Below are 55,404 nucleotides of genomic sequence, written 5' to 3'. Positions count from 1 at the left end.
CCGGATCGCTCAGCAGCCGCACGATCGCCTTGGCGAAACCGTCCACGTCGCCGAAGCCGACGAGCACGCCATGATCGTCCGCCAGTATCTCGGCGGCATGGACATAGGGGGTGGAGACCACGGGCTTGCCCACGCCCACGGCATAGGAAAGCGTGCCCGAGGTGATCTGCGCCGGATTGGTATAGGGCGTGGCATAGATGTCGGCGGCCTGGAGATAGTCGAGCAGTTCCTCCTGCTCGACAAAGGCGTCGACGAAGCGGACGTGATCGCCCACCCCCTTCTCCGCCGCCAGCGCCTTCAGCCGGTCGCGATAGGCCTCGCCCTCATGCGCCACCAGATTGGGATGCGTGGCGCCCAGCACCACGTACAGCGCCTGGGGCCGCGCCGCGACGATCTCCGGCATCGCCGCGATCATCGTCTCGATGCCCTTGTTGGGGGCCAGCAGGCCAAAGGTCAGCACCACCTCGCGCCCCTGCCAGCCGAAGCGCGGCTTGCGCGTCTCGGGATCGGCCAGCGCGCGATCGGGTACGCCGTGCGGGATCATGCGGACCAGGCGATCGCCCACACCATGGACGCGCCGCAGTATCTCGCGCCCGCGCTCGGCCATCACGATCACGCGCGCGGAACGGCGCAGGAGCTGCTCCATCACCCGCCGCTCATCGGCGCTGGGCCGTTCGAGCACGGTGTGCAGCGTCGCGATCACCGGGATCGTCAGCCGGTCGAGCAGCGCGATCAGCATCTCGCCGGCTGCCCCGCCGAAGATGCCATATTCATGCTGGACCCACAGCGCCTGGGCGCCGCTCTCCTCGATCGCGCGCGCAGCCTCCACATAGGCGGAACGTTCGTTCTGCGGGATCGCGCGGGTCACCTCAGGCGGATAATCGTAACGGCCCGGATGATCGTCCATCGCATAGACATCGACGCGAAGATCCGGGAAACGCGCCTTCAGCGCGGCATGCGTGTCCGTGGTATAGGTCGCGATGCCGCATTTGCGCGGCAGGAAGTTGCCGATAAGGGCGATATGCCGCAATGCGGTCGAATCGTTCGGCGCCATCCCTCGTCCTTTACAAAGACCAGTTGGTGCAGGCACTTAAGCCCGTCAGCCTTCCCAACTCCCCGTCCCTGATTTGGTTCAACTATGCTGCAATGCAACAACGTACATTGACGGCGGCCTGATGTAAATCGCGCGATCAGCCGCGGCCGCGATATCCGGGAACATCCTGCGCGGGCACCCACACGCCCTCGGGCGGTTCGCCCGATTGCCAGAACACGTCGATCGGGATGCCGCCGCGCGGATACCAATATCCGCCGATACGCAGCCACTCCGGCGCCATTTCGTCGAACAGCCGCTGGCCGATGCCCACCGTCACATCCTCGTGAAAGGCGCCGTGATTGCGGAAGCTGGCCAGGAACAACTTGAGCGACTTGGATTCGACGATCGTCGCGCGCGGCACATAATCGATCACCAGATGCGCGAAATCGGGCGCCCCGGTGACCGGGCAGAGCGAGGTGAACTCCGGCGCGGCGAAGCGCACCAGATATCGCGTGCCCGCGCGCGGATTGGGGACGTAATCGAGCACCGCCGCCTCGGGCGATGCGGGGAGCGGCGATTGCTGGCCAAGGTGCCTGGGTTCCATGGCCTCCATCTAGTGGCTGTATCGCGTTGCTGCAAAGCGCCGCGAGTCCTAAGAACACGGGCCATGGACGCACTGGTTTCCACCGAATGGCTGGCGGATGCGCTGGGCGCGCGCGATCTGGCGCTGATCGACGCCACCGCCTTCCTGCCCGAGCATGGGCGCGACGCGGCGGCGGAATTCGCGCAGGGGCATATCCCCGGCGCGCAGTTCCTGTCGCTCTCGACCTTCGTCGACGCGGCCGACCCCCGCCCGGCGATGCTGCCCCCGCCCGAGCTGGTCGCCAGCCGCATGGCGAAGCTGGGCGCCGGCGACGGGATGCGCATCCTGCTCTACGACAACAGCCCGATGCACACCGCGGCGCGGGCATGGTGGGTCCTCACCCGCTATGGCACGCCCGATGTCGCGATCCTTGACGGCGGCATGCAGAAATGGCGCGCGGAGGGCCGGCCGGTGACCGCCGACCTGGACATCCCGCGCCCGCGCCACTTCACGCCGCGCCGGGCGCCTGCGGGCGTGCGGACGCTGGCGGACATGCTCGCCAATGTCGCGAGCGGCGCCGAGCAGGTGGCCGACGCGCGCGGCCCCGCCCGCTTCACCGGCACGGAGGCTGAGGCCCGCCCGGGGCTGGCATCGGGCCATATCCCGGGATCGTGCAACCTCCACTATGCCCGCTTCTTCGAGGCGGACGGCACCTGGAAGCGCGACGACGCGCTGGCGGCAGTATTCGCCGATGCGGGAATCGATCCCGCGCGCCCGCTTGCCGCCACCTGCGGCTCGGGGGTCACCGCCGCGGTGATCGTGTTCGCCGCGCACCTGCTGGGGCATGAGGCCGCGCTCTACGACGGAAGCTGGAGCGAATGGGGCGCCCATCCCGATACGCCCAAGGCGGCCGGCGCATGAGCGGCGGAGACGAGGGCACGAACCCGTCCAAGGGACCGGGCGATGCCACCCGCATCGTGGAGGCCGGGCGGCGCCCTGAATGGACGCAGGGCATCGTCAGTCCGCCGGTGTGGCGCGCATCGACCATCCTGTACGAAGACGTCGCCGAACTGCGCGCCGCCGCCGGGCGGGACACGCACCACCGGCTGTTCTACGGCCGCCGCGGCACCCCCACGCAATGGGCGCTGGCCGACGCGCTGACCGAGCTGGAGCCGGGGGCGGAGGCGACGCTGCTCTATCCCTCGGGCGTGGCGGCGATCGCGTCGGCGCTGCTCGCGGTGCTGTCGCCCGGCGACGAGCTGCTGGTGCCCGACAGCGTCTATGATCCCACGCGCGGGCTGGCCAACGGGCTGCTCAAGCGCTTCGGCATCGCCACGCGCTTCTACGATCCGCTGATTGGCGCGGACATCGCCGGGATGTTGGGCGAGCGCACCCGGGCGATCTTCCTGGAAAGCCCCGGCAGCCTGACCTTCGAGGTGCAGGACGTGCCCGCGATCGTGGATGTCGCGCGGGCGCGCGGCATCGTCACGCTGCTCGACAACACCTGGGCCACGCCGCTGCTGTTCCCCGCGATCGGGCTGGGAGTGGATTACACCATCCTTGCCTGCACCAAATATATCGTCGGCCATTCGGACGTGATGCTGGGATCGGTGACCGCCGCGCCCGGCCGCCACGCCGCGTTGCGCGACGCCAGCTACCAGCTCGGCCAGACCGCCAGCCCCGACGACGCCTGGCTGGGATCGCGCGGGCTGCGCACGCTGGGGGTGCGGATGCGCCAGCACGGCGAATCGGCGCTGCGCGTCGCCGAATGGCTGCGCACCCGGCCGGAGGTGGCGCGCGTGCTCCACCCCGCGCTGCCCGATTGCCCGGGGCACGATATCTTCGCGCGCGATTTCCGCGGCGCATCGGGGCTGTTCTCCTTCGTGCTGCGCGGCGGGGACGAGGGCGCGCGGGCCGCGCTGATCGACGGGCTGGCGCATTTCGGCATCGGCTATAGCTGGGGCGGGTTCGAAAGCCTGGCGATCCCGGTCGATCCCGAACGCTATCGCACCGCGACGCGCTGGCAGGCGGAAGGCCCGGCGGTGCGCCTCCAGATCGGGCTGGAGGATACGGACGACCTGATCGCCGATCTGGAATCCGGGCTGGCAAGGTTCCGCGCGGCGGCGGGCTGAGGCTTCTTCCGCAACGCGGACCGCGCGCCTATCTTCGGCGCGTGCCCGCGTCATCCGTAACCGCCCGAATCGCCGACGGCGTCTGCTCGATTCCGGCAGCGCGATGGGATGCCTGCGCCGGCACCGCCGATCCCTTCGTCAGCCATGCATTCCTCTCCGCGCTCGAACGCTCGGGCTCGGCGACGGCGGAGACGGGGTGGCAGCCGCTGCCGATCGTTGTGGACGGCGCCGATGGCGCGCCCGCCGCGATCGCGCCCGCCTATGCCAAGAGCCACAGCCAGGGCGAATATGTGTTCGACCATGCCTGGGCCGACGCATGGCAGCGCGCGGGCGGGCGCTATTATCCCAAGATCCAGGTGGCGGTGCCCTTCACCCCCGTGCCCGGCCCGCGGCTGCTGCTGCGCGATCCGGCGATGGCGCCTGCGCTGATCGCCGCGATCGAGACGCTGACCGAACAGAACGGCCTGTCCTCCGCGCACGTCACCTTCGTCGAGGAAGCGCAGCTACCGCTGTTCGAGGCAGCCGGTTGGCTGGTGCGCGCGGGCACCCAGTTCCACTGGCAGAACCAGGGCTATGGCTGCTTCGACGATTTCCTGGGCGCACTCTCCAGCCGCAAGCGCAAGGCGATCCGCCGCGAGCGCGCCGAGGCGGCGGCGGGGCTGGCCATCCGCCACCTGAGCGGCGCGGAGATAACCGAGGCGCATTGGGACGCCTTCTGGAACTTCTATCAGGATACCGGCGGCCGCAAATGGGGGCGGCCCTATCTGACGCGATCCTTCTTCTCGATGCTGGGCGAGGCGATGGGGGATCGCGTGCTGCTGATCCTGGCAGAGCGCGACGGGCAGCCGATCGCGGGGGCGCTGAACCTGATCGGCGCCGATGCGCTGTACGGCCGATACTGGGGCTGCACCGAGGAGGTGCCGTTCCTCCACTTCGAGCTCTGCTATTATCAGGCGATCGACGCCGCGATCGCACGCGGGCTGGGCCGCGTGGAGGCGGGGGCGCAGGGCGAACACAAGCTGGCGCGCGGATACCGGCCGGTCACCACCTGGTCCGCGCACTGGCTGCCCGATCCCGGCTTCCGCCGCGCGGTGGCCGACTTTCTGGAGCGCGAAAAGGCCGCCGTCGCGCACGAGCAGGAATTCCTGGGGCAGATGATGCCCTTCCGCCGCGGGGGATGACGAGTCCCGGCGCGGCGGCCCTCAAAAGTCCGGCGACATCGAGTTGACGATCTGGCTGCCGTCCTCGGCAAAGTCCTTCAGCGGGCGCGGGCGCGGCAGATCGCGCGTCGTGGGCACCGGGGCGGGCACGTCGCGATCGACCTTGAACAGCGCGCTGCCGTCCTCGCCGCGCCACAGCGGGATCAGCCCCTGCTCCAGCCGCCGGTCATAGGCGGGCGGGCGAATCACCCAGACATAGTCGAAGGCGTCGCGCGGCATGTTGACCAGCATCCACGCCACCGGCCGCCAATATTCGCGCGGGCACTGCACGTCGGTCACCATCTGCGACGGATCGTGGATGAAGCGCCGGGCGATGTCGCGGCGCGGACGATCGGAGAGATAGCGCACCGTCATCAACTGGCCGCCCTGCATCGACCATTGATCGTTGGTGTAGGACAGCCGCCGTTCGAGCGCGAGGCCCGGCAGGTGCTGAAGCCGCGTCATCCGCCATTCGTTGTAGCAGGTCTCACCCACGAAGCTCACCAGCCGCGATCCGACGGGCAGATGCTCCAGCGCCTTCAGCTCGCGATCATAGGCCTGGTCGTAGAGCAGGAACGACCAGGTGGTGCCCGCGATGCGCGCGCCATAGAAGGCGAGGCCCAGCATCGCCACCGTCGCCGCGCCGCGGATCGAAAGCCCTGGCTTCGGCCGGATCGCCACGATCGCGATCGCGATCAGGAAGGGCACCAGCCGCATGTCGGCATAGGCCGATCCGAAAACGATGCGCGGCAGGAAGATATAGACCAGCAGCAGGAAGATCGCCGACAGGCCCAGGTTGCGCGAATATTGGATATTCGGATCGCGCACCGCCTTGAACAGCAGCAGGAACAGCACGCCAACGCTGGCGATGTCGAACAACTGCCAGCGATCGCGGAACACCTGGGTGATCCACAGCATCTTGGCGCGCCAGTTGAACATATCGGTCGTCTGGCCCGAGACCGCGCCGCTGCGCCACGCGAGCATCAGCAGCGCCGGCGGCGCCAGCACCAGGCAGTGGATCCCCGCCCAGAACCAGGGCACCACCCAGGAATCGACCAGCCCCACGTTCCACGGCCGCCCCGGCTTGCGCCGCAGGTCGTGCTGGCGGATCAGCTCGGCGGAGAAGGCAAGCACGCCCAGCGTCCCCCAGCCGAAGGTGTGGGTGATCCACACCAGGAACGATATCGGCACGAACAGGATCGCACGCAGCCGCAGCCGCCCCAGCCGCGCCAGCCGCAGCCACAGCGCGAAGGCGTTGAGCGCCAGCGCCATCGAGAGCGCGAAGTTGACGAAGCCGAAGTGGAACGGGAAGGCATAGGCCAGCGGCAGCGCGAACAGCGTCGTCGCCGGGATGCGGCCATGCACCTCCCGCGCGATCCACAACAGGCCGATCACCGTCAGCGGCGGGATCGTCATCACGATCAGCTTCACCGCCAGTTCCAGCCCGAAGATCTTCTCGAGCGGGATGATGAGCAGGTCGACGCCCAGGTTGCCGATCAGGCTCCACTCGAAATTATACCATTCGAGCAGCCACGGGTGCTGCGCATGCTCAAGCTGGACGCGATAGCGCCCCATGTGCCCGGGCAGGTCGACCAGCGGCGGAATATCCGGCCACAACAGCGGCACCACGGCCAACAATGCGGCCGCGGCCACGAACCATCGTGTCTGCCACCAATGCAGCGCTTCGCCCCTGTCCATCGAGCGGCTTTAGGGCAGCGGACGGGGCCGCCGCAAGCCGCGTTCAGCGCACGCGATAGAGCTGGATCGGGCTGTCCGTCGCAACCGGCTCAAGCCAGTCCGGCGCAGGGGCGCCCGACTGAAGCCGTTCGGCCAGGCTGCCGGGGCGATAGCGCTCCAGCCCGGGCTCATGGAGCAGGCCGCCGCAGATCGCGACATAATTTATCCCCTCCGCCCGCGCCTGATGCCGCGCGGCATCGGGCGGGGACAGGAAAAACCGGTACATCGCCAGGTTCCCGGCATTGTTGCGGTGATACAGGCTGCCCACCACATGATGCGGCGTCGCCGCGAGTAGGTAGGAATCGAGGTCCAGCGGCGCCATGATCGTGCCGCGCGGCAATCCGGCGATCACCGCAACGCCGTCTGGAGACACGCAATTCTTCTGCACCGCGCGCGCGATCACGATCGGCTTGGCGAGCACGCCGTCCAACTGCGCGGCGATCAGGTTCCAGCAGATGCCCGCGCCCAGCGTCCACAAGGCCAGCCGGCGCACCAGCGTCGTCTCGCGCGCCAGCAGCGCGGCGAATGGCACCACGGCTATCCCCGCCATGATATAGGTCACCCGCACCTGCGCCACGCTGGCAAGCGCGCCCAGCACCAGGAAGATCGCGAACACCCGCCACCGCGGCTCGCGCCATGCCATCCAGGCGGCCAGCGCCGCACCGGGCAGGATCAGTCCGCCATAGGCGACCGCGGTGCCGAACGTGTCCTGGCGCAACAGGCTGCTCGCCTCGTTCACGTTGCGCATCCACACCTGCTGGAGGAAGGGATCGAGCGCGCCATAGGGGCCAGCCACGCACACCGCCGAAGTCTTCCACGCCGCCGCCGCGGCAATGGTGCCCAGCACGGCCGCCACGCCGGTACGTGCCTTCCACCCGCCGAGCCGCGCGCCCGCCAGCCCGAGCGCCGCCAGCGCGCCGGCCAGCACCAGCGTGCCGCGCGAGGAAGCCGGCGTGAATCCGTCGCACCATTGCTCGGGCCAGACATGCGGCCGCGCGAAGGCGAGCAGCGCGAGCGTGACCCCGCCCAGCGCCAGCGCGAAGCCCAGCATGCGCCGGTCCTGTTCGCGGCCGCCCGCGATCCAGGCGAGCCCCATCGCCGCCACCGCGGCGACGATCTCGGGCGCGGCCTCCAGCCCCACCGCCAGGCTGAGCGCGGCGGCGGCGCCGGCGGCCAGCCCGCGGCGCAGCGTGGGCTCCACCACCAGCATGTCCGCCAGCAGCACCAGCAGCACGATCTGCAGCGCATGGTGATCGATCCGGCCCGGAAGGAACAGGCTGATCGTGGGAAAGGCGAGCGCGGCGAGGATCAGCGCGGGGATGCGCGCGCCATCGCCACCGATCCGCCCCGCCATCCGCGCGACGATCAGCAGATAAGCGAAGAACAGCATCGCCGGCCAGGCGATCACCGCCGCCACCTCCGCCGCGTGCGTGCCGATCAGCGGGGTCAGCACCAGCAGCAGCAGCGCGAGCGCCGCATCGGCGATCCGCGACCAGTGCATCGACGCGCCCTCCGGCGGGCCGAAGCGATATTGCATCAGATCGTTGAAGCCCTGTCCGCCCAGCCAGTCGCGCACCTGCTGGAGCCGCACCATATCGTCGTTGTCCGGCAGCCAAAGGCGGCTGAGCACCGCCCAGTCCTTGATCGTCCAGGCGGCGGTGAGGATCAGCGCGATCGCCAGCGCGAGCGGCCAGATGCGGTGCCTTCCCGCGGCGGGCGGCGACAGATCGGCCGAAGGCGCGTCGGCGCGGGGCGCGGCGGCGGGAGCGGTTGCGGCGGTCATCGGAAACGGGTGATGCCGCCAACGTGCTTAAGATTGTCTTGTCGCGTTAACCAAAACTTGGGGGGCGCCGGGGCACATCCGGCGGCGAAGGAGACGCCATGCCCGCCGCACGCCCCGCCGCCGAAGTCCGTTCCACGCCCACGGCGCAGGAGGATTCGGTTGAGCTTTCGATCGTGATGCCCTGCCTGAACGAGGCGGAGACGATCGCGGCCTGCGTGATCAAGGCGCGCGCCTTCCTGGAGGCGCATGCGCTGAAGGGCGAGGTGATCGTCGCCGACAACGGATCGACCGACGGATCGCAGCGCATCGCCGAGGGGCTGGGCGCGCGCGTGGTGGCCGTGCCGGCCAAGGGCTATGGCGCGGCGCTGATCGGCGGGATCGCCGCGGCGCGCGGCACCTATGTCGCGATGGGCGATGCCGACGACAGCTATGACTTCGGATCGCTGATGCCGTTCGTCGAGGAGCTGCGCGGCGGCGCGGAGCTGGTGATGGGCAACCGCTTCCAGGGCGGTATCGCCCCCGGCGCGATGCCGCCGCTCCACAAATATCTGGGCAATCCGGTGCTCAGCTTCCTGGGCCGGATCTTCTTCGAGGTGCCGGTGGGCGACTTCCACTGCGGGCTGCGCGCGTTCCGCCGCGACAGCATCCGGCGGCTGGGGCTGACCGCGCCGGGGATGGAATTCGCCAGCGAGATGGTGGTGAAGGCCGCGATCGAGGGGCTCGACATCCGCGAGGTGCCGACGACGCTGAAGCCCGACGGGCGCAGCCGCCCGCCGCATCTGCGCACCTGGCGCGATGGCTGGCGCCACCTGCGCTTCCTGCTGATCTATGCGCCCAAATGGCTGTTCCTCTATCCCGGCGTGGCGCTCGCGGCCGCGGGGCTGCTGGGCGTGCTGGGGCTGATCCCGGGCGACGCGCATGTCGGCGGGGTGGAGCTGGGCGTCCACACGATGATCTTCGCCGCGATGGCGGTGCTGATGGGATCGCAGCTCATCGGGCTGAGCGTGATGGCGCGGCGATACGGCACCATCGCCGGCATGTGGCCCGAAAGCGGCTTCATGCGATCGGTGCGCAACTGGTTCAGCGTCGAGCGCGCGTGCATCCTGGGCGGGCTGATGCTCGCCGGCGGGATCGGCGGCGCGCTGACGGCGACGTCGATCTGGGCCTCCAACGGCTTCGGCGATCTCGATCCCGCGGCGCTGATGCGGCTGACGATCCCGTCGATGCTGATGAGCTGCATCGGATTGCAGATGGTGGTGACCGCCTTCTTCATCGGCCTGATGGACCAGCCGCGCGGGCGCTGATCAGCCCCGCGCCAGCCGCACCAGCGCCGTATCCAGCGCCTGGAGGAAGCGCGATCGGTCCTCCCGCGCGAAGGGCGGCGGGCCGCCGATCTGTTCGCCGCCGGCGCGCAGGTCCGCCATGATCGCGCGCGTCGCGATCGCAGCGCCGATCGAGCTGGTGGTGAAGGGCTTGCCGTTGGGCGCCAGCACCGCCGCCCCGGCCTTCAGGCAGCGATCGGCCAGCAGGATATCGGCGGTGATCACCACCGTGCGCGCGTCCGCCGCTTCGGCGATCCAGTCGTCGGCGGCGTCGAACCCGTCGCTCACCACGACGCGCGATATCAGCGGATGGGCCGGCACGCGCAGCCAGCTATTGGCGACGATGGTGACGGGCACCTCGCGCCGCCAGGCAACCTTGTAGACCTCCTCCTTCACCGGGCAGGCATCGGCGTCGACCAGTATCCGCGGCCCATCGCTCATCGCGGGCGGGGACCCCGGCGGTGCGGCGTGGCCTTGTGGCGCGGGGGAATGGGGCGGTTGGGGCCGTTGCGCTGCGGCCGCGCGTCCTGGATCGGGCCGGGCGAGGGCTCGATCCGCACGTCATCCTCCCCTTCCGCGGTGCGGGCCACGGCGGCCTGGAAACGCGCGGCGATCGCGCGGGGGATCTGGAACGCGGTCTCGTTCGGGCCGATGCGGATCGCCCCGATCTCGTTCTTGGTGATATGGCCGCGGCGGCACAGCAGCGGCAGGATCCAGCGCGGATCGGCGTTCTGGCGGCGGCCGATGTCCATGCGGAACCACAGGATATCCTCGAAGCCGGGGCGGTGGCGCTCCTGCTGCGCGGCGCGGCGGGCCTCGGGGGTCGCCTCGATCAGCTCCTCCGGCTGGGGCATCGCGGCGCGATGGGCGCGGACCAGCGCGGCGGCGATATCCTCGGCGCTCTTCTCGGCGAGCAGACGCTCGGCCAGCGCGCGATCCTCCTCGTCGGTCTCCACCGGGGCCAGCAGCGCGGCGAGCAGCCGTTCGCGGTCGCTCGCGCGGATGTCGTCGGGGGTGGGCACATCGACCCATTCGGCGTTGATCCGCGCGCCCTTCAGCATCGCCTCCACCCGGCGGCGGCGCGGATAGGGGACGATCAGCACCGCCGTCCCCTTCTTGCCCGCGCGCCCGGTGCGGCCGGACCGGTGCTGCAGCGTCTCCGCGTCGCGCGGCAGCTCGACGTGGATGACCAGGCTGAGCGTCGGCAGATCGATCCCGCGCGCGGCGACATCGGTGGCGACGCACACGCGCGCGCGCCGGTCGCGCAGCGCCTGGAGCGCGGCGTTGCGCTCGTTCTGGCTGTGCTCGCCCGAAAGCGCCACCGCCGCGAACCCGCGCTCGACCAGCCCGGCGTGGAGATGGCGGACATTGTCGCGCGTGGCGCAGAACAGGATCGCCGTCTCCGCCTCGTGCAGCCGCAGCAGGTTGATCACCGCATGCTCGATGTCGGACGGGCTGACGGTGACCGCCTGATAGGCGATGTCGCCATGGCCGCGATCCTCGCCCACGGTGGAGATGCGCAGCGCGTCCTGCTGGTATCGCCGCGCCAGCGCGACGATCGGCTTGGGCATGGTGGCGGAGAACAGCAGCGTGCGGCGGCCGGCGGGCGTCGCGTCCAGTATCTCCTCCAGATCCTCGCGAAAGCCCATGTCGAGCATCTCGTCCGCCTCATCGAGCACGGCGACGCGCAGCTCCGACAGGTCGAGCGCGCCGCGCTCCAGGTGATCGCGCAGCCGGCCCGGCGTGCCGACCACGATGTGGGCGCCATGGCTCAGCGCGCGCCGCTCCTTGGAGGCATCCATGCCGCCGACACAGGTGGCGATCCGGGCATGCGCCTTGCCATAGAGCCACACCAGCTCGCGGCTGACCTGCAGCGCCAGCTCGCGCGTGGGGGCGATCACCAGCGCCAGCGGCGCGCGCGGCGGGGGCAGCGTGTCGCCCTCGATCAGCTCGGCGGCCATGGCCAGGCCAAAGGCCACGGTCTTGCCCGAACCGGTCTGGGCAGAGACGATCAGATCGCGCCCAACGGCTTCGGATTCGAGGACGGCGGCCTGTACGGGGGTAGGCGCGGCATAGCCACGCGCGGCGAGCGCTTCGGAAAGAAGCGGCGGAAGACTCTCAAAGGGCATGGAGCCCCTTAGAGGGAGACGCGCCCGCGCGCTACCGCGAAGCGCCGTCCCCGGGCGCGCGGGCGATCACCCAGCGCCCGTCGCGGAATCGATAGATGTGCGGCGAGATGCAGCGCTCCTGCTCGGCACAGTCCTCGGCCACCGTCTCGGCGAACTCGGCCACCGCATCGTCGGGCATGGTGCCGGCGAACACGAACCCGTCCGAAACCGCGGTGACGAACAGGTCCGGCCCCACCGCCTCGGCGATCCTGGCCCATGCGGGCAGATCGAGGAGCAGGCTGGGCAGATACTCATATTCCTGGAACGCGACAGCCGAAGCCTTGAGCTGGTCCGGCTTCGGCAGCGGCGGCAGCGCGTCTCGGGTCTGTTTCGCCGCCTTGGCCCAAGCGGTCTTGCGGGTGAGCCCCAGGTCCTTCAGCGAATCGTCGGGCAGGATGGCCACCTTGTCCGGCGCGTCGGATACCAGGATGGCGAAGAGATCCTCGCCGATCTGTTCGTAGACATAATGGAAGTTCTTGCCCTCGGCGGCGGAGCGGCGCTCCATCTCCAGCAGGTTTTCCAGATAGACGCGGTCGCGCACCATCAGGCGGAGCGAGGCCACGGTCGGATCCGGGTTCGGGCTGGTCATCTTGCCCGTGAAATCCTGCTTCAGCGTCTCGCAGTCCTCGGCGCTGTGCCCGGCGCAATATTCGTAGATGCGATGGAGGTTGATGGTCGCACCGTCGAGCACGCCGCCCTTGACGTGCAGCGCCAGGAAATCGTCGGGATCGGGCGTCACCTCCGCATCGGGCAGCTTCGCCTGGACGCGCTTGATCATGTCCGACCGGAAGGCGCGCTCGCCCACCGTCTGCGCGCCGGCGGGTGCCGCCAGCGGCAGCAGCAGCGCGAGCGCGCCCAGGATCGTTCCCAACCGCATCCGAATCCCCCCCAGGGCCGTTCGCCCGCAGCCTAGCAGCAGATGCGCCGCCCGCACGGCCGAAACATCCGGGACGGAGCGTTTCAGCGATCGCGGCGGCCCAGCAGTCGCAGGCGCAGCGCGTTGAGCTTGATGAAGCCTGCGGCGTCGCGCTGGTCATAGGCGCCCTGATCGTCCTCGAAGGTGACCACCTTCTCGCTGTACAGCGAATCGGGCGACTGGCGGCCGATCACATGCACCCCGCCCTTGTAGAGCTTCAGCCGCACGGTGCCGTTCACCCTGGCCTGGCTGTGGTCGATCGCGGCCTGCAGCATCTCGCGCTCCGGGCTGAACCAGAAGCCATTGTAGATCAGCTCCGCATAGCGCGGCATCAGCTCGTCCTTCAGGTGCGCGGCGCCGCGATCGAGCGTCAGCGATTCGATCGCGCGATGCGCGACGTGCAGGATCGTGCCGCCCGGCGTCTCATACATGCCGCGGCTCTTCATGCCGACGAAGCGGTTCTCGACCAGATCGAGCCGGCCGATGCCATGCTCGCGGCCCAGTTCGTTCAGATGCGCGAGCAGCGTGGCGGGCGACATCGGATCGCCGTCCACCGCCACCGCATCGCCCTTCTCGAAATGCACGGTGATGACGTGCGGCGTATCGGGCGCGTCCTCCGGGTTCACGGTGCGCGAGAAGACGTAATCGGGCACCTGCTCCCACGGGTCCTCCAGCACCTTGCCCTCGGACGAGGTGTGCAGCAGGTTCGCGTCGGTGGAGAAGGGAGCCTCGCCGCGTTTGTCCTTCGCGACGGGGATCTGGTGCTTCTCGGCGAACTCGATCAGCTTGGTGCGGCTGGTCAGGTCCCATTCGCGCCAGGGGGCGATCACCTTGATGTCCGGGGCGAGCGCGTAATATCCCAACTCGAAACGCACCTGATCGTTGCCCTTGCCGGTGGCGCCGTGGCTCACCGCGTCCGCGCCGACCAGCTTGGCGATCTCGATCTGGCGCTTGGCGATCAGCGGCCGGGCGATCGAGGTGCCGAGCAGGTACACGCCCTCATAGGCGGCGTTGGCGCGCATCATCGGGAACACGAAATCGCGGACGAATTCCTCGCGCAGATCGTCGATGAAGATATGCTCGGGCTTCACGCCGGCCAGCTCCGCCTTCCTGCGCGCGGGCTCCAGCTCCTCGCCCTGGCCCAGGTCGGCGGTGAAGGTCACCACCTCGCACTGATAGGTCTGCTGGAGCCACTTCAGGATCACGCTGGTGTCCAGGCCGCCCGAATAGGCCAGGACGACTCGGTTGATCTTATCGGACATCGCGGGACTCCAGTGGATTGAACGGGCGCGCTCTAGGTCCGGGGCGCCGGTTCCGCAAGCGAGCGCAGCAGCCCGGGGACGCACAGCCCCAGCGCGCCCGCGCGATAGACGTAGCTGGCGAGGAAGGCGATCCACAGCCCCGTCTCGCCCAGCGGCCGCAGCAGCAGATCGCTCGCCACATACAGGCCGGTGGAGGCCAGCGCGGCGTTGCGCAGCGCCCGGCCCGCGGTCGCGCCGATGAACACGCCGTCGAGCAGCCAGGCCGGTGCCCCCAGCAGCGGCAGCAGCGCGACGAAGGGCAGCATCGCCCCGGCGGTCGCGCGCACCTGGGCATCGGTGGTCATCAGCGCGATGCCCGCGCCGCCCGCGGCCAGGATCGCCACGCTGAAAAGGATCGCCGCAGCCAGCGAGAATTCGCCCGTCAGCCGGATCGCGCGCAGCATCGCGGGCCGGTCGCGCGCGCCGATCGCCTGGCCCACGCGCGATTCGGCGGTGAAGGCGAAACCGTCGAGCACGAAGGCGACGATGCTGACGAACTGGAGCAGCACCTGGTTTGCCGCCAGCGTCTCCGCGCCCAGCCGCGCCCCCGCGCTCGCCAGCCAGGCGAACAGCGCGAGCAGCGCCACGGTGCGCAGCATGATATCGGCGTTCACCGCGAACAGCCGCCGGATCGCCGCGCCGTCGAGCAGCCGCCTGCGCCCCGCAGTGCGCAGATGTCCCCCGACGATCGCCAGGCCCACGGCCAGCGCCACCCATTCTGCGATGGCCGTACCCAGCCCCACGCCCCGCGCGCCCATGTCGAAATGCCACACGAACAGCATGTCGAGCAGCGCGTTGGCCAGGTTCCACACGATCTGGAGCGCCAGCGCCGCGCGGCTGCGCCCCAGCCCCAGCAGCCAGCCGTTGATGGCATAGAGCGCCAGGCAGGCAGGCGCACCCAGGAACCGCGCGCCGACGAAGGCGCGGGCATTGGCATCCACCTCCGGCCCGCCCGCCAGCAGCGCGAAGGCGGCGGGGATCAGCAGAAGCTGCGCCGCTAACAGCAGCATGCCCACGCCCGCGCCCACCGCCAGCCCGCGCACCAGCAGCGCGTCCACCTCTGCCCGGTCGCCCGCGCCCTGCGCCTGGGCGGTCATCCCGGTCATCCCCATCCTGAGGAAGCCGAAGCTCCAGAAGATGAAGTTGATGATCGTAGCACCCAGCGCCACCCCGGCCAGCGCCGCGGCATCGCCGGTACGCCCGATCACCGCGGTATCGACCAGCCCGACCAGCGGCACCGTGACCTGCCCCAGCATGATCGGCCAGGCCTGGGCGAAGATCGAACGGCGGGTGAGCGGCAACGCGGTGGACATGGCGGCGGCTCTTAGGCGCGCGCGCCGCGTTGCGATAGCATCAGCGCGCGAATCGGGAGGACGCGATGGCCGGGAACAAGACCAAGCCCAGCGGAACCGGCGTCGATGCCTTTCTCGACGCCGTGACGCATCCGGGGCGCCGTGCCGACGGCCATGCGGTGCGTGCGCTGATGGAGCGGATCACGGGCGAGCCGGCGGTGATGTGGGGGCCGTCGATCGTCGGCTTCGGCAGCTATCACTATCGCTATGCCAGCGGTCGCCAAGGCGACATGTGCCGCATCGGCTTCTCGCCGCGATCGGCGAACCTGGTGCTCTATCTGCGCAGCTTTCCCGGATATGAGGCGCTGCTCGACCGGCTGGGCAAGCACAAGCGATCGACAGGGTGCCTGTACCTCACCCGGCTGGACGGCGTGGACATGGCGGTGCTGGAAGAGCTCGTGCGGCGGAGCTGGGAAGCGAGCGGCGACATCGACGAGGGGCCGGCGCGCTGAGCCTTTCAGATCCCGGCGTACCATTCGTAACCGTTGACGTCCTCCCAATAGCCGCCCTTGCCGCCGCCGATGCCGGACAGGCTGGCCACCGCCTCGATCCGGCTGACATATTTGGCGTGCTTGTAGCCGAGCTGGCGCTCGACGCGCAGGCGCACGGGGGCGCCATGGCCCACCGTCAGCGGCTTGCCGTTCATCGCCCAGGCCAGGATCGTCTGGGGGTGGAGCGCATCCACCAGATCGATCGATTCATAATAGAAGCTGCCGTTGCCCATCCGGTCGGCGCAGTGGAAGACGATGTAGCGCGCCGCATCGCGCAGCCCGGCGAGATCGAGCAGGCGGCTTAGCTGCGGCCCCTGCCACTTGCCGATCGCGCTCCAACCCTCGACGCAATCGTGCCGGGTGATCTGCGCGCGCTGGGGCATCGCGCGAAGCTGCGGCAGCGACAGGCTGAGCGGCCGGGCGACCAGCCCGCCGACCGTGAGCCGCCAGTCGGCGAAATTGCCGGCGAGCAGCGCGCCATATTCCGGCGTCCCCGGGTTGCGGCTGCCGTTGGTGCGGAAGAAAGGGCTCATCTGATCGGGCCGGAACTCGCGGGCCAGCGCGTCGCGGCCGCCCAGCGTGCGCTGGAGGACGCGATGCACCGGCTCCGCGCTGCCCAGCACCGACTGCGCCGAAGGGCTGCGGCTCAGCGTGTCGCATCCGGCCACCAGGCCGCCCGCCCCGATCACGATTAGGTTGCGCCTCGTGATCAGCGTCATGCCCCCTCCTCCGGCGGCACGCGCCACCATCCCGTGACCATCGAACGCACCGTATCCAGCGGCCCCGCCAGCAGCACCAGCGCCAGATGGACGACGACGAACAGCGCGATCAGCGCCATTGCGATGAAATGCACCGATCGCGCCGACTGGCGGCCGAAGAAGATGTCGGTCAGCCAGGGCCAGGCCGCGTCCATCCCCGGCGACAATGCCAGGCCCGACAGGATCAGCAGCGGCAGCAGCACGAATACCACGCCGGCATAGGCGATCTTCTGGAACAGGTTGTACGCCGCCGGATCGGCGGGATCGTGGAAGCGCAGCGCCAGATGCGCCTTCAGATCGGCCCACAGGTGGCGCGGCGCCAGATCGCGCGCGCGGATGCGCAGGTCGCGCTGGAAATGGCGGTTGGCCAGGCTGGCGATCATATAGGCCAGCAGCCCGAAGGCGAGCAGCAGCGCGAAGAACAGGTGCCATGCCCGCGCTGCGGACAAGCTGTAATAACTGGGGATCGTCGCCCAGCCGGGAAACCGCGGCAGCTCAAGCCAGGCATGGTCGAAGTTCGCGCCATATTGCCCCCAATAGAGGCGCGGATGGGCGTTGAAGATCATCAGCCCGCTGCCCAGCATCACGAACACGCTGAGCGCGTTCAGCCAGTGCCACAGCCGCGTCGCCAGCCGGTGGCGATAGACGCTGTACGGCGGGGGCAGTGCCTGGGCGGGGGCAGGATCGGCGCTGTGGTCCATCAGTTCTCCTGCGGCCGCTTTCGCAGCGGGCGGGGCGCAGGTTACAGCATCGCCGCAAGCGTGCGAACCCGCGCCTCAGGCGGCAAGGCCGTAAGCGCGGGCGAAGAACACCAATGTCGTCGCCCCGGTGACCAGCAGCGTCCACCAGCGCACCAGCGCGTGCGGCATCGCACGGCCCGCCAGCGCGCCGATCCAGCCGCCCAGCATCGCGCCCGCCAGCATCGGCACCGCCGCGGCCCAATGCACCATGCCCGCGCCGACGAACAGGATCGCGGCGGCCGCGTTGGATACCGCCAGCATCAGCGTGCGGGGCGCGAACATCGATCGCGGCGTCACCCCCGCCAGCAGCCCCAGCGTGGCCGTGGTCATCAGCCCCACGCCGCCGCCGAAATAGCCGCCATAGACGCCCAGCGCGCCCAGCACCGGCACCAGCGCGCGCGGCCCGATCGTCACCCGCGCGCGCAGCCATTCCGACGCGCGCTGCCCGAAAGCGAGCACCGCGAACGCATAGAGCAGCAGCCAGGGGATGATCATGTCGAACGCATCGCTGGGCGTGGCGAGCAGCAGCGCGCTGCCGATCAGCCCGCCCGCGAAGGTGATCGCCGCCAGCGTGCGCACCGGCACGCCCGCCACCGGTGCCAGCTCGTCCCGGAAGGTCCAGGCGCTGGCCGCCGCGCCGGGCAGCAGCGCGACGTTCGAGCTGGCGTTGGCGATGTTGGCGGGCAGGCCCATCGCGATCAGCGCGGGCAGCGTGGCAAAGGTCCCGCCGCCCGCCAGCGCGTTCATCGCCCCGCCCAGCATGCCCGCGCCGCCCGCGAGCAGCATCGTCCCCGGATCCGCCATCGCCCGCCCCCGGCCGTCAGCCCGGGATGGCGCGCAGCTTCGCCTCGTCCTCGAACAGATAGTCGCGCGTCATCGGCAGCGCATCGCGGCGGCGGGTGTACTGAAGCTGATAGTTCACCATCCCCGATTCGCTGAACATCGTCATCGCGCCCGCCAGGTAGAACAGCCACAGCCGCAGGAAACGCTCGTCATAGCGCCGCACGACCTCTTCGGAATTGGCCTTCACCCGATCATACCAGTGGCGGATCGTGTGGTAATAATGGAAGCGCAGCGTCTCGCAGTCGGCCATGATCAGCCGTTCCTGCTCGCTGGCGCCGACGATCTCGGACAGCGCGGGGATATAGCCGCCGGGGAAGATGTATTTCTGGGTGAAGGCATCGGTGGTGCCCGGCTTGCCCATGCGGCCGATGGTGTGGAGCAGCATCACCCCGTCCGGGGCCAGCAGGTCGCGGCACTTGCGGAAAAAGGTCCGGAACTGCGGCGGGCCGACATGCTCGAACATCCCCACCGACACGATCCGGTCGAAGCTGCCCTGAACGTCGCGATAGTCGATCAGCTCGAACTTCACCTTGTCCGCCACGCCTGCCGCCTCGGCGCGTTCGCGGGCGATGCGGATCTGCTCTTCGGACAGGGTGACGCCCAGCACCTCCACCCCCGCCACGCGGTTCAGGTACAGCGCCATGCCGCCCCAGCCGCAGCCGATGTCCAGCACGCGCTGTCCGGGCTGCAGCTTCAGCTTGGCGGCGATATGCGCCTTCTTGTCGAGCTGCGCCTGCTCCAGCGTGTTCGCCGGATCGGTGAAATAGGCGCAGCTATATTGCCAGTCGGAATCGAGGAAGAGCTCGTAGAGCTGGTTGCCGATGTCGTAATGGTGCGCGACATTCTGTTTCGAGCGGCGCTGCCAGTTGATCCGGTGCCAGGCGTTCTTGAGCCTGCTGCCCTTCTTGAGGAACTTGTCGCTCCCCTTGCGGTCCTCCCAGCGGTTGGAACGGCGGATCACCATCACCAGGTCCAGGATGTCGCCCTGTTCGAGCACCATCCGGCCGTCCATCAGCGCCTCGGCCGCGCCCAGCCCAGGATCGCTCGCGATCTGCCACGCCACGCGCCGGTCGGTAAAGCGCGCGACGACAGGGTTCAGCCCCTCCTCGGGCGCGCCATAGGAATAGGCCCGCCCGTCATGATCGATGATGGTGAGCTGACCGCGCTTGATCAGGCGGCGCAATGCCTTGTCGAGAAGCCACATGCCCGCATGTTCCCGCAAATGGGTGCAATGCACAATGGCTGAAAGGCGATTTCCGTCCCGTCCCGCCCGCCGCCGTGATCGCCGTCACGCGCCCCGATCGCCCGAATCCGCCAGTCTTGTGGATGCACGATCACACAGGAGCGGCACTGCATGGCTCACGCGCTTTCGATCCACATCGGCCTCAACGCGGTCGATCCCGTCCACTATCAGGGCTGGTCCGGCCCGCTCATCGCATGCGAGAACGACGCGCATACCATGCAGCGCATCTGCGCAGGGCGCGGATTCACCCCGCAGGTGCTGCTGACGCGCGACGCCACACGCGATGCCGTGATCGCGGCGATCCGCGACGCGGCGGGCCGCCTGGGCGCGGGCGACGATCTGGTGATCAGCTATTCCGGCCACGGCGGGCAGATCCCCGACACCGATGGCGACGAGAGCGACACGCTCGACGAGACCTGGTGCCTGTTCGACGGCGAGCTGATCGACGACGAGCTCTTTGCGCTGTGGGCGGGGTTCGCGCCGGGGGTGCGGATCGCGGTGCTTTCCGACAGTTGCCACAGCGGGACAGTGGTCAAGATGGCGCTGCTGTCCGAACAGGCCCCGCGGGACCTGCCGACCGGACTGCTATCCAGCGCAGGCGCGCCCAAGGCGATGCCGCCGGAGGTGCAGATGCGCACCTATCTGGCCAATCAGGCCTTTTATGACGACATCGCCGCGGCCGCGCGAGGCTCCGCGCCGGTCGCCTGCCCGGTGCTGCTGGTGTCGGGATGCCAGGACAATCAGCTTTCCTATGACGGGCCGTTCAACGGGGCGTTCACCGGCGCGCTGGCCAGCGTGTTCCGCAACGGCGCCTTCCGCGGCACCTATGCCGATCTCGCCAACGCGACGCGGATGATGCTGCGGCCGGACCAATCGCCCAACTATTATGCCGTCGGCGCGCACGATCCGGCGTTCGAGGCCGCGCCCTGCTTTCGCGGATAGGGCGGGGCCGGAACCGGTTCAGCCAAGCGCGGCCTGCTTCTCCTCCGCCAGCCGGTCCAGCTCGGCGCGGCTGCGCTTTTCCGCCGCGGTCTTGAGCTGGCCGCAGGCGGCGTCGATGTCGCGGCCGCGCGGGGTGCGCACCGGGGCGGAGATGCCGGCCTCGAAGATGATCTCCGAAAAGGCGCGGACCCGTTCCGGCGTCGAGCATTCATAGGGCGCGCCGGGCCAGGGATTGAACGGGATCAGGTTCACCTTGGCCGGCAGCCGGTACCGCCGGATCAGCCGCACCAGCTCGCGAGCGTCCTCGTCGCTGTCGTTCTTGTCCTTCAGCATCACATATTCGAAGGTGATGCGCCGCGCGTTGTTGGCGCCGGGATAGTCGGCACACGCCTGGAGCAGTTCCTCGATCCCGTATTTGCGGTTGAGCGGCACGATCTCGTCGCGGATCTCCTTGGTCACCGCATGGAGCGATACGGCCAGGTTTACGCCGATCTCCTCGCCCGCACGCGCCATCATCGGCACCACGCCGGAGGTGGAGAGCGTAATGCGCCGCTTGCTGAGCGCCAGCCCGTCGCCGTCCATCACCAGCTTCAGCGCGTCGCGGACATTGTCGAAATTATAGAGCGGCTCGCCCATGCCCATCATCACGATGTTGGTGAGCATCCGCCCCTCGGGCTGGCTGGGCCATTCGCCCAGCGAATCGCGCGCCAGCATCACCTGGCCCACGATCTCGCCCGCGGTCAGGTTGCGCACCAGCCGCATCGTGCCGGTGTGGCAGAAGCGGCAGTTGAGCGTGCAGCCCACCTGCGACGATACGCACAGCGTCCCCCGGTCCGCATCGGGAATGAACACCATCTCGTAATCCTGCCCGTCCGGCGCGCGCAGCAGCCATTTGCGCGTACCGTCGGTGGAGACCTGCGCCTCGATCACCTCGGGCCGGCCGATCACGAAATGCTCGGCCAGCCAGGGGTGCTGCGCCTTGGCGATATCGGTCATCGCGGTGAAATCGGTGGCGCCGCGATTGTAGATCCAGTGCCAGAGCTGCTTGGACCGCAGCTTGGCCTGTTTCGGCTCCATGCCCGCCGCCTCCAGCGCGGCACGGATGCCGTCGCGCGGCAGGCCGATCAGGTCCGTCCTGCCATCGGCGCGCGGCGCAACCGCCCGGGGAACGGGCACGGGATCGATGTGCCCGGGGATGGGCATCATGGCTGCTTGTCCTTCGGACGGGGTAGAAAACAATCCCGAACTCCATCAACGTGTTCGATCAAGTCTGGCGCTGCTCGTTTATCGCCCATCCGATCGAGAAGGACATCGATCCCCTCGCGTCTTGCGAGCTTGGCGGCGGGCACGAAGTCCGCGTCGGCCGCTACAATAACGATCTGGTCCACTTGGCGCTTGAACGCGAGTGACGCCACATCGAGGCCAAGGCGCATGTCGACACCCTTTTGTTTGGTGTCCACTTCAAAGTCATCGTCCGACGCAACAAACTCGCTTGGGGACTGGATCAGGCGCATTGTGGCTCGTTCCGAGAGGCGCCAGCGCGATGTGTCGTTCAGCTTCCCTAGTCTGACGGCGACCTTTCGCAGTTTTCGAATTTCCTCGTGCAACCTGAGCCTGAAGGTGGCTTCGGTTGACTTTCCGAAGTCGATAGACCTTCTCGTTAGCGGCCAATGCATGCGCTTCGTAAGTGGGGAGCAATCATAGAAGAATATTCGATAGAACTCGCGTGATTCGCTGAGTTGAAGATTGTATCTGGCGATCTGCTCCAGCAATTGGTGCGGACCGATCCGATGGCTGAGGTGCCAATAGGCCAGCATACCAAGCCCCTCGGCCACACTCTTTGGGTCGTTCCTGTCGTGATCCGGGAAACAGTACCTGAAGCGACGTAGAAAGAACGCCCCATCGACCAAAATTGCCGTCGCCATTGAGGTGCCTGAAAAAAGTTGTCCCCGGGAGCGGCCTTGAGCTGATATCTGCTCTCACGAGCGCCTCAAGACGGCAAACCGGGGACGGGATAGTGCCCAGTTAGGCGCCGGACACCGAAAAGTCAAGATTTCCGCCTTCAGCCGCCCCCTCCAGACACCCCAGCGCCGCGAGCGTGGTGCGCAGCGCCTGTATGAGCGGCGTGCGCGGCTCGGGACCGATCGCGGCCTCCAGTCCCGGGTCTTCGAGCCGCAGCGGATGACGCCAGAAGCCGCGCATCTCGATCAGCTCACGCATCGTCGCGTTGAACGGCGCGACCAGCGGCAGCAGGCCCCAGGGGAAGCCGCGGACGCGCACGGGATGCCCCGCCGCCTCGGCCAGCGCGGCGGCAAAGCCGGCCCCGTCGATCCAATGGCCCGCGAAATGATGGCGCGCGAATCCAGGCAGTTGCTGCTCGATATCCAGCAACCGGGCAAACGCCTCGCCCACATCGGGCAGATAGGCCCAGGCATGGCCGACGCCGCGCCGCCCGGGATAGAGAAGGCTGCGCACCGGCCGCCCCGGCTTCACCATCCCCTGCGACAGCCAGTTGTTCGCCGCGCGCGGACCGAAGAAGTCGCCCGCGCGCAGCACCAGCGCGCGCAGCCCCGGCGCATCCGCCAGCATCCGCTCCATCTCGGCCCGGATCGCCCCCTTGCGCGTATCGGGCCGCTGCGGCGTATCCGGCACGGCCACCGCCACGCTGCGCGCGTCGTAATTATAGACGGTGCCCGGCAGCGCCAGCCGCGCCCCGGCCGCCTGCGCCGCGGCGATGCTGTTGGCGAGCATCGGCAGCACCAGCCGGTCCCAGTTTCGATAGCCCGGCGGGTTCACCGCATGGACGATCGCATCGGCGCCTGCAGCCGCGCGGATCACCGCCGCTTGATCGAGCGCGTCGCCCGCGATCCACTCGATCCCCTCCGCCGCCGCCGGAATACGCCGCGCCAGCGCGCGCGCCCGCCAGCCGTGGCGGAGCAGCGCGCGTGCCGTCTCGCCGCCCACGCCGCCGGTCGCGCCCAACACCAGTACCGTCTTCGTCACGTCTGCCTCCATCGCTTGATATGCGGCACCATGCAGCGGCCTCGGATCAAATAAAATTGTCAGGCTTTGGCAGGCCGTATATCAAAAAATGATGAGTACGCTCGAATGGGATCAGCAGCGCGCCTTCCTGGCGGTGGTGCGCGAAGGCAGCCTCTCGGGTGCCGCCCGGGCGCTCGGCCTGGCCCAGCCGACCGTGCGACGGCGGATCGAGGAGCTGGAGGCGGCGCTGGGCGCGGTGCTGTTCACGCGATCGCCGGGCGGGCTCCAGCCCACCGATCTCGCGGCGGCGCTGACCGGCCATGCCGAGGCGATGGCGATGGCCGCCGACGCCTTCGTCCGCTCAGCATCCGCCGCGGCGCACGAGGTGGCGGGCACGGTGCGCATCTCCGCCAGCGACGTGATCGCGATCGAGGTGCTGCCGCCGATCCTTGCCGGATTGGCGGAACGGCATCCGCGGCTGGCGATCGCGCTATCGCCCAGCAACCGCACGGAGGATGTGCTGCGGCGCGAGGCGGACGTTGCGGTGCGGATGGTACCACCGTCGCAGGATGCGCTGGTGGCGCGGCGGATCGGGCAGATCCCGCTGGGGCTGCACGCGCACCGCAGCTACGTCGCGCGCCGGGGGCTGCCGGCGTCGCTGGCGGATCTGCGCGGGCATGGGCTGATCGGGGTGGAGCGCGATTCGCCGATCCTTCGCGCGGTGCGCGCCCATGGCTATCCCGTATCGGTCGCCGACTTCTCGTTCCGCAGCGAGGACGATCTGGCGCAGCTCGCGGCGATCCGCGCGGGACTGGGGATCGGACTGTGCCAGGTGCCGCTCGCCGCGCGCGATCCCGATCTGCTGCCGGTGCTGCACGAAGGGTTCACCTTTCCGCTCGAGACCTGGGTGGTGTGCCACGAGGACCAGCGCGACGTGGCGCGGGTGCGCGCGGTGTTCGACGCGCTGGTGGATGGCCTGCTCGCCTATCTGGGCGAATGCTCCGGCTAGAGTCTGTCCTGTTCAGGCGGCACCGCCCTCCGCAACCTTTCCAACGATGCTGCGCATCGCCGGAAAGGTTGCGGAGGGCGGTTCCGCCAAAGGCGGACAGACCCTAGCCCCCAGCGCAGCCCAGCGCCGCGGCGTCGATCGCGGTGGCCGCGCCTTTCAGGGCATAGGTGTCGGCGAAGGCGCCGCCGCTGGCGCCCTCCGTCTCCACGCTCATGCTGCGGCCGGAACGGATCGCCGCCACCACCGCCGCATCGGTGCGCGCATCGGGGGACCAGGCATCCGATTCGCCCGCGGTCAGCTCGAACCTCCGCTCGCCGACCGATAGCGTGACCTTGGCGCGCGGATGGCGCGCGCGGCTCAGCCGGATGTGGAGCTGGTTATGCACGCCGTCGCGCGGCCAGGTGGCGATGCTGGCGAAGGGCTGGCCCGGCCCCTTGCCCACCGGCCGGGCGATCGCGAAGCAGCGCCGGGGCGAGGCATCGCGGAACGCCCCCCAGCTTCCGAACACGCCCAGCGCCGTGCGCCCGGCCTGCGCGGACGGGGCCAGCGCGAGCAGTAGCGCGGCCAGCGCCGCGATCATTGCGCGCCGAAGGCGATGCGGCCCGATCCGCGATGGACCACCGTCTCCACGCCCTTCTCGATCATCACCACTGATCCCTGCGGCAGATCGGGCGCGACGGGCGCGCGGAATTGCGGCAGCACGTCCATCCCCGTCATCACCCCGCGCAGCACGCGGCTGGACATGCCGTGCATGATCACCAGCCGGTCGCCGGGATCGTCGTTCGTGTCCGCCAGCCAGGCGGAGACGCGCGCGGCAATCTCGTCATAATATTCGCCGCCGGGCGGGCGGCGCGTGTACAGCCTATGCTCGCGATCGACGAAATCGCCCTGTTCGGCTGCAACCTCCGCATAGGCGCGGCCGCTCCATTCGCCCATGGCGATCTCCACCAGCCGGTCGTCGGTGCGCGCGCCGTGCCAGTCGAGCTCCAGATGCTCGGCGATCACCGCCAGCGTCTGCAGCGCACGCCCGGCGCTGGAGGACCACAGGGTGATCGCGGGCCGGGCGCCCAGCAGCGTTCGCAGCGCATCGCCCATCTCGTCGGCCTGGGCGAATCCCGCGCGCGTCAGCGGGGTGTGCAGCGTGCTGCCCTGCATCCTGTGTGCCCGGTTGAACACGGTTTCGCCGTGCCGCGCGATAAAATCCCTGCCCTGCCGCAAAGCTGCCATGCGCCCTCTCTCAGCGGCTTGGCGACAAGAAGGCAATGCCCTTTTTCGGGCCGGTTTCGTTCATCTGGCGGTCAGGTGTGTTATTTCAACAGCACAGTTGCGCACCCGGAACCGCCGGGGCGCCGGAAGCGCGGAGGCCGCGCGGCGGCCCGTTGCACGGGCGCCACGCCCCGCCGCGATTCCAGTCAAGTCCGTGAAACCGGCCGGCGCGGAGCCGGGTTGTATGCCGTCCTCCGCCCGTGCGGGTGTGTACATATTTTGAGGGAGTTACCATGCGTATCGCAATTCTCGCCGCTTCAGCCGCCGCCATCGCCTTTGCCGCCCCGGCCCATGCCCAGGACGGCGACAAGAGCTTCACCGGTCCGCGCGTCGAGGGCGTCGCGGGCTGGGACCGGCTGGACGACGGCGGCACCGCCGGCGTCGCCGCTTCGGACGGCTTCACCTATGGCGTGCAGCTCGGCTACGACTATGACCTCGGCAAAGCCGTGATCGGCGTCGAGGGCGAAGTGGCCGATTCGACCAACAAGGAAACCGCCTCGGGCGTGCTCGCCGCGGGCGACACGCTGAGCGTGAAGGCGGGCCGCGACCTCTATGCGGGCGTCCGCGTCGGCTTCAAGGCGGGCGGCAGCACGCTGATCTACGCCAAGGGCGGCTACACCAACGCGCGCATCAACACGCTGTACACCGCACCGGCCACCTCGGTCTCGGCGAAGGACGATCTCGACGGCTGGCGCCTCGGCGCGGGCGTGGAGCGCCAGATCAGCGGCAACGTCTATGTGAAGGGCGAGTACCGCTATTCGAACTATGACAAGCTGTCGGGCTATGCCGTCGACATCGACCGTCACCAGGTCGTCGCGGGCGTCGGCGTCCGCTTCTGATGCATCCCAGTGGCGCACAAGCGTCACTTATGCACCGAAACCAGGGCCGGAGCGGCTTGCTCCGGCCCTTTTTCGCGTTAAGGATGAACGGCCAACGCCCCTTGCGCACCAGGCGGAATGGGCAGAGCTCCCCGGGGGTTTGAGAAGCATGAAGGCGACGATCGAACGCGCGACTTTGCTGAAGGGGCTGTCCCACGTCCAGTCGGTGGTCGAGCGGCGGAACACCATCCCGATCCTCTCCAACGTCCTGATCGAGGCGCAGGGCGGCGGATCGCTGCGCCTGATGGCGACCGACCTGGACCTGCAGATCGACGAGACGATCGCCGCCGCGGTGGACCAGCCGGGCGCGACCACCGTTTCCGCGCACACGCTGTTCGACATCGTGCGCAAGCTCCCCGAAGGTTCGCAGGTGGAGCTGCACGCCGCCGAGGGCCGCATCGTCATCACCGCCGGCCGCGCGCGCTTCACGCTCGCCACGCTGCCGCGCGACGATTTCCCGGTGATCGCCGAGGGCGAGCTGCCCACCAGCTTCGAGCTGCCGGCCGAGACGCTGAAGCAGATCATCGACAAGACGCGCTTCGCCATCTCCACCGAGGAGACGCGCTATTATCTGAACGGCATCTTCCTGCACGTGACGGACGAGGCGGTGCCGCTGCTGCGCGCCGCCGCCACCGACGGCCACCGGCTGGCGCGCGTCACGGTGGCGCGGCCCGACGGCGCCGAGGCGATGCCCGACGTGATCGTGCCACGCAAATGCGTGGCCGAGCTGCGCAAGCTGCTGGACGAGGTGGACGGATCGGTCGGCGTATCGCTTTCCGGCTCGAAGATCCGCTTCGACCTGGGCCAGGCGATCCTGACCTCCAAGCTGATCGACGGGACCTTCCCCGATTACAGCCGCGTCATCCCGACCGGCAACGACAAGCTGCTGAAGCTCGATCCGCGCAGCTTCATGGAGGGGGTGGACCGCGTCTCCACCATCGCGACCGAGAAGACGCGCGCGGTGAAGATGGCGCTGGACCGCGACAAGGTGACGCTCTCCGTCACCAGCCCCGAAAACGGCACCGCGGCCGAGGAAGTGCCCGGCGACTATGCCGCCGCGCCGTTCGAGATCGGATTCAACAGCAAGTATCTGATGGACATCCTGGGCCAGATCGAGGGCGATCTGGTGGAGGTCCACCTTGCCGATGCCGCGGCGCCCACGCTGATCCGCGAGAACGACAAGTCGCCCGCGCTCTACGTGCTGATGCCGATGCGCGTCTGATCGCGCGCACGGCAACCACAGGCACATCGCGATGACCGGGACGCAGCGGCGATACATCGCCGAGGCGGCGGGGCTGATCCTGCTCGCGCTCGCCCTGCGCGCGCCGCTGTTCGGCAATCCGGCGATGCAGATCGACGAGCAGTTCTACCTGCTGGTCGGCGACCGGATGCATCAGGGCGCGCTGCCCTACGCCGATTTCTGGGACCGCAAGCCGGCCGGGCTGTTCCTGATCTATTACCTGATCCGCTTCCTGGGCGGCGATGGCGTGATCCAGTACCAGATCGTCGCCACGCTGTTCGCCGCGGCCACCGCATGGATGATCGTTCGCATCGCGGAGCAGATCGCGCCGCGGCGGGGGGCGATCGCGGCGGGCGTCGCCTATCTGGCCGGGCTGCACCTGTTCGGCGGCGAGGGCGGGCAGGCGCCGGCCTTCTACAACGCGATCGTCGCGGGCGCGGCCTGGCTGGTGCTGCATGCGATCACGCGGCCCGGGCGCGGGCGCACGCTGTTCGATCTGGGCGGCGCGGCAATGCTGCTGCTGGGCGTGGCGATCCAGGTCAAATATTCGGTAATCGGCGAGGGGCTGTATTTCGGGCTGGCACTGATGCTGGCGACGTGGCGGCGCGGCGCCAGGCCACTGCTGGTGATCGCGGCAGGCGCGGTTTGGGCTGCGATCGCGCTGGTGCCCACGGGCATCGTCTGGGCGTGGTTCGCCGCCCATGGGCATGGCGCGGCCTTTGTCTTCACCAATTTCGAATCGGTGTTCCTGCGTGCCGCGCCGGAGGGCGCCGAGCTGATCCGGCGGATCCTGCGGATCGTGCTGCGCATCCTGCCGCTGGCCGCCGCCGCGCTGGCAGGCGGGCTGATGCGCCCGGCGGAGGGCGCGCGCGCGGCACAGCGTTTCCTGTGCGGCTGGGCGATCGCGGCGGCGCTCTCGGTCGCGCTGTTCGGCACCTATCACGATCATTATGCGCTGCCGCTGCTGGTGCCCTTCACGATCGTCGCGGCGCCGGCGTTCGCCTGGCTGTGGGCCGTGCCCGGCGGGCCGCGGGCCAGGCGCATCCGGATCGCTCCCGTGGCGATCGCGGTGATCGGCTTTGCGCTGGTGATGGGCGCGAAGCTGGTTGCCGACGCGCGCGTGCGGCGCGGCGGGCCGGAGGAGATGCGCACGCTGATCGCCGCGATCGGCGCGCCGCGGCCCGACTGCCTGTTCGTGTTCAGCGGCGATCCGGCGATCTATCTGCTCAGCGGCGCGTGCATCCCGACGCGCTACAACTTCCCCACGCTGCTCAGCGAATCGCGCGACGCGGCATCACTGGGGATCGATCCGCGCATGGAACTGGCGCGGGTGATGGTACAGGAACGGCCGGGGATGGTGGTCACCCACGATGGCTTCCCCTTCGCGGAGGCCGATCCGGAGGCGTGGCGCTTCATGCGGTTCGTGCTGGAGCGCGACTATACGCTCGCGCTGCGCCAGCCGCTGGGCACCAGCGGGCGGCACCGGCTGCTCTACGTCCGCCGCACCCCCTGAAGCCGGGCACGGCGGCCCGGCCGCGCCCTCAACGGCCCACCAGCCCGCGGCGGAACGCGACGAAATCGATACCGCCAGCGAAATCGCCATCATCGCGGTCATGGTCATCCAGCTATCGATCGCGGGCACCAGCGCGAGCTTTTCCAGCACCGCCCAGGCGAACAGCGCGGTTCCGGCCGAGACGAAGCTGGCATAGCCCGATTCGCGCGATACCGCGCGCGTCAGCTCGTCGCTCTCGCGCCACAGGCCGAAATGGATCCAGACCGTCGCCAGCGTGAGCAGCCCCAGCACCACCAGCGGCAGCGCAGCCGCCGCGCCCGCATAGCCCGCGTGCGCCGCGGCCGGGGGCACCACCATCATCAGCCCCAGGATGCCCGTGATCACCGCCTGACGCCGCAGCGTGGAGAGCATCCGGCCGGTCACCGGCTCGCCCAGCCCCTCGTCGGTGAGCGCGCGATAGCCCGGGCGGCTGGTGGAAAAGCCCCCCGTGATCAGCGCCACCATCATCAGCATGCCGCCCAGTACGGTGGAGACGATCTCCTCCGGCTGCCAGGTCGCGACGGCATGAAGCGCGCGGGTGGTGTCCAGCACCCAGATCACGCCGGCGCCGATCACGGCGCCGCCCATCATTCGCAGCAGCGAACGGGTAACGCGGTTCTCAGGCATCTTCACGGTGCGGCGGCTCCCAGTCGTCGAGGAAGATTGCATCGATCGGCACTCCAAACAGCTTCGCCATCCGCATCGCGAGCGGCAGGCTTGGGTCGTATTTATCGGTCTCGACGGCGTTGATCGTCTGGCGCGAGACGCCCAGGAGCTGCGCCGGCATCTATCCCCTTGGCATACGTGAATCGGGATTGCGGGATGTGTTAGCGCTGTAGGCGCTAAATGGAACGGTCCTTTGACATATTCTGCGATTGCACCGTAGCTTCCCGCCAACTTGTGGGGGAGGCTACCGGTGTCGGATACTTTCATCATCAAATACGATGGAGGGGATGCGGACAGCCATGCAATCGACATGCGGTTGCTAGGCGAGTCCCTTCAAGGGATAGATCGCCTAATCTCCGACTTGTTGATTATCGGTGTCGAGCAAAGGCTTCCCAAAAAGGGGGAGCGCGCCCCGCTGGTTGTGAAGGCTCACGAACCGCAATCGGGCACCGTTACTATTCCCGTTACGATCCAAGAGGCTGCGGGACTTTTCCAAATTGGCTGGCAGATATTCGGTCCGAATGGCGCGGATGCTTTGACGACCTGGTTCCGAGGATTGCTGGCGTACCACACGGGGAAAACTTCGGAAGCGGAGCAAGCCATGCAGCACGTCGCTAACATGGCCCAGAGACAGGCTGACTTATTTCAGCAGGTCGAGGATCATCGACACACCGAAATGATGGGGATGCAGGCTTTGCTAATGCACCATCTACCCAAGACGAGTGCTCCCATGGTGCAGGCCGTGGCCCCTGTGGGGCGCACCGTGAAGCGGCTATGGTTTTGGGCACCGAAGCAAGAGCGCATCGAAGCGACGGAGCGCGATGCAGAGATTATTCGGGCGAAGGCCGAACTGGAGTGGACCGATCTAACGCGCCTCAGTCTGCAAACGGATGGCTACGTTTTCCACAATCGCAAGCTCAGCGTTGTCCACCCGTTCCGAACCGGATTCTTCAACGCCGAGGTGGAGAATAATCCATACGCGGTCGCCGGAGCCAAAAAGGCGATGATAAGCGTTGACGCGAAGCTGGCGTATCGCGCTGGCGATTTGGAGAGGATCGTTATCCTTAATTTCGGAGGTGAGATTGGCGACGCTGCGTGAAGCCCGCGAAGCGGGGAAGCTAGACCAGTTCGCTAAGGACCGGGACGCGGACACGCCCCCCGGCGACGACGCCGCCTTCAACCGCGCCGTGACGGCAATGGCCCATACGTCGAAAGCAGCTCCGTCAACATCGAAGCGGCGCAATCGCGACGGTTGAAGCGGTACTCCGCTTCCTTCGCGTACTTCCACAGGTGCTTGCCCGAGACGTGAATGTACGTGCCGCTGATGGCACGCTTCAACTGAGCCCAGAAGCCTTCGATGGTCTGCACATGACAATCGCCGCGCGCCCATTCGTCGCGGTTATGGTTCACGCTGGCGTGCGTGTAGCCCATGCCGATCGTCGGTAGCGCGCGGTAGCCATTGAGTTGGTCCGTATGGATCATGGTGCCCTTCGCGACATTGGCCGCGATCGGCGGAAACAGGCTGCCCTTCTTCACGTCCGGGACGATCGCGGTGGCGACTTCACCGCCGCGCTCGACCATGCCGAGAACCACGGTCTTGTTGTCGCGGTAATTGCCGTGCCCGGCGCCGGGGCGCTTGCCGCCGATCAGCGTTTCGTCAATCTCCACGGTCTTGCATCCGCCGCCCAGCAGCGTGCGCCGTCCACGTCCACCATATGCTCGCGGATCAGCCCGGCCATGCGCCACGCCGTTTTGTAGGTGACGCCAAGCTGGCGTTGCAGCTCCTTGGCCGCGACACCGTTGCGCGTCGTGGTGAAGAGGTAGATCGCGTAGAACCACAGTTGCAGCGGGGTGCGCGTCTTTTCGAACGGCGTGCCCACCGTGGGGTGCAGGTGATGGCCGCACCACTGGCACGAGTAAGCCCGCTCCGCCTTGATGCGATACCAGTTGGAAGGCCGTCCGCACGAGGGGCACTCATAGCCCTGGCCGAACCGGACGTTGAACAGATGCGTGAGGCACGCCTCGTCATCCGGGAACTGCGCGAAGAACTGGCGGACGGTCTGCGGCTTGCTCATGCCCCAGTTTATGCCAGCTTGCTCTACGTATGCGAAGGGGATAATGTCCAAAGGGGCAGTCCCACAGGTCCGCCCCCTCGCTTGTTCGTGCTTCGGATCAGAAGCTGACGGTCAGGTAGCCCAGCACCGTCTTGTTCGCGCCGACGGCCTTCGACCAGCCCACGCCGAAGTCCTTGATGTTGGTGTCGACATACTGGACGCCCAGCTTGACGAAGTCGTGCGAAGCCTCGAGGCCCAGCGACCAATCGACATAGTCGTCGTCGGTCAGCGCGAGGATGCCGAGCTGGCCGTTGGTGTAGCCCAGGTGGCCCAGCGCGGTCAGCGGGGTGCCGGGGATCGCGGCCGACACGTCACCGCGCAGGTACAGGCTATCGTTGCCGCCGAGGCCGCTCTGCCCCCCCCAGGCATAGTTGGCACCGACCTTCGTGGTCACCGGGCCGACCGTGTAGGTCACAGAAGCGTAAGGCTCGAAGAAATCGGTATCCAGGCCGGTCGCCTTGTCGACCGGGTAGAGATAGTAGAGCAGGCCCAGGTCGACGCTGACGCCGTTGTCGAACGTCTTGGTGTAACCGGCATAAAGGTCCAGTTCGGCATCGCCGTAACCCGGCAGCGAGGTGGTGTCGTCGATCGTCGACGCCCACGCGCCGGCGTAGAAGCCTGAGCTGTGGTTGAGGTTGACGCTCACCTGGACCGCCGGATCCTTGTCGGTTTGCGACAGGCCGCGGAAGCGATAGTCGGTGGTGACGGTGGCGCCGCCCGTGACCGTGAACGCCGAAGTTCCCACGGCGGCCTCATCCTGCGCCATCGCAGGCGTGGCAGCGACCAGCATCAGCACAGCAAGAGTGATCATCGAGAAGCGCATCATATCCCTTTCAAACCGAATGGCGATCGTTCCCGCCTGCTGCCGAAAGGCGCGGCATATCTGGGAACGACCGGCTCAGCTTTCGTCCGGCAATGCGAGCTTTGCCGACGCGCATTGCGCCGCACAACCGCTTGCGCTGCGCAGGATAGGGAAATGGCAACAGGTGTTGCCACAATGCACCATAGGATGCGTGGCCGCGGGCCGGGATGAATCCCGCCCCGCGGCCGTTGCATCGGTCTGCCGCGTATTAGAAGGCAGCGCCGATCGAGAAGAGCACGGCACCGTCGGCGCCGATGGCTTCCTTCCAGCCGCCAATCTTCGTCTCGTCGGTGTTGACGTAGGAAATGCCCAGCGTCAGCGCCTTCCAGGTCACGTCGGCGCCGATCGAATAATCGATCACCTCACCGTCGAGGCCGCCCAGGAAGCTGTCGCTCTTCGAATAGCCGAGGTGCCCCTTCAGCGTGATCGGCGTGCTGGGAATGGCCACGCCGACGTCCGAATAGAGATAGACGCCCGCATCGTCGCCGAGCGAATTCTGGCCGCTGGGAGCCCAGGCGATACCACCCTTGATCGTGGCGGGACCGACGGTGCCCTTCAGCGAGAGATAGGGTTCGATAATCGAGCTGCCCGACGTGCCCGGATAGAGGTACAGCGTCGCGCCGACATCGGCGGTCAGGCCCGGTACGATCTCCTTCGAATAGCCGCCGTAGACGTCGATCTCGGTGCCGTTGGCGAAGCCGATGCTCGAGCCCCAGGTGCCGACGTAGAGGCCGCTATCATGGGTGACGGTGATGCCGCCCTGGATCGCGACTTCCTCGTTCGACTGGCTGAAACCGCGGAAGCGATAGTCGCTGACGACGGTGGCCGAGCCGGAGATCGTGATCGGGCTGGAGGATTCGGTTTCCTCCTGCGCGAGGGCGGGGGTGGCGGCGGCGAGCATGAGCGCCGCAATGCTGATCTTCGAGAAACGCATCGTATTCCTTTCGAGTAGACCGATGGTTCCCGCCTGCGTTCGGACGGCGCCGCGTCTTTTCCCCGAAAGGATTTACCGCGCGGGCTGCGTCCTGCGGCGATTGATGCCGAATCGCGTTGCGGCGCACAACAGGTTTTGCTGTACGGAATTGGGAAACGGCAACAGGTGTTGCGGCACGGCAACAGAATTGGCCCGTCTGGGCGTCAACCCTTGATGGCGACGATCGCGTCGATCTCCACGGCGGCGTTGAGTGGCAAAACTGCAACACCCACTGCGCTGCGGGCATGGCGTCCCGACTCGCCGAACACCGCCTCCATAAGTTGCGATGCACCATTGGCCACCTGGGGCTGGGCGGTGAATGCGGGCGCGGAATTGACGAAGACGCCGAGCTTCACGATGCGCTCGACCCGGTCGAGGCTGCCCAGCGCCTTGCGCATCTGCGCGAGCAGCATCAGCCCGCATGCGCGCGCGGCTTCCATGCCATATTCGGCGTCGCGATCCTCGCCGATACGCCCGGTCATCAACGCGCCGTCCTTGTTCGAGACCTGGCCCGAGATATGGAGCAGTCCGCCCGCCACGACGGTGGGGACATAGGCGGCGACGGGGGCGGAGGGCTCGGGCAGGGTGATGCCGAGCTCGGCGAGGCGGGCTTCGATCGTGTCGGTCATGCCTGGCGCTCAACCATCCGCGGCGCCGCCGGTCAAGCCGAAGCGTTCTGCGATCCAGCCATGCGCGTCGCGCCAGCAATCGATTCGGGCATGCGCATGCGGCGCGGGCGGCACCTGCGGCGCCAGGCTGGGCTCCGACACCATATGCAGCCGGTGGACCTGCGGCGCATGCTTGGCGACCGATTCGTGATGCACCGCCAGATCGTCGACGAACACCGTGACGCTGGGGTTGTACTCGGCGATCAGCCGCGCGACCGGCGTGCCCTTGCCGCCCTGGTTGGTTTCCACGCGATGCGCGATGCCGTGATCGGCAAGCTGGGCGATGCGGTCGTCGCGCAGCCCGTCCAACAGGTTGGTGAGCACGACGATATCGGCCGCCTGCGCCAGCGCGGCAAGCGATTCGCGCGCGTGCGGCACCAGCGTCTGCCGTCCCATCTCCGCCGGGAAGAAGCCGCCGAGCAGCGTCCACATATCGTCCGGCTGGACCAGGCTGCCGCAGGCGCGACGGCGCATCGAGCTGGCGAAATCGCCGCCGTTGGGGGTGAATTCGATATCGTGCGCCTCATCCAGCCAGGCGCCGAAATGGCGGACCATGTGCAGCAGCACTTCGTCGCAATCGGTGATCAGCAGCGGTCTCATAGCTTCTCCAGCGCCTCGCGCGCGGCGACGAGTTGGGGCGGCGCGACCTCCAGCGCAAGCGCGCAGGCGACCAGATCGGGCTCGTGCGCCTCCAGAAAGCCGATGGCGGCGGCCAGTAGCGCCGGATCGCCGGCCCGCGCGCGCAGCCCCGCCGCATCCAGCCCGGTCAGCGCCAGCAGCCGCTCCGCCCGCGCCGGATCGCCCAGCGTCCAGGCGAGCGCGCCCAGCGCCAGCGTGGCGGCATCCTCGGTGTTTGTCTGATGCGCCGTCATCGCCTAGAGCATCCGCGCGGTTTTCATCAGAGGTGCGCGTGGCAAATCGAGTGCTCGTTGTCGAGGACAACGAACTCAATCTCAAACTGTTTTGCGACCTGTTGCGCGCGCACGGCTTCGAGACCGAGCCGGTGAGCGACGGGCGCGAGGCGCTGGCCGCGGCGCACCGCTTCGCCCCGGACCTGGTGGTGACCGACATCCAGCTTCCGCACGTCAGCGGAGAGGCGCTGATTCGCCAGATGCGGGCCGATCCCGTGCTGGCGCGCACGCCGGTGATGGCGGTCACCGCCTATGCCGGGCATGAGGACGAGGAGCGCATCCGCGCCGCGGGCGCCAACGCCTATGTGTCGAAGCCGATCTCGCTCAGCCGCTTCATGGAAGAGGTGCGCGCGCTGGTGCCCTAGGTGTTTTTCGGTTTTCCCCGGCCCGCGCCGGCCCTCTCGCCCGCCCGGCCACGCAACTTCAGTATCTTTTTTGGGTGGCCGGGTGGGGGAGAGGGCCGGTGCCGCCATGAAAGGGCGGCGGCCGCGTTAACGGTTTGGCAACCCGAAAGGCGGAAGGAAGGCACGAGCCACGCGATCCGGGATTCTGCGTATGACGATCTCGTCCGAACGGCTCCGCCGCATGACGCACTATAGCTGGCACGTGCTTCGCGCATCGCGCGAGCGCGAGCTTTCGGCCCAGGCCCGCGATTCGACGACCGCGGTGCTGCACGGTGTGCTGGCGGAGCTGCATCTTGATGCCGCCGAAGGGATGGCGGAGGCGTGGCGCATGCTGGACGCGCAGATGGGCGCCGCCGTCGTAGAGGATCCGACGGACCGATTCGCGCCGCTGTTCAGGGCATTGTTCGAGCCGGATTCGCCCGAAGCGGTCCGCGCACTGCTGCCCCCGGCGCTTGAGGCCGGGGACGAATCGCTTACTTGATCTTCGCTTCCTTGAACTCGACGTGCTTGCGCGCGACGGGATCATACTTGCGGAAGGACAGCTTCTCGGTCTTGGTGCGCGGATTCTTCTTCGTGACGTAGAAGAAACCCGTGTCCGCCGAGCTGACGAGCTTGATCTTGACAGTGGTCGGCTTGGCCATGACCCTACCCTCGAAACGTAAATGGAAAAAGCGGCACGCCGGGGCGCGCCGCTAGCAGGCGCGGCGGATGCGCCAGCAGCGCGGAAAAGTCAAGGCGGGGGAAGTGTAAAGGATGGAAGCCCTGGTGCCCGCGTTCGTCGCGGCGCTCCTCACCCAGCTCGGCGAGCGCCCGGCGATGCTCGCGGCGATCCTGGCTGATCGCTATGGCCGCCCGTTCCTGGTCACGCTGGGGGCGGTGGCGGCGCATGCCGCGGGCAACCTGGTGGCCGTGCTGGGCGCGATGGCGGTGGCGCCGCTGCTCAACCCCGATGCGCGCATGCTGATGCTGGCGGTGGCGCTGGTGGTCGGCGGGCTGGGCGGAATCTGGCCGGCGAAGCCGCCCGCGCGGATGGAGAAATGGCGCGCGGGATCGCTGCTCACCGCCTTCCTGGGCGTGCTGGCGCTGGCGGCGGGAGACAGGACGCAGTTCCTGACCTTTGCCATCGCGGTGCGCGGCGAACCGTGGTTCGCGCTCGCCGGGGCGGTGGCGGGCACCTTCGCGGTCACCTTTGTCGCCGCCTATCTGGGCGAGCTGGGCTGGGGCCGTATCCCGCTCAGGATATTGCGCGCGGTGATGGCGCTGGCGATGCTGGTGGCGGGCGTGGTGACCGGCGCCGGGGCGTTCCACCTGCTTTAGATCCTGTGCCGCGCATCCGGGTGCGGCGCTTCGCTGCATCGCAAAAAGGCGGTGACGCGGCCGCCATGTTGGGCCATTGGGGCGCGCATGGACCAGATCAACCCGGCGCTCGCTTCGCAGAGCCACGGACGCGCGCCCATCGGGCTCGGCGAGTTCGTGGCCCTGTGCGCGGCGCTAATGGCGCTCACCGCGCTGGGCGTGGACGCGATGCTGCCCGCGCTGCCGGCGATCGGCGAATCGCTCAACGTCTCCTCCGCCAACCAGCGCCAATATGTGATCAGCGCCTATCTGATCGGCTTCGCCGTCTCGCACCTGATCTATGGGCCGCTGGCGGACCGTTACGGCCGGCGCCCGGTGCTGGCGATATCGCTGGCGGGCTATGTGATCACCAGCGCGATCGCCGCGGCTTCCTCCAGCTTCGTGCTGCTGCTGGTCGCACGTGCGACGATGGGCGCGGTGGCGGCGGGCGGCCGCGTGGTCACCGTGGCGATCGTGCGCGACCGCTATTCCGGCCGCGGCATGGCGCAGGTGATGAGCCTGATCTCGATGGTGTTCATGGCCGTGCCGATCGCGGCGCCCGCGTTCGGCCAGGCGGTGCTGCTGGTCGGCACCTGGCGGCTGATCTTCTGGGGCATGTCGGTGGCGGGGATTGCCGTTCTCGCCTGGTTCTGGCTGCGCCTGCCCGAGACGCTGGACCCCGGCGCGCGCCAGCCGCTGAGCCTGCGCCGTATTGCCGCCGATTACGCCACCGCCGCGCGCGATCGCTATGCGCTGGGCTATACGGTAGCGACGGCGGCGATGATGGGCGGCATGTTCGGCTTCATCAACTCGGTGCAGCAGATCGTCTATGACGTGTTCCATGCCGAACACCTGCTCATCCCCGTGTTCGCCAGCATCGCCGCGTCGATGGCGGTGGGATCGATGATCAATTCGCGGCTGGTGATGCGCGTGGGCATGCGCCGCATCTCGCACACCGCGCTCACGATCATGATCGTCGTGGCGGCGATCCACCTGGCGGTAGCCTGGATGGAATTGGAGACGCTGCTCAGCTTCGTCGTGCTGCAATCGCTGATGATGGTGAACTTCGGCCTGGTCGGGGCGAACTTCCAGTCGATGGCGATGGAGAAGATGGGGGCGATCGCGGGCACCGCGTCCAGCCTTCAGGGCTTCTTCACCACCTTCGTCGGCGCGTCGCTGGGCGCGGTGGTGGGGCAGATGTTCGACGGGACGACGGTGCCGCTCTACGCCGGGTTCTTCATCGCCGGCGTCTCCGCGCTGATCATCGCCGCGATCACCGAGCGCGGCCGGCTCTACCGCCCGAGCTGAGCCGCGCACGGCGGTAGTGGAAGGCGCCGCCGCGCCTCTGCTAAGCTCCGGGCATGGCGCGCTTCACCACCAGGATCACCGCCGGCCCGGACGACATCGACGAGCTGGGCCACGTCAACAACGTGGTGTGGGTCCGCTGGATCCAGGACATCGCCGTCGCGCATTGGAACGCGGTGGCGCCCCAGGCGCACAAGGACTCCTATGTCTGGGTCGTGACGCGGCACGAGATCGATTACCGCGGCAACGTCGTCGCCGGGGACACGGTGACGGCGGAGACCTGGATTCCGGAGCCGCCGCGCGGCGCCCGCTTCGATCGCTGCGTGCGCTTCGTGGGCGCCGACGGCAAGCCGAAGGTGGAGGCACGATCGACCTGGGCGATCATCGATCGCGCCAGCGGCCGGCTGGTGCGCGTGCCCGCCGAGGTGGCGGCGCCCTTCGCCGAATGGGACGGATGAGGCGCCCGCGCCGACGCGGAAACAATCGTGAAACATGCTCCACGGTGAAGGCGCGGGATCAGCCGCTGTTGCGCAGCGCCGTCGCCACCGCGTTGATCGAGAGCAGGATGCCCTCGCGGATGCGCTCGTCGGTCTCCCCCGCGCGATGGCGCTTCATCAGCTCGATCTGCAGCAGATTGAGCGGCTCGATATAGGGAAGCCGCAGCCGGATCGACATGTCGAGCGCGGGGTGCTTTTCCAGCAGGCGCGTCTGCCGCGTCGCCTGGAGCAGGCAGTCGTGCGTCGCCTGCCACCCGTCGCGGATGCGGCCGAACACATGGTCGCGCAGCGCCGCGTCCTCCACCAGCGCGGCATAGCGCGCGGCGATGCCCATGTCGGACTTGGCGAGCACCTGCTCCATATTGTCCAGCATCGCCTGGAAGAAGGGCCAGGCGGCCGCCATCTCGCGCAGCAGCCCCTTGTCCTCGAACGCGGACATGGCGGCGCCCACGCCATACCAGCCCGGCAGCATCGCGCGCGACTGCGCCCAACTGAACACCCAGGGGATGGCGCGCAGATCCTCGATCGCGTCCGATTTCTTGCGGCTGGCGGGGCGCGATCCGATCTTCAGGCCCGATATCTCGGCGATCGGCGTCATCTGTCGGAAGAAGGTCCGGAAGCCCTCGGTCTCGTAGACCAGGCCGCGATAGGCGCGGAACGCGCTGGCCGACAGCGTGTCCATCGCCGCGGCGAATCGCGCGGCGTCGGCGGGCGCCAGCGGCTCCGCCTCCAGGCTGGCGATCAGCGTGGCGGACGCCACCGCCTCCAGGTTCGCCGCCGCGCTCTCGCGTGTGCCGTATTTGGCGGCGATCACCTCGCCCTGTTCGGTGATGCGGATGCGGCCCTGCACGGTGCCGCGCGGCTGGGCCAGGATCGCCGCGAACGAGGAGCCGCCGCCGCGCCCCACCGATCCGCCGCGCCCGTGGAAGAGCTGCATGCGGACGCCGGCCCTGGCGAACACCGGCGCCAGCGCGGTCGACCCCCGGCTGAGCTGCCAGGTGGAGGTCAGATAGCCGCCGTCCTTGTTCGAGTCGGAATAGCCGATCATCACTTCCTGATGGCCGCGCCCGGCGGAGATCGCCGCCACTTCGGGCAGCGCCAGCCAGGCCTCGATGATCGCAGGCGCGCTCTCCAGGTCGCCGATCGTCTCGAACAGCGGCACGGCCATCACATGCGCCTGCGGATTTTCGCCGGGGATATAGAGCCCGGCCTCCTTCAGCAGCACATGGACCTCGAGCAGGTCCGACACCGATTGCGACATCGATACGATGTAGTTGGTGATGCACTGGCGCCCGTAGCGCGCGTGCGCCTCCGCCGCGGCATGGGCGATGGCCAGCTCGGACGCCGTCTCCTCCGAATAATCGGCATAGGGGCTGGTGAGCGGGCGCGGGCTCGCCAGCTCGCGGCGGAGCAGCGCGACGCGATCCTCCTCGGCCAGCGCGGCATAATCGCCGCAGACGCCCGCGGCCTTCAGCAGCTCGGCCACGACGCGCTCATGGACCGCGCTGTTCTGGCGCAGGTCGAGCGTGGCCAGGTGGAAGCCGAAGGTCTCCACCGCGCGGATCAGCCGGCCCAGCGCGCCGCCGCTCGCCAGCATCCCGCCGCCCTGGTGGCTCAGCGCGCGGGCGACCGCCGCCAGCTCCTCGCGCAGCTCGCCGGGTTCGGCATAGGGCTTGCCCGCGATGGGCGCGGGGCGCGGCGCAGGCTTGCCCGCAAGCTCCTGGTGCGTCGCGCAGAGGCGCGCGTAGATGCCCGAAAGCGCGCGGCGATAGGGCTCGTCCGCCCGGCTGCGGCCGGTATCGTGGCTCGCCTCGGCGAGCCGCAGCACGGCCTCGTCCACGGCGGCATGCTCGGTCGAGATCGAAAGCTCCGCACCCAGCGCGTGGACCGCCTCCAGATAATAGACCAGCACGGTTTCCGCCGATCGTGCCAGCGCCAGCCGCAGCGAATCGGCGGTGACGAAGGGGTTGCCGTCGCGATCGCCGCCGATCCAGCTTCCCGGGCGCAGGAAGCTGGGCGTGCGCGATCCCAGCGCGCGATCCCAGCGCGCGTAGAGCCGGGGCAGCACGGGCAGGAAGACGTCGCGGAAATAGGAAAGGGCGGTCTCCACCTCGTCCGCTACGCCCAGCCGCTCGCGGCGCAGCACCCGCGTCTGCCACAGCAGCGCGATCTGGCGCTGGATCGCCTCTTCCACGCGATCGCCGTCCTCGGTCTCGGCGGCGTTGGCGTCGCGCAGCGCCATCAGGTCGGCGATGCGGTTCTTGTGGTCGATCATGCTCTTGCGCCGCACCTCGGTGGGGTGCGCGGTGAGCACGGGGGCGATCAGCGCCTGCGACAGCAGCTCCGCCACCGCTTCGCGGCCGATGCCCTCGGCCTGGAGCCGGGCGAGCGCGGCCGCGACATCGGTGCCGTCGCCGGCCAGCGCCGCCTGCCGGTCCTCGGCCAGGTTGGCGAGCATCGAGAAGAGCATGAAGCCGCGCACGAAATCGATCGTCTCGTCCAGCGTCAGCCGGTCCAGCCCCGGATCGATGGCGTCCGCCCCGGCCACGCCGCGCGCGCGATCCACCGATGTGGCGCGGATATATTCGATCCGCTTGAACAGCGCTTCGCCGCCATAGGCGCGGATCACGTCGCCCAGCAGCTTGCCCAGGAAACGGATATCGGGGTTGTTCGCGATCGGCGGCTTGCCCATGGTGCTTTGCTGCACCGCAATATCGTTACGGTCAACGGCCGATTGCGGCGCGGGGCTGCGCATTTTCGAATCGCGATGCATCGGCAAGGAAACGCGCGGGGCATGCGAAGGCTGCGCGGGCCTGTGGCCCGGCCCCGCGCCTCAGCCGCCGTTGGTGATGGCGGCCACGTCCGGCGCGCGGGGCGGCTCGTTCTCGATCACGGTCATCGGCGCGGAGCGGACGAAGCCGGGGCCAAACGAATCGGGCAGCACGATCATCGTCGTTCCGGGCCGCACCACGCTGGCCAGCGCCTGGCGGAAGGGATCGGTGCCCTGCTGCGAGGTGCTGACGGCGGGCATCACCCCGGCCGGCGGCGCGGACTGGCCGGGCAGCGCCACCCGGCCCCAGCGATACTCGCCGCCGTCGATGCTCTGGAGAACATAGGCCTGGAGGCTGTCGACCTCCCCGTCGAAGGCCACGGGGGCCGATCCGATCTCGATCCCGTTGCGCAGCACCACCATTCGCCGGTCCGGCGCGCTGACCACGATCGACACGGGGCCGCTGGGCGAAAGCTCCGGCCGCCACACGGTGGGCATCACCGTGGTGGCGCGCGCGCCGGGCGAGCGCAACAGCGCCGGGCCGGGCGCGACGCGCGGCAGCGCGGGCTGGTTCACCACCACCACCGTCATCCCCAGCGCGGTTTCGGAGAACAGCAGCTTGGCGAATTCGTGTGGCAGCCGGACGCAGCCGTGCGACGCCGGATAGCCGGGCAGGTTGCCGCCGTGGAGCGCGATGCCGCCCCAGGTCAGCCGCTGCATGAAGGGCATCGGCGCGCGGTTGTAGATGCTGGAGTAATGCTCCTCGCGCTTCTGGAGGATGGTGAAGATGCCCGTCGGCGTACGGTGGCCCGCGCGCCCGGTGGATACGGTGGAGACCGCGATCGGGATGCCGTTGCGATAGGCGATCAGCCGCTGGGTGGCGATGTTCACCACCACCAGCATCGGCCCCTGGGGCGCGAGCTGGGGCGCCCAGATATACTGGCCGGGCCGCAGCCGTTCGACCGCGGCGACCACCGATCCGCTGTCGATCGGCTGCATCTGCGCGATCACGCCGGGGGTGAAGGTGAGCGCCGCGAGAATCCCTGCCGCAATCAATCGCCCGCGCACCAGCCGCATCGCCACGACCTCCTGTCGTTAACCATGTTCGGGCCGCCATAGCATATCGGACCGGATTCGTAACGGCAGAACGCGGAATTCCACCGCCCTGGCGCGGCGGCAGGGAATATCGTTATACGATTTGCATGCGCAAGCGATCCGCGCTAAGGCCGCCGCGTCCTTTCGGGGAGTAGCCAGCCGGCCCGGTGGCCGGATGCCCGCGTCAACATACTTGGCGGAGACGCCATGGCGCGGCAGGGGCGGAAAATCCGCCCCAGGCGAGACCGATGGCATCGGCTTTCCGTCCGGGGCGGGCGGGAAAGGCGGTGCTGTCGCGTGTCCGCCGCCCGCCCCCGGAGAATCGCCTTGGAAGCCCTGTTATCCTCCTTCACCATCGTCGCGCTGGCCGAGATCGGCGACAAGACACAGTTGCTGGCGATCCTGCTCGCCACCCGTTTCCGCCGCCCGGTGCCGATCATCCTGGGCATATTGGCCGCGACGCTGGCGAACCACGCGCTTGCCGCGCTGCTGGGATCGGTGGCGGCGGACCTGGTTTCGGGCCGCTGGTTCCAGATCGCGGTCGGCGTGGGCTTTATCGTGATGGGCCTGTGGACGCTGATCCCCGACAAGCTGGACGAGGATGACGGGCCCAGGCCTTCGCGCTTCGGCCCGTTCGTGGCGACCACCATCGCCTTCTTCCTGGTCGAGATGGGCGACAAGACCCAGGTGGCCACGATCGCGCTCGGCGCGCGTTTCCACGACGTGCTGGCGGTGACCGCGGGCACCACGCTGGGCATGATGGCGGCGAACGTGCCGGCCGTGCTGCTGGGCCACAAGGTGATCGAGCGCGTGCCGATGGCGCTGGTCCACCGGATCGCGGCGCTGCTGTTCCTGGCGATGGGCGGATGGACGCTGTGGGAGGCGTGGGGCTGACGCACCGCCCTCCCCGGAAGCCCGCGCGGCTCCGGGGAGGGGTGCCTCACACGTCGAGGTTGGCGACGCTCAGCGCGTTTTCCTGGATGAACTCGCGGCGCGGCTCGACGACGTCGCCCATCAGGCGCGTGAAGATCTCGTCGGCGACATCGGCCTGGTCCACCGCCACCTTGAGCATCGAGCGGTTCTGCGGATCGAGCGTGGTTTCCCAGAGCTGCTCGGCGTTCATCTCGCCAAGGCCCTTGTAGCGCTGGATCTTCAGGCCCTTGCGCCCGGTGGCGAGCACCGCGTCGAGCAGTTGCGAGGGGCGTGCGATCAGCCATTCGCCCTTGCCCGTCCGGGGCGCGGACGCGGCGGCGCCCTCATCCTCGCCGTCGTCGGCCGGGGTGTCTTCCACCTGCGCGGCGGCGCCGGAAGCGGCGAGCTTGGCGAGGGTGGCGTAGCTTTCGGCCTGTTCCTGCGCCAGCACGTGGAGCTTGCGGCTTTCGGCGGAGACGAGGAACGCGGCCTCGATGACGTGATGGTCGGTCACGCCGCGCCACAGCCGTTCGAAATGGAAGCCGCCCTCGCCGGTCATCTGCGCGGTCCAGCGGGCGTCCTCGTCGGTCATTTCGAGGCGCTTCGTCACCGCGGACAGGCAGTCTGCGCGCTGCTCGCGGCCCGCCTCGGGATCGAGCGCGCCGGCCAGGGCCAGCGCTTCGATGATCGCGGCATCATAGCGGCGCGGCACATAGCGCATCAGCGTGCGCATGCGCCGGGCATGTTCGACCAGGCTGGCCAGATCGTCGCCCGAACGCGCGCCCTGCGCGGTTTCGAGCCGCGTGCCGGAAACGCCGCCTTCGACCAGATACTGGTCGAGCGCGGCATCGTCCTTCAGATACACTTCGGACCGGCCCTTCGCCGCTTTGTAGAGCGGCGGCTGGGCGATGTAGAGATATCCGCCCGCGATGATCTCCGGCATCTGGCGATAGAAGAAGGTGAGCAGCAGCGTGCGGATGTGCGCGCCGTCCACGTCGGCGTCCGTCATGATGACGATCTTGTGGTAGCGCAGCTTGGCGATGTTGAAATCGTCGCGGCCGATGCCGGTGCCCATCGCCTGGATCAGCGTGCCGATCTCCTTGGACGAGAGCATGCGATCGAAGCGCGCGCGCTCCACGTTCAGGATCTTGCCGCGCAACGGCAGGATCGCCTGGTAATGCCGGTCGCGGCCCTGCTTGGCGGATCCGCCCGCCGAATCGCCCTCCACCAGGAACAGCTCGGACTTGGCGGGATCGCGCTCCTGGCAGTCGGCCAGCTTGCCGGGCAGGCTGGCGATATCCATCACGCCCTTGCGCCGGGTAAGCTCGCGCGCCTTGCGCGCCGCTTCGCGCGCGGCGGCGGCGTCGATCACCTTCTGGACGATCGCGCGGGCGTGGGCCGGATTTTCCTCCAGCCATTCGGCCAGCTTGTCCGCCATCAGGCTTTCCAGCGGCTGGCGCACCTCGGAGCTGACCAGCTTGTCCTTGGTCTGCGAGCTGAACTTGGGATCGGGCAGCTTCACCGATACGATCGCGGTCAGCCCCTCGCGCATGTCGTCGCCGGTAAGGCTGACCTTCTCCTTCTTCAGCGCGCCCGACTTGTCGGCATAGTTGTTGAGCGTGCGCGTCAACGCCGCGCGGAACGCCGCCAGATGGGTGCCGCCGTCGCGCTGGGGGATGTTGTTGGTGAAGCAGAGGACGTTTTCGTAATAGCTGTCGTTCCACTCCAGCGCGACGTCGATGGTCACGTCGTCGCGGGTGCCGTTGATCGCGACCGGATCGGGCATCAGCGGCTGCTTGTTGCGATCCAGCCACTTCACAAAGGCCGCGATGCCGCCCTCGTAGAACAGCTCGACCTCCTTCGCCTCCTCGTGCCGCGCGTCCTTCAGCACCAGGCGCACGCCCGAATTCAGGAACGCCAGCTCGCGATAGCGGTGCTCTAGCTTGTCGAAGTCATATTCGGTGATCTTGAAGGTCGCCGGGCTGGCGAGGAAGGTGACGCGCGTGCCCTTCTTGGTGCCGCCGCCGGGCAGCGCCGGGGCGGGGCCGGTGGCGCGCAACGGCGCCTCCGCATCGCCGTGGCGGAAGCGCATGTAATGCTCCTCGCCGTCGCGCCAGATGTGCAGATCGAGCCATTCGGACAGCGCGTTGACCACCGATACGCCCACGCCGTGCAGGCCGCCCGAAACCTTGTAGGCGTTGCCGTCCGACGTGTTCTCGAACTTACCGCCGGCGTGGAGCTGGGTCATGATGACCTCGGCGGCGGAGACGCCCTCCTCGGCATGGATGCCGGTGGGGATGCCGCGCCCGTTGTCCTCGACCGACACCGAGCCGTCCGGGTTGAGCGTGATCAGGATGCGGTCGCAATGGCCGGCCAGCGCCTCGTCGATGGCGTTGTCCGACACCTCGAACACCATGTGGTGCAGGCCCGATCCGTCGTCGGTGTCGCCGATGTACATGCCGGGCCGCTTGCGCACCGCGTCCAGGCCCTTGAGGACCTTGATCGAATCGGCGCCATAGTCGGAGGTATTGGGAGTGTTTTCGTCTTCGCTTGCCATGCCGAGCATATAGGGACTGGGGCAGGCGAACGAAAGCGAAATGGGCGGCCCCGGGAGGGGCGGTTTTGCGGAGCCGCCCGCCGCGTGCTATGCCGGGCCGATGCCGAACGATCGTTTCCAGCAACCGGGATATCCGGTGCCCGTTGCGCATGCGCAGCGGCGGCTGTTCGGCATTTCGGCGCTGGTCGCGCTGGCGGTTGCGCTGCTCTGCGCGCTGCTGCCGGCCGGGTTGCCCTCCAGCACGCGGATCGGATCGGCGTTCAGCCCCGCGACCGTGCAGGAAACCACCAGCGCGCCTTCCAAGCGGCTGGCCGCCAAGCGCGGGATCGAGGAGGATGAGGGCAGGGCCGCCAAGCGCGCCCGGCCCTCCGCCGCGCCGGAACTGATCGCGGCGGCCGTCCCGGCGCTGCGCGCGCCTTCCGCGCCGGGCGCCGCCGCGCCCGTGCCGCTTCCGTTCAAGGGTCTGGCAACCGCCGCGCTTCGCGGCCTGCCGCTGCCGCGCGAGCCGCCCGCGGCCTGATTCCGCCGGGCACGCCCATCGGCGGGCGCCCGATACTTCCCCCTCTGTCCATGCCGGCACGGACCGCCGTGCTCCTTCGCGGGGGCCGCGATGCCGGACACCGGAAGGAGGTTTCCCATGCAGACCGACCCGAACGAGGCGCGGCCCCCCTGGTGGTTCGTGACCGCGATCTGGGCGGGAATAGCCGGGACGGCAGCCGCGATGGCCGCGGCGATCGGACTGGCTTCGCAATAAGCCCAGGACTGCCCGGTCCTTTCCCGCCAGGCAGTCCGCGCGATCCGGCCCTCATTCTCCCCTTTTTGCGGGCCGGATCGCGCACCCATCCCGACAACATCCAGAGGACAAGCGAAACGCCGGATGCCCCATCACACGCCCCTTATTGCCACTATCGTCGCCGGACTGGTGATCGCCTTTCTGTTCGGCGCGCTTGCCCATCGGCTGCGCGTATCGCCGATCGCGGGCTATCTGCTCGCCGGTATCGCCGTCGGCCCCTTCACCCCCGGCTTCGTCGCCGACGCCAGCCTGGCCGCCGAACTGGCCGAGATCGGCGTGATCCTGCTGATGTTCGGGGTCGGGCTCCACTTCTCGCTCCGCGACCTGCTGGCGGTGCGCCGGATTGCCATACCCGGCGCGATCGCGCAGATCGGGGTCGCCACGCTGATGGGCACGGGGCTGGCGCTTGCGCTGGGCTGGGGCCTGGGCGCGGGGCTGGTGTTCGGCCTGGCGCTGTCGGTGGCGAGCACGGTGGTGCTGCTGCGCGCGCTGCAGGGGCATGACCTGGTGGAGACCGAACGCGGGCGCATCGCCGTCGGCTGGCTGATCGTCGAGGATCTCGCGATGGTGCTGGCGCTCGTGCTGCTGCCGGCGATGGCGGGGGCCGGATCGTCGGGCGGCGCCGATGCCGGCACGCTGCTCGCGTCGCTGGCGGGCACGCTGCTGATGGTCGCGGGCTTCGTGGTGCTGATGCTGGTGGTCGGCCGCCGCCTGATCCCCTGGGCGCTGCACTGGGTGGTGCAGACCGGATCGCGCGAGCTGTTCCGCCTGGCCGTGCTGGCGATCGCGCTGGGCGTGGCGTTCGGCGCCGCCTTTGTCTTCCACGTCTCGTTCGCGCTGGGCGCCTTCTTCGCGGGCATGATCCTGGGCGAGACGCCGCTCAGCCGCCGCGCGACCGAAGAGACGCTGCCGCTGCGCGACGCCTTCGCGGTGCTGTTCTTCGTTTCGGTGGGGATGTTGTTCGATCCGCGCGTGCTGGTGGATCAGCCGCTGGCGCTGCTCGCCACGGTCGCGATCATCCTGGTCGGCAAGTCGCTGGCGGCCTATGCGATCGTCCGCGCCTTCCGCCATCCCGCGGGAACGGCGCTGACGGTGGCGGCCAGCCTGGCGCAGATCGGCGAATTCTCGTTCATCCTCGCCTCGCTCGGCGCCGCGCTGGGACTGCTGCCGGAGGCGGGGCGCGACCTGATCCTGGCGGGCGCGCTGATCTCCATCCTGCTCAATCCCTTCATTTTCGCCATGGCCGAGCGCCGCCGGACTCCGCAGGGCGTGGAGGACGCGCCGGAGCGGCAACCGGAAGCGCGCCGGCCGGGGCATGTCGTGCTGGTAGGCTATGGCCGGGTCGGCCGGCTGGTCGCGGAGGGGCTGCGCGGCCGCAAGGGCGGCATGGTGGTGATCGAGGACCGGCCGGAGATCGCGCGCATGGCCGATGCGGACGGGCTGGATGTGATCGCCGGCAACGCGGTGGAGACGCGGACGCTGGAGCGCGCCGGGATTGCGCGCGCCGCCAAGCTGCTGATCGCCATTCCCGAAGGCTTTGAGGCGGGGGCGGTTTGCGAGCGGGCACGCGCGCTCAACCCGGCGGTGCGGGTGATCGCCCGCGCGCATTCGGATGCCGAGGTGGCGCATCTGGAGGAACGCGGCGCCGCGCATGTGGTGATGGGCGAACGCGAGATCGCCACACGCATCCTGGCGCTGTGCGCGCTGCGCCGGGACCCGCATTAGGCGGGGGCTACTAACCCGTCTGCCACGCCGAACCAGCGCGTGCCGGGCGGCAGCCCGTCGAACAGCGCGGGTTCGGTGCCCGTCATCCACACCTGGCCGCGCCCCTCCAGCCGCGCGAACAGCGCCTGCCGCCGCCCGGGATCGAGGTGCGCGGCGACCTCGTCGAGCAGCAGCACGGGCGGGCTGCCGGTGCGATCGGCCACCAGATCGGCGTGCGCCAGCACGATGCCCAGCAGCAGCGCCTTCTGCTCACCGGTGGAGCAGCGGTGCGCCGCCTGCGCCTTGGCCAGATGGGTGACGATCAGGTCGTCGCGGTGCGGCCCGGCCAGCGTGCGGCCCGCGGCGGCATCGCGGCGGCGCCCGGCGGCAAGCTCCGCCGCCAGTGCGTCCGCCTCGCCGCTCCAGCCCTCGAGCGCCAGCCCGGCGCGCGCGAACGGCCCCTCGGGCGCATCGGCCAGCCGCTCCGCCAGCGCCGTCACCGCCGCGCCGCGCGCCTCGGCGATCGCCGCGCCATGCTCCGCCATGCGCGCCTCCAGCGCGGTCAGCCATGCGGGATCGGGCGCATCCTCCCCGGCCAGCAGACGGTTGCGCTGGCGCATCGCCGCCTCATAGCGCGCGGCGTGATGGGCATGGCCGGGCGCCAGCGCCAGTGTCAGCCGGTCCAGGAAGCGGCGGCGCTCGCCCGCGCCTTCCAGGAACAGCCGGTCCATCGCCGGGGTGAGCCACAGGACGGTGAGCCATTCGGCCAGCGATGCGGCCGCCGCCGTGGCGCCGTTGACGCGGACGAGGCGGCGTTCGGGCGCGTCGGCGCGGGTGCCCGTGCCGATCTCGGCGTCTCCGCCCGGTCCGGCCAGCGTCGCCGCCACGCCGAAGCCGCCGCTGCCGCCCTGCCGCGCGATCTCCGCCAGCGGCGCGCGGCGCAGCCCGCGGCCGGGCGCGAGCAGCGACACGGCCTCCAGCACGTTCGTCTTCCCCGCGCCATTCTCCCCGGTCAGCACCACGAAGCCGGGGCCGGGCGACAGCACGGCATCGGCATGGTTGCGGAAATCGGTCAGCACGAGGCGCGAGAGGGCCATGCGCCTCCCTAGCGCGCCCTCTTGCCTGCGCCCACAGCTTTGCGGATGAAGGGCGGCGAAAGGAACTTCCGTGATCGGTCGAATCGCCGCTGCGGCGCTGCTGTTTCTTGCCGCGGGCTGCGCGCCCGCCAAGCCGGTGGACCTCTCCGCCGCCTTCGCGCGCGAAGATGGCGGCTCCATCCTGGTCGAGGCGGCCGAGGGCGGCGACGCCCGGGCGGAGGCGGACGGGCGCGTCTATCTGGTCCGCGGCGGGCGGGAATATGTGATCCTGTCCGACGCCGCCGGATCGTTCGCCGCGCGGGCGGAGGATTATGCCGCGCTGCTGGCGGAGCGGGCCGCGGCGGCGAAGGCCGGCCCCAGCGGCGAGCCCGATTACGATCTCAACCGCGAGGACGCGACCGATCTGATCGCCGGAGTGCGCGGCACCAAATGGCGGGTGCATCCGCGCCACACGCCCTCGCTGAACAGCGCGCAGGCGGTGATCAGCACCGATCCCACGCTGGCCCCGGCGGCGCGCGCGCTGGCGCTCCAGGCACGGCTGACGGTGGCGGAGAACAGCGTGGGAGAGGGCGGGCCGGGCAAGCTGGCCCGCGCGATGCTGGCGCTGTTCGACAAGGGTTTCGTGCTGCGCATGGGCGATGCGCTGAAGCTCGACCGGATCGACGCCGGGCCGATTGCGGCGATCCGCTTCGAACTGCCCGGCGCGCCGCTCGGCCGCGATGCCCTGCGCGCCCGGCTGGCGGCCAGCCCCGCGTCCTGAAACGGCGGGCGCGCCGCTTCGGCGCAGCCGAGAATTAGATCCCCTGGATCCCCGCGGCGTTCAGCTTCGCCTGGGCGATGCGGTATTTCACGGGATCGGCGATACCCAGGCGGCGGCGCGCTGCCTCGATCGGCTCGGCCATCAGCGCCTCATAATCCTCGCCGTGCAGCCACTGCGCGCGCTTGCCGTGGCGGTATCCCTCCACCACCGCCTTGAAGAAGGCGGTTTCGCCGGTGATGCGCAGGCTCTTGAGCGCGGCGCCCGCGGCGATGAAGGCCCAGCCGAGCCCGCCCGTCTGCGCATAGGAAAAGGCCACCAGGCACGCCTCGCCCAGATGCTCGCTCGCCTTGTATCCGGTCAGCACGTGCCAGATGTCGTGGATGTCGCGCTCGCGCCGGGCCATCCAGGTATAGGGATGCTCGACCTGGGCCGCGCCGAATTCGGCCATGCTGATTTCGGCCAGCCCGTCGGCGGAATAGCCTGTGCTGTCCAGGAAGGTGCGATAGGCGGCGCCCACCGTGCCCTCGGCAAAGCTGTCGATCCAGGCGCGGTCGGTCAGCCTCTCGGCCAGCTCGACGCGCTGGTACGCCAGCCGCCCGCCGCCCGGTGCGGCCAGCAGCCTGCGATAGTTGCGCTGCGTCACGTCGCCGTTCAACGCGCGCATGATGCGGAACACCTGGTGCGTGTCGTTCCCGTCCGCCAGCAGCTTGCGCAGCGCGGAGAGCGCGGTGCCCCACTCGCGCTTCAGCGGCACGCCGGGGTTGAACGGTTCGATCGGAGCGGTGGCCATCGGGGCGAATCCTTATTGACAATAGTGTCAATAGCGATGGCCGGGTGAAGAATCAATGTACGCCGCGGAATTTTCTGCGCGTGCGAAGGCGCGAAGATTTGGTGCAGCGATGCATCGCCCACTCACACCGAAGGCGCCCATCCACAGGCCAGCGCACGATTGAGCCAAGGAAGGTGGGCCGCCATCGAGGCAGATCCCGCTCCGCGCCCGCTGCGCCTCTGCGCGAACCAAAAGACTTCTTCGCGCCTTCGCGTGATTCAAACACAAGGAGGACCAACGCCGCCCCCGGGGCACCGCCGTCCCGGCTCCCCGGAAACGGGCGTTTATAGCGTCGCGGCTCAAATCAGAATCGGATCGTTCGGCCGCTCCAATCCGGCGAGGAGCGCGCCCAAGATCTGAGCCGCGATGCTCCAAACACGAAGGGCTCTATTGCGCCGCCACCAGCCGCGTCAGCGCCGCGCTTTGGGGGGAAGCCAGCAACTGCGGCACCGGCCCGATCTCCACGATCCGCCCCGCCTCCATTACCGCCAGCCGGTGGCACAGCGCATGCGCCACGGCCAGATCGTGGGTGATCGCCAGGATCGCCAGCCGCCTGCTCGCCTGGAGCCGTCCCAGCAACGCCAGGATGCGCCCGGCCACCAGCACGTCGAGCGCGGAGGTCGCCTCGTCGAGCAGGATCGCCTCCGGATCGGCGGCCAGCGCACGGGCGATCGCCACGCGCTGCGCCTGCCCGCCCGAAAGCTCGCCCGGCCGCCGCGCGGCGAAGCGCTCGCCCAGCTCCACCTCGTCGAGCACAGCCCCCACCCGCGCCGCCCGCGCGGCATCGTCCATCGCCGGGATCAGGTTGCGCAACGGCTCGGCGATGCTCTGCGCCACCGTCCAGCGCGGGTCCAGGCTGGCGGCAGGGTCCTGGAACACCGGCTGGATCAGCCGCCGCTCCGCCGTGCCCATCCGCGCACGCGGGGGCAGCGGCCGGCCGCGCCACAACACCGCGCCCGAATCGCACGGGCCCAGCCGCGCCACTGCGCGCGCCAGCGTCGACTTGCCCGATCCCGATCGCCCGACGATCGCCAGCGCCTCGCCCTCCGCCAGCGCGAAGCCCGCGTCCGCCACCGCCTGGAAGCGCCCGCGCCGCCAGCCGGGCGTGCGAAAGCCAACGGCGATGCCCCGCGCCTCGATCAGCGGGGCGCCCGGTACCGGCAGATCGGGCGGCGGCGAATCGAGCCGCGGGCTGGCCGCGATCAGCGCGCGCGTCACCTCCTGCGCCGGCGTTTCGATCACGGCGCGCGCCGGCCCGTCCTCCACCACGCGGCCGGCGTCCATCACCACCACGCGATCGGCATGGCGCGCGACCAGCGGCAGATCGTGGCTGACCAGCAGCACGCCCAGCCCGTCCTCGCGCAGCCGCCCGATCACGTCCAGGATCGCATGGCGCAGCTCGGCGTCCAGCGCGCTGGTCGGCTCATCGGCGACCAGGAGGCGCGGGCCATGCGCGGTGGCGCAGGCGATCATCACCCGCTGGCGCTCCCCGCCCGAAAGCCGGTGCGGCCATTGGTCCAGCTTCGCCTCGGGATCGCTCAGCCCCACGCGATCCAGCATCGCCGCCATCGCGCGCCGGTCCGGCCGCGCGCCGCCCAGCGCCGACGCGGACTCCGCCAGTTGCGCGCCGATCGTCAGGTGCGGGGTCAGCGCGGTCAGCGGCTGCTGGAACACGAAGCCGGCGCGCGCGCGCAACGGCCGCAGCGCGCGCTCGTCCAGCCCGATCAGCTCGGCGCCCTCCAGCCGCGCCGATCCGCGCGGCCGCCCCGCCGCCAGGCCGAATGGCGCGAAGCAGCTCATCGTCTTGCCCGATCCGGATGCGCCGACCAGCGCGGTGCAGCCGCCCGCCGCCACCGCGAACCCCACATCCTCCAGGATACGCGCGCCGCCGATCTCCAGCGACAGATGCTCGACCGCGTAGAGCGTCACGCCGCCATCCGCTCGCGCAGCCCCTCGCCGATGCGGTTGAGCGCGACGACCAGCGCCACCAGCACGAAACAGGGAACGGCCAGCGCCAGCGGGGCGATGTCCATGTCGTCCGCGCCGTCGTGGACCAGGATGCCGAGCGAGGTCAGCGGCTCCTGAACGCCCAGCCCCAGGAACGAGAGGAAGCTTTCCACCATCACCACCTGCGGCACGGTGAGCATCAGATAGGCGATCGCCGCCGCCGCCGTGTTGGGCAGGATGTGGCGCGTCAGGATCGCCGGCCCGCGCGCGCCCGCCGCCTCGCTCGCCAGCACAAACGGCCGCTGCTTCAGCGTCATCACCTGCGCGCGCACCACCCGCGCCATCGTCAGCCATTCCACCGCGCCGATGCCCAGGAACACCAGCAGCACCGATCGGCCGAACACCACCATCAGCACGATCACCACGAACATGAAGGGCAGGGCATAGAGCGCGTCCACCACGCGCATCATAGCCTCGTCCACGCGCCCGCCGATCCAGCCCGCCACCGCGCCCCAGGCCACGCCGACCACCAGCGCCACCAGCGCGGCGGCCAGCGCCACCGCCAACGTGATCCGCGTGCCCACCGCGACGCGCACCAGCAGGTCGCGGCCCACGCTGTCGGTCCCCAGCGGGTGGCCGGGGGTGAAGGCGGGCGCGCGCACCGCGTTCCAGTCGATATCGGCATGGCCCCAGGGCAGCACCAGCGGCAGCAGCAGCGCCAGCAGGGCGATCGCCGCCAGCGTGACCGCCGCGGCCCTCATCCGCGCACCCGCGGATCGAGCCAGCCATAGAGCAGGTCGGCGATCAGGTTGAAGAGCAGGATCAGCCCCGCGTAGAGGATCACCACCCCCATCACGAGCGGGTAATCGCGGTTGAGCGCGCCCTGCACGAAATATCGGCCCAGCCCCGGCAGGCCGAATACCGTTTCGATCACCACCGCGCCGGTCAACAGCCCCGCCGCCGCCGGGCCGAGATAGGACACCACCGGGATCAGCGCGGGCGGCAGCGCGTGGCGCACGATCACGCGCACCGGCGCGATCCCCCGCGCCCGCGCGGTGCGCACATGATCCTGCGCCAGCGCGGCGGCCAGCCCGGTGCGCGTCAGCCGCGCCACCGCCCCCGCCACCGGCAGCGCGAGCGCGATCACCGGCAGCACCAGCGAAGACGGCCCGCCCAGCCCCGAAACCGGCAGCCACGCCAGCCACAGCGCGAACACCAGCGCCAGCACCGGCCCGGTGACGAAGCTGGGCAGCGCCACCGCCAGGCTGGAGGCGACGCTCACGCTGCGATCAATCCAGCCGCCCGGCCTGAGCGCCCCGGCGATGCCGCCGCCCACGCCCAGCAGCGCCGCCAGCAGCAGCGCCAGCCCGCCGAGCTGGAGCGACACCGGCAGCCCCTGCGCGATCAGCTTGGAGACGGTGAAGTCCTTATAGACCAGCGAAGGCCCGAAATCGCCCGTGGCGATGTTCGCCAGATAGCGGCCGAGCTGCACCGGCAGCGGCTGATCGAGCCCATAGGCGCGCTCCATCGCCGCGCGGATCGCGGGATCGAGCGGGCGTTCCGAATCGAACGGGCTGCCCGGCGCGACGCGCATCAGCAGGAACGAGAGCAGGACGACCGCGAACAGCGTCGGGATCGCGGTGGCGAGCCTGCGGATCAGGATCGCCGGCATCAGCCGCCTTCGGCCAGGCCGATGCCGGAACCCGGCAAGATCAGTTCGGCGTGGAGACGCGCG

Annotated in this window: 54 protein-coding genes and 1 pseudogene (2 of these 55 running past the window's edge); 20 read left to right on the top strand and 35 right to left on the bottom strand. The window is 69.2% G+C overall.

Annotated elements, in window-relative coordinates:
* Positions 1-1,054, bottom strand: the 5' end (the start) of a protein-coding gene (locus OM513_RS04310) for a glycosyltransferase family 4 protein (RefSeq protein ID WP_264942885.1). 1,217 nt of this gene lie to the left of the window's left edge; the window shows 1,054 of its 2,271 coding nt (coding positions 1-1,054); its start codon is at positions 1,052-1,054; the stop codon falls past the left edge of the window.
* A gap of 136 nt (positions 1,055-1,190) precedes the next feature.
* On the bottom strand, positions 1,191-1,637 hold the full coding sequence (gene queF / locus OM513_RS04305) for a preQ(1) synthase (protein ID WP_264942884.1): 447 nt from the start codon (positions 1,635-1,637) through the stop codon (positions 1,191-1,193).
* A 63-nt stretch (positions 1,638-1,700) separates the two neighbouring features.
* On the opposite strand from queF, the gene OM513_RS04300 reads away from it, so the two are divergent.
* From OM513_RS04300 to OM513_RS04290, 3 genes are read left to right on the top strand one after another with little or no spacing between them, the layout of a single operon-like run.
* The gene (locus OM513_RS04300; RefSeq protein WP_264942883.1) at positions 1,701-2,537 is read left to right on the top strand and encodes a sulfurtransferase; all 837 of its coding nucleotides are present in this window, start codon (positions 1,701-1,703) and stop codon (positions 2,535-2,537) included.
* The gene (gene metC / locus OM513_RS04295; protein ID WP_264942882.1) at positions 2,534-3,748 is read left to right on the top strand and encodes a cystathionine beta-lyase; all 1,215 of its coding nucleotides are present in this window, start codon (positions 2,534-2,536) and stop codon (positions 3,746-3,748) included. Before OM513_RS04300 ends, metC begins: the two co-directional genes overlap by 4 nt.
* Before the next feature lie 41 nt (positions 3,749-3,789).
* The gene (locus tag OM513_RS04290; RefSeq protein ID WP_264942881.1) at positions 3,790-4,929 is read left to right on the top strand and encodes a GNAT family N-acetyltransferase; all 1,140 of its coding nucleotides are present in this window, start codon (positions 3,790-3,792) and stop codon (positions 4,927-4,929) included.
* A gap of 21 nt (positions 4,930-4,950) precedes the next feature.
* Here the strand turns inward: OM513_RS04290 and OM513_RS04285 are convergent, their stop codons facing one another.
* Both OM513_RS04285 and OM513_RS04280 read right to left on the bottom strand, forming a co-directional pair.
* Positions 4,951-6,645, bottom strand: a complete 1,695-nt coding sequence (locus tag OM513_RS04285; RefSeq protein WP_264942880.1) for a hypothetical protein — start codon at positions 6,643-6,645, stop codon at positions 4,951-4,953.
* Between the two features lie 43 nt (positions 6,646-6,688).
* Positions 6,689-8,467 (bottom strand): hypothetical protein, encoded by a 1,779-nt coding sequence (locus OM513_RS04280; protein WP_264942879.1) that lies wholly within the window; start codon positions 8,465-8,467, stop codon positions 6,689-6,691.
* 98 nt (positions 8,468-8,565) lie between these two features.
* Here OM513_RS04280 and OM513_RS04275 point away from each other — a divergent pair, with 98 nt between their 5' ends.
* A complete protein-coding gene (locus tag OM513_RS04275) occupies positions 8,566-9,771 on the top strand; it encodes a glycosyltransferase family 2 protein (protein WP_264942878.1) in 1,206 nt (401 codons plus the stop codon).
* On the opposite strand, the gene OM513_RS04270 is transcribed toward OM513_RS04275, so the two are convergent.
* The 5 genes from OM513_RS04270 to OM513_RS04250 all read right to left on the bottom strand — a co-directional run bounded on the left by OM513_RS04270 (position 9,772) and on the right by OM513_RS04250 (position 15,487).
* Entirely contained in the window at positions 9,772-10,230 is a 459-nt protein-coding gene (locus OM513_RS04270) for a YaiI/YqxD family protein (protein WP_264942877.1), read from the bottom strand.
* A complete protein-coding gene (locus OM513_RS04265; protein WP_264942876.1) occupies positions 10,227-11,918 on the bottom strand; it encodes a DEAD/DEAH box helicase in 1,692 nt (563 codons plus the stop codon). The genes OM513_RS04270 and OM513_RS04265 overlap by 4 nt, the downstream gene beginning before the upstream one ends.
* Positions 11,919-11,949: 31 nt before the next feature.
* Complete coding sequence (locus OM513_RS04260; RefSeq protein ID WP_264942875.1) at positions 11,950-12,834, bottom strand: hypothetical protein; 885 nt, start codon at positions 12,832-12,834, stop codon at positions 11,950-11,952.
* 83 nt (positions 12,835-12,917) lie between these two features.
* Positions 12,918-14,135 carry an argininosuccinate synthase gene (locus OM513_RS04255; protein WP_264942874.1) on the bottom strand — a complete coding sequence of 406 codons (1,218 nt, stop codon included), beginning with the start codon at positions 14,133-14,135 and terminating at the stop codon, positions 12,918-12,920.
* Between the two features lie 32 nt (positions 14,136-14,167).
* Entirely contained in the window at positions 14,168-15,487 is a 1,320-nt protein-coding gene (locus OM513_RS04250) for an MATE family efflux transporter (RefSeq protein WP_264942873.1), read from the bottom strand.
* Between the two features lie 65 nt (positions 15,488-15,552).
* Between OM513_RS04250 and OM513_RS04245 the strand changes: the two genes are divergently transcribed.
* A complete protein-coding gene (locus tag OM513_RS04245) occupies positions 15,553-15,978 on the top strand; it encodes a DUF1801 domain-containing protein (protein ID WP_264942872.1) in 426 nt (141 codons plus the stop codon).
* A gap of 5 nt (positions 15,979-15,983) precedes the next feature.
* Here the strand turns inward: OM513_RS04245 and OM513_RS04240 are convergent, their stop codons facing one another.
* From OM513_RS04240 to OM513_RS04225, 4 genes are all read right to left on the bottom strand, one after another.
* Positions 15,984-16,736: a molybdopterin-dependent oxidoreductase gene (locus OM513_RS04240; RefSeq protein WP_264942871.1), complete on the bottom strand. Its 753-nt coding sequence runs from the start codon at positions 16,734-16,736 to the stop codon at positions 15,984-15,986.
* Entirely contained in the window at positions 16,733-17,476 is a 744-nt protein-coding gene (locus OM513_RS04235; protein WP_264942870.1) for a cytochrome b/b6 domain-containing protein, read from the bottom strand. The genes OM513_RS04240 and OM513_RS04235 overlap by 4 nt, the downstream gene beginning before the upstream one ends.
* A 75-nt stretch (positions 17,477-17,551) precedes the next feature.
* Positions 17,552-18,319: a sulfite exporter TauE/SafE family protein gene (locus OM513_RS04230; RefSeq protein WP_264942869.1), complete on the bottom strand. Its 768-nt coding sequence runs from the start codon at positions 18,317-18,319 to the stop codon at positions 17,552-17,554.
* 16 nt (positions 18,320-18,335) lie between these two features.
* On the bottom strand, positions 18,336-19,562 hold the full coding sequence (locus OM513_RS04225) for an SAM-dependent methyltransferase (RefSeq protein WP_264942868.1): 1,227 nt from the start codon (positions 19,560-19,562) through the stop codon (positions 18,336-18,338).
* Positions 19,563-19,712: 150 nt separating this feature from the next.
* Here OM513_RS04225 and OM513_RS04220 point away from each other — a divergent pair, with 150 nt between their 5' ends.
* Positions 19,713-20,543 (top strand): caspase family protein, encoded by an 831-nt coding sequence (locus OM513_RS04220; protein WP_264942867.1) that lies wholly within the window; start codon positions 19,713-19,715, stop codon positions 20,541-20,543.
* Between the two features lie 18 nt (positions 20,544-20,561).
* On the opposite strand, the gene rlmN is transcribed toward OM513_RS04220, so the two are convergent.
* From rlmN to OM513_RS04205, 3 genes are all read right to left on the bottom strand, one after another.
* On the bottom strand, positions 20,562-21,746 hold the full coding sequence (rlmN, locus tag OM513_RS04215) for a 23S rRNA (adenine(2503)-C(2))-methyltransferase RlmN (protein ID WP_264943042.1): 1,185 nt from the start codon (positions 21,744-21,746) through the stop codon (positions 20,562-20,564).
* Positions 21,746-22,468: an NYN domain-containing protein gene (locus OM513_RS04210; RefSeq protein WP_264942866.1), complete on the bottom strand. Its 723-nt coding sequence runs from the start codon at positions 22,466-22,468 to the stop codon at positions 21,746-21,748. The genes rlmN and OM513_RS04210 overlap by 1 nt, the downstream gene beginning before the upstream one ends.
* A gap of 100 nt (positions 22,469-22,568) precedes the next feature.
* On the bottom strand, positions 22,569-23,546 hold the full coding sequence (locus OM513_RS04205) for an NAD-dependent epimerase/dehydratase family protein (RefSeq protein ID WP_264942865.1): 978 nt from the start codon (positions 23,544-23,546) through the stop codon (positions 22,569-22,571).
* Between the two features lie 91 nt (positions 23,547-23,637).
* Here OM513_RS04205 and OM513_RS04200 point away from each other — a divergent pair, with 91 nt between their 5' ends.
* Positions 23,638-24,534: a LysR family transcriptional regulator gene (locus OM513_RS04200; RefSeq protein WP_264942864.1), complete on the top strand. Its 897-nt coding sequence runs from the start codon at positions 23,638-23,640 to the stop codon at positions 24,532-24,534.
* A gap of 103 nt (positions 24,535-24,637) precedes the next feature.
* On the opposite strand, the gene OM513_RS04195 is transcribed toward OM513_RS04200, so the two are convergent.
* Both OM513_RS04195 and OM513_RS04190 read right to left on the bottom strand, forming a co-directional pair.
* Entirely contained in the window at positions 24,638-25,114 is a 477-nt protein-coding gene (locus OM513_RS04195; RefSeq protein WP_264942863.1) for a hypothetical protein, read from the bottom strand.
* The gene (locus OM513_RS04190) at positions 25,111-25,761 is read right to left on the bottom strand and encodes a histidine phosphatase family protein (RefSeq protein ID WP_264942862.1); all 651 of its coding nucleotides are present in this window, start codon (positions 25,759-25,761) and stop codon (positions 25,111-25,113) included. Before OM513_RS04190 ends, OM513_RS04195 begins: the two co-directional genes overlap by 4 nt.
* A gap of 272 nt (positions 25,762-26,033) precedes the next feature.
* Between OM513_RS04190 and OM513_RS04185 the strand changes: the two genes are divergently transcribed.
* The 3 genes from OM513_RS04185 (at position 26,034) to OM513_RS04175 (ending at position 29,431) form a co-directional block, all read left to right on the top strand.
* Positions 26,034-26,639, top strand: a complete 606-nt coding sequence (locus OM513_RS04185; protein WP_264942861.1) for an outer membrane protein — start codon at positions 26,034-26,036, stop codon at positions 26,637-26,639.
* A gap of 148 nt (positions 26,640-26,787) precedes the next feature.
* Positions 26,788-27,900 (top strand): DNA polymerase III subunit beta, encoded by a 1,113-nt coding sequence (gene dnaN, locus OM513_RS04180; RefSeq protein WP_264942860.1) that lies wholly within the window; start codon positions 26,788-26,790, stop codon positions 27,898-27,900.
* Between the two features lie 31 nt (positions 27,901-27,931).
* Complete coding sequence (locus OM513_RS04175; protein WP_264942859.1) at positions 27,932-29,431, top strand: ArnT family glycosyltransferase; 1,500 nt, start codon at positions 27,932-27,934, stop codon at positions 29,429-29,431.
* A gap of 658 nt (positions 29,432-30,089) precedes the next feature.
* Here the strand turns inward: OM513_RS04175 and OM513_RS04170 are convergent.
* Positions 30,090-30,257: a helix-turn-helix transcriptional regulator gene (locus OM513_RS04170; protein WP_264942858.1), complete on the bottom strand. Its 168-nt coding sequence runs from the start codon at positions 30,255-30,257 to the stop codon at positions 30,090-30,092.
* A gap of 129 nt (positions 30,258-30,386) precedes the next feature.
* Between OM513_RS04170 and OM513_RS04165 the strand changes: the two genes are divergently transcribed.
* Positions 30,387-31,235, top strand: coding sequence for a DUF7946 domain-containing protein (locus OM513_RS04165; RefSeq protein ID WP_264942857.1), 849 nt, complete (start codon positions 30,387-30,389; stop codon positions 31,233-31,235).
* A 77-nt stretch (positions 31,236-31,312) separates the two neighbouring features.
* Here the strand turns inward: OM513_RS04165 and OM513_RS20795 are convergent.
* The 6 genes and pseudogenes from OM513_RS20795 to OM513_RS04130 form a co-directional block, all read right to left on the bottom strand.
* Positions 31,313-32,211: pseudogene (locus tag OM513_RS20795) on the bottom strand (IS1595 family transposase).
* A 97-nt stretch (positions 32,212-32,308) separates the two neighbouring features.
* Entirely contained in the window at positions 32,309-33,061 is a 753-nt protein-coding gene (locus OM513_RS04150) for a TorF family putative porin (protein ID WP_264942854.1), read from the bottom strand.
* A 259-nt stretch (positions 33,062-33,320) separates the two neighbouring features.
* Positions 33,321-34,046 (bottom strand): TorF family putative porin, encoded by a 726-nt coding sequence (locus tag OM513_RS04145; RefSeq protein ID WP_264942853.1) that lies wholly within the window; start codon positions 34,044-34,046, stop codon positions 33,321-33,323.
* 203 nt (positions 34,047-34,249) lie between these two features.
* The gene (locus tag OM513_RS04140; RefSeq protein ID WP_264942852.1) at positions 34,250-34,714 is read right to left on the bottom strand and encodes a RidA family protein; all 465 of its coding nucleotides are present in this window, start codon (positions 34,712-34,714) and stop codon (positions 34,250-34,252) included.
* Positions 34,715-34,723: 9 nt separating this feature from the next.
* Positions 34,724-35,353 (bottom strand): HAD family hydrolase, encoded by a 630-nt coding sequence (locus OM513_RS04135; protein WP_264942851.1) that lies wholly within the window; start codon positions 35,351-35,353, stop codon positions 34,724-34,726.
* Positions 35,350-35,625, bottom strand: a complete 276-nt coding sequence (locus OM513_RS04130; protein ID WP_264942850.1) for a DUF3572 domain-containing protein — start codon at positions 35,623-35,625, stop codon at positions 35,350-35,352. Before OM513_RS04130 ends, OM513_RS04135 begins: the two co-directional genes overlap by 4 nt.
* 38 nt (positions 35,626-35,663) lie before the next feature.
* Here OM513_RS04130 and OM513_RS04125 point away from each other — a divergent pair, with 38 nt between their 5' ends.
* Together OM513_RS04125 and OM513_RS04120 are read left to right on the top strand one after the other, a co-directional pair.
* Complete coding sequence (locus OM513_RS04125; protein ID WP_264942849.1) at positions 35,664-36,029, top strand: response regulator; 366 nt, start codon at positions 35,664-35,666, stop codon at positions 36,027-36,029.
* Between the two features lie 190 nt (positions 36,030-36,219).
* Positions 36,220-36,549: a hypothetical protein gene (locus tag OM513_RS04120; RefSeq protein WP_264942848.1), complete on the top strand. Its 330-nt coding sequence runs from the start codon at positions 36,220-36,222 to the stop codon at positions 36,547-36,549.
* On the opposite strand, the gene rpmG is transcribed toward OM513_RS04120, so the two are convergent.
* Positions 36,542-36,709, bottom strand: coding sequence for a 50S ribosomal protein L33 (rpmG, locus tag OM513_RS04115; protein WP_095997823.1), 168 nt, complete (start codon positions 36,707-36,709; stop codon positions 36,542-36,544). The genes OM513_RS04120 and rpmG overlap by 8 nt on opposite strands.
* Before the next feature lie 112 nt (positions 36,710-36,821).
* On the opposite strand from rpmG, the gene OM513_RS04110 reads away from it, so the two are divergent.
* From OM513_RS04110 to OM513_RS04100, 3 genes are all read left to right on the top strand, one after another.
* Entirely contained in the window at positions 36,822-37,385 is a 564-nt protein-coding gene (locus OM513_RS04110) for a TMEM165/GDT1 family protein (protein WP_264942847.1), read from the top strand.
* Between the two features lie 87 nt (positions 37,386-37,472).
* Positions 37,473-38,711, top strand: a complete 1,239-nt coding sequence (locus OM513_RS04105) for a multidrug effflux MFS transporter (RefSeq protein WP_264942846.1) — start codon at positions 37,473-37,475, stop codon at positions 38,709-38,711.
* Positions 38,712-38,764: 53 nt separating this feature from the next.
* Complete coding sequence (locus OM513_RS04100) at positions 38,765-39,166, top strand: acyl-CoA thioesterase (RefSeq protein WP_264942845.1); 402 nt, start codon at positions 38,765-38,767, stop codon at positions 39,164-39,166.
* A 58-nt stretch (positions 39,167-39,224) separates the two neighbouring features.
* Here the strand turns inward: OM513_RS04100 and ppc are convergent, their stop codons facing one another.
* Positions 39,225-41,897, bottom strand: coding sequence for a phosphoenolpyruvate carboxylase (gene ppc, locus OM513_RS04095; protein WP_264942844.1), 2,673 nt, complete (start codon positions 41,895-41,897; stop codon positions 39,225-39,227).
* Positions 41,898-42,038: 141 nt separating this feature from the next.
* Positions 42,039-43,052 (bottom strand): L,D-transpeptidase family protein, encoded by a 1,014-nt coding sequence (locus tag OM513_RS04090; RefSeq protein ID WP_264943041.1) that lies wholly within the window; start codon positions 43,050-43,052, stop codon positions 42,039-42,041.
* 345 nt (positions 43,053-43,397) lie between these two features.
* Here OM513_RS04090 and OM513_RS04085 point away from each other — a divergent pair, with 345 nt between their 5' ends.
* Positions 43,398-43,964: a TMEM165/GDT1 family protein gene (locus OM513_RS04085; RefSeq protein ID WP_264942843.1), complete on the top strand. Its 567-nt coding sequence runs from the start codon at positions 43,398-43,400 to the stop codon at positions 43,962-43,964.
* Positions 43,965-44,010: 46 nt separating this feature from the next.
* Here the strand turns inward: OM513_RS04085 and gyrB are convergent, their stop codons facing one another.
* Positions 44,011-46,548, bottom strand: coding sequence for a DNA topoisomerase (ATP-hydrolyzing) subunit B (gyrB, locus tag OM513_RS04080; protein ID WP_264942842.1), 2,538 nt, complete (start codon positions 46,546-46,548; stop codon positions 44,011-44,013).
* 91 nt (positions 46,549-46,639) lie between these two features.
* On the opposite strand from gyrB, the gene OM513_RS04075 reads away from it, so the two are divergent.
* Both OM513_RS04075 and ybaL read left to right on the top strand, forming a co-directional pair.
* The gene (locus OM513_RS04075; protein WP_264942841.1) at positions 46,640-47,059 is read left to right on the top strand and encodes a hypothetical protein; all 420 of its coding nucleotides are present in this window, start codon (positions 46,640-46,642) and stop codon (positions 47,057-47,059) included.
* Between the two features lie 357 nt (positions 47,060-47,416).
* Positions 47,417-49,057, top strand: a complete 1,641-nt coding sequence (ybaL, locus tag OM513_RS04070) for a YbaL family putative K(+) efflux transporter (RefSeq protein ID WP_264942840.1) — start codon at positions 47,417-47,419, stop codon at positions 49,055-49,057.
* Here the strand turns inward: ybaL and recF are convergent.
* Positions 49,054-50,133: a DNA replication/repair protein RecF gene (recF, locus tag OM513_RS04065; RefSeq protein ID WP_264942839.1), complete on the bottom strand. Its 1,080-nt coding sequence runs from the start codon at positions 50,131-50,133 to the stop codon at positions 49,054-49,056. The genes ybaL and recF overlap by 4 nt on opposite strands.
* 70 nt (positions 50,134-50,203) lie before the next feature.
* Here recF and OM513_RS04060 point away from each other — a divergent pair, with 70 nt between their 5' ends.
* Positions 50,204-50,893 (top strand): hypothetical protein, encoded by a 690-nt coding sequence (locus OM513_RS04060; protein WP_264942838.1) that lies wholly within the window; start codon positions 50,204-50,206, stop codon positions 50,891-50,893.
* 34 nt (positions 50,894-50,927) lie between these two features.
* Here OM513_RS04060 and OM513_RS04055 read toward each other — a convergent pair whose 3' ends face one another.
* The 5 genes from OM513_RS04055 to OM513_RS04035 form a co-directional block, all read right to left on the bottom strand.
* The gene (locus tag OM513_RS04055) at positions 50,928-51,683 is read right to left on the bottom strand and encodes a ubiquinone biosynthesis protein COQ4 (protein WP_264942837.1); all 756 of its coding nucleotides are present in this window, start codon (positions 51,681-51,683) and stop codon (positions 50,928-50,930) included.
* Positions 51,684-52,109: 426 nt separating this feature from the next.
* Complete coding sequence (locus OM513_RS04050) at positions 52,110-53,651, bottom strand: ATP-binding cassette domain-containing protein (RefSeq protein ID WP_264942836.1); 1,542 nt, start codon at positions 53,649-53,651, stop codon at positions 52,110-52,112.
* Positions 53,648-54,430: an ABC transporter permease gene (locus OM513_RS04045; RefSeq protein ID WP_264942835.1), complete on the bottom strand. Its 783-nt coding sequence runs from the start codon at positions 54,428-54,430 to the stop codon at positions 53,648-53,650. The genes OM513_RS04050 and OM513_RS04045 overlap by 4 nt, the downstream gene beginning before the upstream one ends.
* Positions 54,427-55,341: an ABC transporter permease gene (locus tag OM513_RS04040; RefSeq protein ID WP_264942834.1), complete on the bottom strand. Its 915-nt coding sequence runs from the start codon at positions 55,339-55,341 to the stop codon at positions 54,427-54,429. Before OM513_RS04040 ends, OM513_RS04045 begins: the two co-directional genes overlap by 4 nt.
* A 40-nt stretch (positions 55,342-55,381) precedes the next feature.
* On the bottom strand, positions 55,382-55,404 hold the end of the coding sequence (locus OM513_RS04035; RefSeq protein ID WP_264942833.1) for a DUF3035 domain-containing protein. It continues 391 nt past the right edge of the window; the window shows 23 of its 414 coding nt (coding positions 392-414); its start codon lies off the right edge, out of view; its stop codon occupies positions 55,382-55,384.

It is taken from the genome of Sphingomonas canadensis, assembly GCF_026013525.1.
Classification (GTDB): domain Bacteria; phylum Pseudomonadota; class Alphaproteobacteria; order Sphingomonadales; family Sphingomonadaceae; genus Sphingomonas; species Sphingomonas canadensis.
Note: the sequence above shows the minus strand (reverse complement) of the source record. Positions and strands in the feature narration are given on the sequence as shown.

Excerpts from the sequence above, each read along its gene's own strand:
- queF (WP_264942884.1), bottom strand. The coding sequence starts at position 1,637 with ATGGAACCCAGGCACCTTGGCCAGCAATCGCCGCTCCCCGCATCGCCC.
- OM513_RS04300 (WP_264942883.1), top strand. The coding sequence starts at position 1,701 with ATGGACGCACTGGTTTCCACCGAATGGCTGGCGGATGCGCTGGGCGCG.
- metC (WP_264942882.1), top strand. The coding sequence starts at position 2,534 with ATGAGCGGCGGAGACGAGGGCACGAACCCGTCCAAGGGACCGGGCGAT.
- OM513_RS04285 (WP_264942880.1), bottom strand. The coding sequence starts at position 6,645 with ATGGACAGGGGCGAAGCGCTGCATTGGTGGCAGACACGATGGTTCGTG.
- OM513_RS04280 (WP_264942879.1), bottom strand. The coding sequence starts at position 8,467 with ATGACCGCCGCAACCGCTCCCGCCGCCGCGCCCCGCGCCGACGCGCCT.
- OM513_RS04275 (WP_264942878.1), top strand. The coding sequence starts at position 8,566 with ATGCCCGCCGCACGCCCCGCCGCCGAAGTCCGTTCCACGCCCACGGCG.
- OM513_RS04270 (WP_264942877.1), bottom strand. The coding sequence starts at position 10,230 with ATGAGCGATGGGCCGCGGATACTGGTCGACGCCGATGCCTGCCCGGTG.
- OM513_RS04265 (WP_264942876.1), bottom strand. The coding sequence starts at position 11,918 with ATGCCCTTTGAGAGTCTTCCGCCGCTTCTTTCCGAAGCGCTCGCCGCG.
- OM513_RS04260 (WP_264942875.1), bottom strand. The coding sequence starts at position 12,834 with ATGCGGTTGGGAACGATCCTGGGCGCGCTCGCGCTGCTGCTGCCGCTG.
- OM513_RS04255 (WP_264942874.1), bottom strand. The coding sequence starts at position 14,135 with ATGTCCGATAAGATCAACCGAGTCGTCCTGGCCTATTCGGGCGGCCTG.
- OM513_RS04250 (WP_264942873.1), bottom strand. The coding sequence starts at position 15,487 with ATGTCCACCGCGTTGCCGCTCACCCGCCGTTCGATCTTCGCCCAGGCC.
- OM513_RS04245 (WP_264942872.1), top strand. The coding sequence starts at position 15,553 with ATGGCCGGGAACAAGACCAAGCCCAGCGGAACCGGCGTCGATGCCTTT.
- OM513_RS04240 (WP_264942871.1), bottom strand. The coding sequence starts at position 16,736 with ATGACGCTGATCACGAGGCGCAACCTAATCGTGATCGGGGCGGGCGGC.
- OM513_RS04235 (WP_264942870.1), bottom strand. The coding sequence starts at position 17,476 with ATGGACCACAGCGCCGATCCTGCCCCCGCCCAGGCACTGCCCCCGCCG.
- OM513_RS04230 (WP_264942869.1), bottom strand. The coding sequence starts at position 18,319 with ATGGCGGATCCGGGGACGATGCTGCTCGCGGGCGGCGCGGGCATGCTG.
- OM513_RS04225 (WP_264942868.1), bottom strand. The coding sequence starts at position 19,562 with ATGTGGCTTCTCGACAAGGCATTGCGCCGCCTGATCAAGCGCGGTCAG.
- OM513_RS04220 (WP_264942867.1), top strand. The coding sequence starts at position 19,713 with ATGGCTCACGCGCTTTCGATCCACATCGGCCTCAACGCGGTCGATCCC.
- rlmN (WP_264943042.1), bottom strand. The coding sequence starts at position 21,746 with ATGCCCATCCCCGGGCACATCGATCCCGTGCCCGTTCCCCGGGCGGTT.
- OM513_RS04210 (WP_264942866.1), bottom strand. The coding sequence starts at position 22,468 with ATGGCGACGGCAATTTTGGTCGATGGGGCGTTCTTTCTACGTCGCTTC.
- OM513_RS04200 (WP_264942864.1), top strand. The coding sequence starts at position 23,638 with ATGAGTACGCTCGAATGGGATCAGCAGCGCGCCTTCCTGGCGGTGGTG.
- OM513_RS04195 (WP_264942863.1), bottom strand. The coding sequence starts at position 25,114 with ATGATCGCGGCGCTGGCCGCGCTACTGCTCGCGCTGGCCCCGTCCGCG.
- OM513_RS04190 (WP_264942862.1), bottom strand. The coding sequence starts at position 25,761 with ATGGCAGCTTTGCGGCAGGGCAGGGATTTTATCGCGCGGCACGGCGAA.
- OM513_RS04185 (WP_264942861.1), top strand. The coding sequence starts at position 26,034 with ATGCGTATCGCAATTCTCGCCGCTTCAGCCGCCGCCATCGCCTTTGCC.
- dnaN (WP_264942860.1), top strand. The coding sequence starts at position 26,788 with ATGAAGGCGACGATCGAACGCGCGACTTTGCTGAAGGGGCTGTCCCAC.
- OM513_RS04175 (WP_264942859.1), top strand. The coding sequence starts at position 27,932 with ATGACCGGGACGCAGCGGCGATACATCGCCGAGGCGGCGGGGCTGATC.
- OM513_RS04170 (WP_264942858.1), bottom strand. The coding sequence starts at position 30,257 with ATGCCGGCGCAGCTCCTGGGCGTCTCGCGCCAGACGATCAACGCCGTC.
- OM513_RS04150 (WP_264942854.1), bottom strand. The coding sequence starts at position 33,061 with ATGATCACTCTTGCTGTGCTGATGCTGGTCGCTGCCACGCCTGCGATG.
- OM513_RS04145 (WP_264942853.1), bottom strand. The coding sequence starts at position 34,046 with ATGCGTTTCTCGAAGATCAGCATTGCGGCGCTCATGCTCGCCGCCGCC.
- OM513_RS04140 (WP_264942852.1), bottom strand. The coding sequence starts at position 34,714 with ATGACCGACACGATCGAAGCCCGCCTCGCCGAGCTCGGCATCACCCTG.
- OM513_RS04135 (WP_264942851.1), bottom strand. The coding sequence starts at position 35,353 with ATGAGACCGCTGCTGATCACCGATTGCGACGAAGTGCTGCTGCACATG.
- OM513_RS04130 (WP_264942850.1), bottom strand. The coding sequence starts at position 35,625 with ATGACGGCGCATCAGACAAACACCGAGGATGCCGCCACGCTGGCGCTG.
- OM513_RS04120 (WP_264942848.1), top strand. The coding sequence starts at position 36,220 with ATGACGATCTCGTCCGAACGGCTCCGCCGCATGACGCACTATAGCTGG.
- rpmG (WP_095997823.1), bottom strand. The coding sequence starts at position 36,709 with ATGGCCAAGCCGACCACTGTCAAGATCAAGCTCGTCAGCTCGGCGGAC.
- OM513_RS04110 (WP_264942847.1), top strand. The coding sequence starts at position 36,822 with ATGGAAGCCCTGGTGCCCGCGTTCGTCGCGGCGCTCCTCACCCAGCTC.
- OM513_RS04105 (WP_264942846.1), top strand. The coding sequence starts at position 37,473 with ATGGACCAGATCAACCCGGCGCTCGCTTCGCAGAGCCACGGACGCGCG.
- OM513_RS04100 (WP_264942845.1), top strand. The coding sequence starts at position 38,765 with ATGGCGCGCTTCACCACCAGGATCACCGCCGGCCCGGACGACATCGAC.
- ppc (WP_264942844.1), bottom strand. The coding sequence starts at position 41,897 with ATGGGCAAGCCGCCGATCGCGAACAACCCCGATATCCGTTTCCTGGGC.
- OM513_RS04090 (WP_264943041.1), bottom strand. The coding sequence starts at position 43,052 with ATGCGGCTGGTGCGCGGGCGATTGATTGCGGCAGGGATTCTCGCGGCG.
- gyrB (WP_264942842.1), bottom strand. The coding sequence starts at position 46,548 with ATGCTCGGCATGGCAAGCGAAGACGAAAACACTCCCAATACCTCCGAC.
- OM513_RS04075 (WP_264942841.1), top strand. The coding sequence starts at position 46,640 with ATGCCGAACGATCGTTTCCAGCAACCGGGATATCCGGTGCCCGTTGCG.
- ybaL (WP_264942840.1), top strand. The coding sequence starts at position 47,417 with ATGCCCCATCACACGCCCCTTATTGCCACTATCGTCGCCGGACTGGTG.
- recF (WP_264942839.1), bottom strand. The coding sequence starts at position 50,133 with ATGGCCCTCTCGCGCCTCGTGCTGACCGATTTCCGCAACCATGCCGAT.
- OM513_RS04055 (WP_264942837.1), bottom strand. The coding sequence starts at position 51,683 with ATGGCCACCGCTCCGATCGAACCGTTCAACCCCGGCGTGCCGCTGAAG.
- OM513_RS04045 (WP_264942835.1), bottom strand. The coding sequence starts at position 54,430 with ATGAGGGCCGCGGCGGTCACGCTGGCGGCGATCGCCCTGCTGGCGCTG.
- OM513_RS04040 (WP_264942834.1), bottom strand. The coding sequence starts at position 55,341 with ATGCCGGCGATCCTGATCCGCAGGCTCGCCACCGCGATCCCGACGCTG.